42 protein-coding genes and 1 pseudogene (1 of these 43 only partly in view) are annotated in these 57,671 nt (G+C 36.1%); 27 read left to right on the top strand and 16 right to left on the bottom strand.

Features of this window, described 5'->3' with window-relative positions:
• Positions 1-362 carry the start of an LLM class flavin-dependent oxidoreductase gene (locus tag I8T81_RS09620; protein ID WP_198070985.1) on the bottom strand. The gene continues 727 nt to the left of window position 1, outside the view, so the window shows 362 of its 1,089 coding nt (coding positions 1-362); it begins with the start codon at positions 360-362; its stop codon lies beyond the left edge, outside the window.
• Positions 363-678: 316 nt separating this feature from the next.
• Here I8T81_RS09620 and I8T81_RS09615 point away from each other — a divergent pair, with 316 nt between their 5' ends.
• Positions 679-1,755 carry a sigma-54 interaction domain-containing protein gene (locus tag I8T81_RS09615; protein WP_000846949.1) on the top strand — a complete coding sequence of 359 codons (1,077 nt, stop codon included), beginning with the start codon at positions 679-681 and terminating at the stop codon, positions 1,753-1,755.
• A 29-nt stretch (positions 1,756-1,784) separates the two neighbouring features.
• Here the strand turns inward: I8T81_RS09615 and tatC are convergent, their stop codons facing one another.
• From tatC to I8T81_RS09580, 7 genes are all read right to left on the bottom strand, one after another.
• The gene (gene tatC / locus I8T81_RS09610) at positions 1,785-2,531 is read right to left on the bottom strand and encodes a twin-arginine translocase subunit TatC (RefSeq protein WP_151768519.1); all 747 of its coding nucleotides are present in this window, start codon (positions 2,529-2,531) and stop codon (positions 1,785-1,787) included.
• A complete protein-coding gene (gene tatB, locus I8T81_RS09605) occupies positions 2,528-2,944 on the bottom strand; it encodes a Sec-independent protein translocase protein TatB (RefSeq protein ID WP_198070984.1) in 417 nt (138 codons plus the stop codon). The genes tatC and tatB overlap by 4 nt, the downstream gene beginning before the upstream one ends.
• A 13-nt stretch (positions 2,945-2,957) precedes the next feature.
• The gene (locus tag I8T81_RS09600) at positions 2,958-3,173 is read right to left on the bottom strand and encodes a Sec-independent protein translocase subunit TatA (RefSeq protein WP_004701592.1); all 216 of its coding nucleotides are present in this window, start codon (positions 3,171-3,173) and stop codon (positions 2,958-2,960) included.
• 96 nt (positions 3,174-3,269) lie between these two features.
• Entirely contained in the window at positions 3,270-4,040 is a 771-nt protein-coding gene (locus I8T81_RS09595; protein WP_198070983.1) for an ABC transporter ATP-binding protein, read from the bottom strand.
• Between the two features lie 19 nt (positions 4,041-4,059).
• Positions 4,060-4,848: an ABC transporter permease gene (locus I8T81_RS09590; RefSeq protein WP_198070982.1), complete on the bottom strand. Its 789-nt coding sequence runs from the start codon at positions 4,846-4,848 to the stop codon at positions 4,060-4,062.
• Positions 4,848-5,687 carry an ABC transporter permease gene (locus I8T81_RS09585; RefSeq protein ID WP_198070981.1) on the bottom strand — a complete coding sequence of 280 codons (840 nt, stop codon included), beginning with the start codon at positions 5,685-5,687 and terminating at the stop codon, positions 4,848-4,850. The genes I8T81_RS09590 and I8T81_RS09585 overlap by 1 nt, the downstream gene beginning before the upstream one ends.
• Positions 5,688-5,690: 3 nt before the next feature.
• Positions 5,691-6,764, bottom strand: a complete 1,074-nt coding sequence (locus I8T81_RS09580) for an ABC transporter substrate-binding protein (RefSeq protein ID WP_198070980.1) — start codon at positions 6,762-6,764, stop codon at positions 5,691-5,693.
• 314 nt (positions 6,765-7,078) lie between these two features.
• Here I8T81_RS09580 and I8T81_RS09575 point away from each other — a divergent pair, with 314 nt between their 5' ends.
• The 4 genes from I8T81_RS09575 (at position 7,079) to I8T81_RS09560 (ending at position 10,393) form a co-directional block, all read left to right on the top strand.
• Positions 7,079-8,212, top strand: coding sequence for an LLM class flavin-dependent oxidoreductase (locus I8T81_RS09575; protein WP_198070979.1), 1,134 nt, complete (start codon positions 7,079-7,081; stop codon positions 8,210-8,212).
• A 190-nt stretch (positions 8,213-8,402) separates the two neighbouring features.
• Positions 8,403-9,230, top strand: coding sequence for an energy transducer TonB (locus I8T81_RS09570; protein ID WP_151988184.1), 828 nt, complete (start codon positions 8,403-8,405; stop codon positions 9,228-9,230).
• Positions 9,231-9,254: 24 nt separating this feature from the next.
• A complete protein-coding gene (locus I8T81_RS09565) occupies positions 9,255-9,989 on the top strand; it encodes a MotA/TolQ/ExbB proton channel family protein (RefSeq protein ID WP_004701581.1) in 735 nt (244 codons plus the stop codon).
• Positions 9,989-10,393, top strand: a complete 405-nt coding sequence (locus I8T81_RS09560) for an ExbD/TolR family protein (RefSeq protein WP_001018517.1) — start codon at positions 9,989-9,991, stop codon at positions 10,391-10,393. The genes I8T81_RS09565 and I8T81_RS09560 overlap by 1 nt, the downstream gene beginning before the upstream one ends.
• A gap of 63 nt (positions 10,394-10,456) precedes the next feature.
• Here I8T81_RS09560 and I8T81_RS09555 read toward each other — a convergent pair whose 3' ends face one another.
• The gene (locus I8T81_RS09555; protein ID WP_198070978.1) at positions 10,457-12,040 is read right to left on the bottom strand and encodes an ABC transporter substrate-binding protein; all 1,584 of its coding nucleotides are present in this window, start codon (positions 12,038-12,040) and stop codon (positions 10,457-10,459) included.
• A 286-nt stretch (positions 12,041-12,326) separates the two neighbouring features.
• On the opposite strand from I8T81_RS09555, the gene I8T81_RS09550 reads away from it, so the two are divergent.
• From I8T81_RS09550 to mgrA, 14 genes are all read left to right on the top strand, one after another.
• Positions 12,327-14,939: a TonB-dependent receptor gene (locus tag I8T81_RS09550; protein ID WP_198070977.1), complete on the top strand. Its 2,613-nt coding sequence runs from the start codon at positions 12,327-12,329 to the stop codon at positions 14,937-14,939.
• A 252-nt stretch (positions 14,940-15,191) separates the two neighbouring features.
• Positions 15,192-17,522 carry a TonB-dependent receptor gene (locus I8T81_RS09545; RefSeq protein ID WP_338422883.1) on the top strand — a complete coding sequence of 777 codons (2,331 nt, stop codon included), beginning with the start codon at positions 15,192-15,194 and terminating at the stop codon, positions 17,520-17,522.
• Between the two features lie 22 nt (positions 17,523-17,544).
• Positions 17,545-18,741: an LLM class flavin-dependent oxidoreductase gene (locus I8T81_RS09540; protein WP_198070976.1), complete on the top strand. Its 1,197-nt coding sequence runs from the start codon at positions 17,545-17,547 to the stop codon at positions 18,739-18,741.
• Positions 18,742-19,059: 318 nt separating this feature from the next.
• The gene (locus tag I8T81_RS09535) at positions 19,060-20,685 is read left to right on the top strand and encodes an ABC transporter permease (protein WP_139309981.1); all 1,626 of its coding nucleotides are present in this window, start codon (positions 19,060-19,062) and stop codon (positions 20,683-20,685) included.
• A 9-nt stretch (positions 20,686-20,694) separates the two neighbouring features.
• Positions 20,695-21,510 carry an ABC transporter ATP-binding protein gene (locus tag I8T81_RS09530; RefSeq protein ID WP_016145290.1) on the top strand — a complete coding sequence of 272 codons (816 nt, stop codon included), beginning with the start codon at positions 20,695-20,697 and terminating at the stop codon, positions 21,508-21,510.
• Between the two features lie 12 nt (positions 21,511-21,522).
• The gene (locus I8T81_RS09525) at positions 21,523-22,365 is read left to right on the top strand and encodes an energy transducer TonB (RefSeq protein ID WP_198070975.1); all 843 of its coding nucleotides are present in this window, start codon (positions 21,523-21,525) and stop codon (positions 22,363-22,365) included.
• Positions 22,366-22,401: 36 nt separating this feature from the next.
• On the top strand, positions 22,402-23,136 hold the full coding sequence (locus I8T81_RS09520) for a MotA/TolQ/ExbB proton channel family protein (RefSeq protein WP_191029133.1): 735 nt from the start codon (positions 22,402-22,404) through the stop codon (positions 23,134-23,136).
• A complete protein-coding gene (locus I8T81_RS09515) occupies positions 23,136-23,543 on the top strand; it encodes an ExbD/TolR family protein (RefSeq protein WP_004925095.1) in 408 nt (135 codons plus the stop codon). The genes I8T81_RS09520 and I8T81_RS09515 overlap by 1 nt, the downstream gene beginning before the upstream one ends.
• 156 nt (positions 23,544-23,699) lie before the next feature.
• Entirely contained in the window at positions 23,700-24,497 is a 798-nt protein-coding gene (locus I8T81_RS09510; RefSeq protein ID WP_086395146.1) for a Crp/Fnr family transcriptional regulator, read from the top strand.
• 119 nt (positions 24,498-24,616) lie between these two features.
• Positions 24,617-25,525, top strand: coding sequence for a TauD/TfdA dioxygenase family protein (locus I8T81_RS09505; protein WP_198070974.1), 909 nt, complete (start codon positions 24,617-24,619; stop codon positions 25,523-25,525).
• 50 nt (positions 25,526-25,575) lie between these two features.
• Entirely contained in the window at positions 25,576-26,643 is a 1,068-nt protein-coding gene (locus I8T81_RS09500; protein ID WP_198070973.1) for an ABC transporter substrate-binding protein, read from the top strand.
• Positions 26,644-26,771: 128 nt separating this feature from the next.
• On the top strand, positions 26,772-28,967 hold the full coding sequence (locus tag I8T81_RS09495) for a TonB-dependent receptor (RefSeq protein WP_198072759.1): 2,196 nt from the start codon (positions 26,772-26,774) through the stop codon (positions 28,965-28,967).
• A 62-nt stretch (positions 28,968-29,029) separates the two neighbouring features.
• Positions 29,030-30,358: an LLM class flavin-dependent oxidoreductase gene (locus tag I8T81_RS09490; protein WP_198070972.1), complete on the top strand. Its 1,329-nt coding sequence runs from the start codon at positions 29,030-29,032 to the stop codon at positions 30,356-30,358.
• A gap of 11 nt (positions 30,359-30,369) precedes the next feature.
• Positions 30,370-31,368 carry an L-glyceraldehyde 3-phosphate reductase gene (mgrA, locus tag I8T81_RS09485; RefSeq protein ID WP_198070971.1) on the top strand — a complete coding sequence of 333 codons (999 nt, stop codon included), beginning with the start codon at positions 30,370-30,372 and terminating at the stop codon, positions 31,366-31,368.
• 66 nt (positions 31,369-31,434) lie between these two features.
• On the opposite strand, the gene I8T81_RS09480 is transcribed toward mgrA, so the two are convergent.
• The 3 genes from I8T81_RS09480 to I8T81_RS09470 form a co-directional block, all read right to left on the bottom strand.
• Complete coding sequence (locus I8T81_RS09480) at positions 31,435-33,924, bottom strand: TonB-dependent receptor (protein ID WP_198070970.1); 2,490 nt, start codon at positions 33,922-33,924, stop codon at positions 31,435-31,437.
• A 242-nt stretch (positions 33,925-34,166) separates the two neighbouring features.
• A complete protein-coding gene (locus tag I8T81_RS09475; RefSeq protein WP_198070969.1) occupies positions 34,167-35,831 on the bottom strand; it encodes an arylsulfatase in 1,665 nt (554 codons plus the stop codon).
• Between the two features lie 117 nt (positions 35,832-35,948).
• A complete protein-coding gene (locus tag I8T81_RS09470) occupies positions 35,949-36,770 on the bottom strand; it encodes a Crp/Fnr family transcriptional regulator (RefSeq protein WP_198070968.1) in 822 nt (273 codons plus the stop codon).
• Between the two features lie 221 nt (positions 36,771-36,991).
• Here I8T81_RS09470 and I8T81_RS09465 point away from each other — a divergent pair, with 221 nt between their 5' ends.
• The 8 genes and pseudogenes from I8T81_RS09465 to I8T81_RS09430 all read left to right on the top strand — a co-directional run bounded on the left by I8T81_RS09465 (position 36,992) and on the right by I8T81_RS09430 (position 45,982).
• A complete protein-coding gene (locus tag I8T81_RS09465) occupies positions 36,992-37,945 on the top strand; it encodes a TauD/TfdA dioxygenase family protein (protein ID WP_198070967.1) in 954 nt (317 codons plus the stop codon).
• A 72-nt stretch (positions 37,946-38,017) separates the two neighbouring features.
• A pseudogene (locus I8T81_RS09460) lies at positions 38,018-38,973 on the top strand (ABC transporter substrate-binding protein).
• 313 nt (positions 38,974-39,286) lie between these two features.
• The gene (locus I8T81_RS09455; protein ID WP_198070966.1) at positions 39,287-40,633 is read left to right on the top strand and encodes a site-specific integrase; all 1,347 of its coding nucleotides are present in this window, start codon (positions 39,287-39,289) and stop codon (positions 40,631-40,633) included.
• Positions 40,630-42,216, top strand: a complete 1,587-nt coding sequence (locus tag I8T81_RS09450) for a site-specific integrase (protein ID WP_227602163.1) — start codon at positions 40,630-40,632, stop codon at positions 42,214-42,216. Before I8T81_RS09455 ends, I8T81_RS09450 begins: the two co-directional genes overlap by 4 nt.
• On the top strand, positions 42,216-44,576 hold the full coding sequence (locus I8T81_RS09445; protein WP_198072731.1) for a hypothetical protein: 2,361 nt from the start codon (positions 42,216-42,218) through the stop codon (positions 44,574-44,576). The genes I8T81_RS09450 and I8T81_RS09445 overlap by 1 nt, the downstream gene beginning before the upstream one ends.
• A gap of 1 nt (position 44,577) precedes the next feature.
• Positions 44,578-45,015, top strand: coding sequence for a hypothetical protein (locus I8T81_RS09440; RefSeq protein WP_017897999.1), 438 nt, complete (start codon positions 44,578-44,580; stop codon positions 45,013-45,015).
• A 23-nt stretch (positions 45,016-45,038) separates the two neighbouring features.
• A complete protein-coding gene (locus I8T81_RS09435) occupies positions 45,039-45,515 on the top strand; it encodes a GNAT family protein (protein WP_198072730.1) in 477 nt (158 codons plus the stop codon).
• Positions 45,516-45,730: 215 nt separating this feature from the next.
• The gene (locus I8T81_RS09430; protein ID WP_086384379.1) at positions 45,731-45,982 is read left to right on the top strand and encodes a type II toxin-antitoxin system Phd/YefM family antitoxin; all 252 of its coding nucleotides are present in this window, start codon (positions 45,731-45,733) and stop codon (positions 45,980-45,982) included.
• Positions 45,983-46,163: 181 nt separating this feature from the next.
• Here the strand turns inward: I8T81_RS09430 and I8T81_RS09425 are convergent, their stop codons facing one another.
• The 4 genes from I8T81_RS09425 to I8T81_RS09405 form a co-directional block, all read right to left on the bottom strand.
• The gene (locus tag I8T81_RS09425) at positions 46,164-46,331 is read right to left on the bottom strand and encodes a hypothetical protein (protein ID WP_198072729.1); all 168 of its coding nucleotides are present in this window, start codon (positions 46,329-46,331) and stop codon (positions 46,164-46,166) included.
• A 198-nt stretch (positions 46,332-46,529) separates the two neighbouring features.
• Positions 46,530-51,167 carry an NACHT domain-containing protein gene (locus I8T81_RS09420; protein WP_198072728.1) on the bottom strand — a complete coding sequence of 1,546 codons (4,638 nt, stop codon included), beginning with the start codon at positions 51,165-51,167 and terminating at the stop codon, positions 46,530-46,532.
• Between the two features lie 41 nt (positions 51,168-51,208).
• Positions 51,209-56,434 carry an NACHT domain-containing protein gene (locus I8T81_RS09410; protein ID WP_227602162.1) on the bottom strand — a complete coding sequence of 1,742 codons (5,226 nt, stop codon included), beginning with the start codon at positions 56,432-56,434 and terminating at the stop codon, positions 51,209-51,211.
• A complete protein-coding gene (locus tag I8T81_RS09405) occupies positions 56,421-57,443 on the bottom strand; it encodes a ComEC/Rec2 family competence protein (protein WP_198072727.1) in 1,023 nt (340 codons plus the stop codon). Before I8T81_RS09405 ends, I8T81_RS09410 begins: the two co-directional genes overlap by 14 nt.
• Between the last annotated feature and the right edge of the window lie 228 nt (positions 57,444-57,671).

The raw sequence follows: 57,671 nt of genomic DNA, 5'->3' as shown, positions 1-57,671 counted from the left end.
ATATAATCACCTTCTTGAGGCTCAGCTGTAATTCCAGTAATGGCATGTAAACGGATTCTTCCACCACCTGTAGTATGGTCAAGCGTAGCAAAAGAACGCGCAGCTAGATTTGGAGTGACGAGTGCAGGACGATGGGCAATCATAAATCCAAGACGTTCTGTATGTTGGGCAAGATATGCCGCGATTTGTGTACTGTCTGGACTAGTTGGTCCGCTAGCAATTAAGACTTTATCAAAACCCGCATATTCATGTGCCCGTGCATGGTAACGTAGATATTCGAGGTCAATTTTATGGCCAATTCGCGTTCCTTTGGTTTCAGACCATTGGTTAGGGAAAACCATACCTACAAATTCTATGCTCATTATTAAACCTATTTTATGGATTTTAAATGAATGAGCAAAATAAATGCCAAGCTTTATACCTATATAAATCAAATATAGGAATGGATTATAATTTTTTAGAGTGTTTGGATTTAATCAAAAAGACAACATTGTGTTTGATAAGCAACATATCATAAAAAAAGAATTGTGTTTATTTTTAATTTATAAGAGAAAATATTTTCAGAATAAAATAGGTGAATTTTGGATTAAATATATTTATTTGTTATTTATTAAAAAACACACTGAAATGTAATATAGCCTTTTAGAATGCTTATATCATAAGTTTTATGGGGTAATTATGAAGACCTTTTTAGATAATGATTATAAAGTAATTACTTTGCCTGATAATGGTGTTCCTGTAAAACCAATAAGAGCAAAAGCAATTATCTTTTCAGATCAGAACTCCCGTAAATTATTAAATCAAGTTGAAACGATTGCTCCAAGCTCTGCTAGTGTCATCATTCAAGGAGAGTCTGGGACAGGTAAAGAGTTAATTGCACGCGAAATTCATTTGAAAAGTGATCGTAAAAATAAGCCTTTTCTTGCGGTCAATTGTGGTGCTTTGGTCGAGACTCTTGCCGAGTCTGAACTGTTTGGCTATGAAGCTGGTGCTTTTACGGGTGCAAACAAAACTCGAGCTGGTATTTTTGAAACAGCCGATGGTGGAACTTTATTTTTAGATGAAGTAGGTGAGTTGCCTCTATCCTTACAAGTTAAGCTGTTAAGGGTATTGCAAGAAAAAGAAGTCGTACGCGTGGGTGGTCGAAAACCAATTCCAATTAATGTCCGTATTTTGTCGGGGACGCACGTCGATCTACGTAAAGCTGTAGCAGAAAACAAGTTTCGTCTAGATTTATATTATCGCTTGAACGTGGTTGTGCTTAATATTTTGCCACTGCGTGAACGTAAAGGAGATATTTTGCCTCTGGTTGATTTCTTCTTAAGCTCATACTCTCAGAAGCTCATTACGACTAAGCCAAATATCAGTGATAGAGCAAGAAATGCGCTGCTGAACTATAGCTGGCCGGGTAACATTCGTGAGCTAGAAAACAATATTCACTATGCTTTGCTGGTGAGTGGCGGCAAAACCATTGATCTTGAGCATTTAAGATTTTCTGAGGAAACGGGCTCCGCCGTGTTACCAGACAATGATCTTATTCAAGAGTTTGAAAGTATCTTGAAGCGTCTTTTTCAAGAATATGATGGGGAGGCATGGCATATTATTGAAGATAAAATAGTAAATACTGCATTTTCAAGTTGCTGGAATAATCAGGTCAAGACAGCAAAAATGTTAGGCCTATCGCGTAACGTTTTACGTAATCTTCTATCAAGATATAACTTACTACCTAATAAGAATGAAAATGAAATTGCTTAAGGGTTTTATATAGAAAAAACATCCATTTTTTAATGGATGTTTTTTTGCGTTGTGAATTTTGTGACCCATAAACCCAATTCAAATAACAACCACATTGGGACTGCAAGAGCAAGCATGCTAAAAACATCAGGAGGGGTAATAAACATTGCAATAAAAAAGAAGAATACAATGATGTGCTTACGATGTGCTTCTAGCTGTTGAATAGAAATAAGGCCAATAAAAATAAGAATATAAGTTAAAACTGGGATTTGAAATGCCAGACCAAAAGCAAGGAAAAGTTTTAAACAAAAATCTAGATAGCTATTGATATCCGTCATGGGTAACACATTATCAGGCGATGCCAAGACGAAAAATTTTAAAGCGAGAGGCAAAATTAAAGTATAGGCAAACACAATTCCTAAATAAAATAGGAGGTTACTTGAAAGCACAAGTGCTATACCGAATCTTTTTTCTTTTTGATAAAGAGCTGGAGCAACAAATTGCCAAAATTGATACAGAATAAAGGGAATGCTTAATAAAATCGCAAAATAAATATTGAGTTTAAATGGCGCTAAAAATGTACTCATCACATCTGTTGCAATCATGGTGGAATTGCTAGGAAGTAATGAAATTAAAGGATGAGCAAGAAAATGGTAGTTCTTCTGAGCAAGTGGAAGTAATAATAAAAAAATCGCTAAAACAATACCAATGCTATAGATCAGCCGTTTTCTTAATTCTTTTAAATGTTCGCTATATTTCATTTCAGTGAGGCTTTCACTGACAATATGTTCCGTCATGCGGCTTGATCCTCACTGAATTTATTGGCTGTTTTAAAATGAGCTAAAAATGGTGTCTTTAACTCATCTTGTGAGTGGGTATAGATATAGTCATTAATGTGGCGTGCTTTGGTTTTTTGTTCAATAGAAACAGATGTTTGTACATTTTCAATTTCTTGTTGCATAAGAGCGAGTTGTTGTTTGAGCTGCTCTTCATTTTGTTTTATTTTTTGCAGCTCTTCTTGCAAGACTCTCTTAAGTTCGATCAGGTCAAGTTCGTTTTCAATATCATTTTGAATTTTACTAATTTGGTTTTTAACTGCTCTGTATTTGAGGAGGACTGATCTTAACGTGTGAGGAAGTTTTTCAGGTCCTAAAATAATAAGCGCAATAATTGCAAAAGCTAATAACTCTCCAAAGCTGATATTAAACATAATAATAAATCACTCATATTTTATTTTGTTTTTCATTATGAGATTCAACTGGACTAATATCTTTGTATTGTTGGTTTTGCAATAACTTCTGATCATCAGAATTAACTGAATCTTTAAAATCTTTAATTGCACCACCTAAGTCCTTACCTAGATTTTTTAATTTTGAAGTTCCAAATAATAAAACAACAATCACTGCAAACAGTAAAATATGCCAAATAGATAAACCCATTTTCTCCATCCTATATTAATTAAATGTAAATAATATTAATATCACGATATTATCTATTTTCTAAATCATATTAATATCGATCAATATTCAAATTAATTATGCTGTATGATCTAGCATATTAAGTGCCTGATTGCGAAAACCAAATAAAAGTTCACTTTCTTTATGTCGAGGATGTGTCAGCGGAACTTGAATAATTTCTTTAATTTTTCCCGGTCGGGCTGACATCACAATGACACGGTCTCCAAGATAGACAGCTTCTTCAATATCGTGGGTAACTAAAATCATGGTGATTTTTTCGTGTTGCCAGATACGCTGAAGTTCAGCTTGTAAGTGACTCCGTGTGATGGCATCTAAAGCACCAAAAGGTTCATCCAAAAGTAAAATATCGGGTTTATTGACGAGTCCACGGGCAATTGCAACACGTTGCGCCATGCCACCCGAAAGCTCATGTGGATAAGCCTTTTCAAAACCTTTCAGCCCGACAATTTCTATATGCTCATTTACCCGTAAATTTCTCTCTTCACGGGTGAGTAGAGTCTCTTCAAGTGCTAAATGGATATTTTCAAAAACAGTAAGCCATGGAAGTAATCGGTGTTCTTGAAAGATAAGACCACGTTTTAAATCTGTGCCTTTTATCTGAGTTTGATTCAATAAAATTTCACCGTCATAGTCTTGATCCAATCCAGCAATAAGACGTAATAGTGTTGATTTTCCACAGCCACTACTACCAACAATCGAGATAAATTCACCTTGCTCAATGTTGAGATTAATACCATCTAAAACGGTCAAAGTATTTTGATCACGTTGAAAAGATTTATTGAGTTTTTTAATAGAAAGTAGTGAGAACGACATATAAATTCCTAACAATATTTTTTAAAAAGACAAATTAGGTACGCCATTGCAGCAGGCGTTTTGAAATAAGATGAATACCTGCCGTCATAAAGGCCCCACAAAGGGTAACCGTAATAGCGCAAACCAACAGAATATCCATTTCGGCATTAATCTCGGCTTTCATCATTAAGTTGCCGAGTCCTGCACCCGCATTGAATAGCAATTCACTTGCTGTAGTGGTGATCCAAGTAAATGGCACGGCTAAATTTAGACCAGTTAAAATATGGGGTAGGGCTTGGGGAAGGCGTATTTTTTTAAATTTGCGCCAGAATGAAAATTGATAAATACGTGCGATTTCCTCGTATTTTGTATCATTGTGGCTGAGGCCCTGAAACGTATTGATTACTAATGGAAAAAACGAGGCAAGCGCGATAATAAAGATTTTTGCTTCTTCTCCATTACCAAACCATAAGGCAATTAAAGGTGTTAAACCCAGTAATGGAACTTGTCGAATACTGTTAAATAGTGGAGAAACTAAAGCATTTAAAACTTTTGAATAGGCAAGCAAAGTACCTAAAATTAATCCGCTTATCGAACCTAAGATGAATCCTATTCCAGCTTTTTTAAGACTTCCCCATGTGTTTAGCCACAATTCACCTGTTTCAAGCAATTTGATAAATGCGAAATAAATGTTTTGCAAAGGAACAAATGCATAGGCATGACTAGCACCTAAGCTTGAGTTGTATTGCCATAAGCCTAATAACAATAATGGCAGTACTAAGCCTTGTACTAAAATAATTGGCCGTTGCCATGATTGTTTTAAAGTAAATGAACGCTGAGACATTATTTTTCCCCCGAACTAAGCACAGGTGAGATAAAGCGTTGTTCCACTAAACGTAAAACTTTATCTAAACCAAACCCGATCACGCCTGTGATAAACACACCAACCATCACAACATCTAAGCGCAACATTTGACGTCCTAGTTCCATCATTTGCCCAATACCCGTTCCAGCTGCCAGTAGTTCAACGGCAACTAAAATCAACCATGCGCGGCCAAGTGCAATTCGTAGCCCACCAATTAACGGCGGGAGTATGGATGGAAGAATAATAAGCCTGAGCCAAGCTCGTGTTTTAAGCTTGTAGATTTGTCCTAGTTCAATATATTTTTTGGGAATATTTTTGACTGCATCGGCCGTTGCTAATGCAATTGGAAAAAAGCAGGCTTTGATAATCAGTAAAATTTTAAATAATTCACCAATCCCAAAAACTAAAATAAAAATAGGAATAAGGACAAAGATTGGAATTTGATAAAAAACGTTAAATAAAATATAAGTGTAATTGCGAAAGAGAGTATTTGCCCCGTAGGCAATACCAAAAGCAATTGCACTGATTGCTGCAATAGAAAATCCCAAAAACAAACGTGAAAGACTATCTTTGAGATGTATTTGAAGCTCACCGCTTTGTAACAACGCGATGAAAGTATTCCAGACAGTTTTAGGTGGCACCAAAATTTGGGTTGGAAAAATCTGTAAAGAACTGATCAAATGCCAAATGAATAATACTAATAAGGGTGAAATCACAGAGAGCAACCCATACACCTTTTTAGAAGAAAATTTCTTACGGAGTGGGGTTTTAAATAAAACGTTATTTTGCTCAATAAGCGGCTTTACTAGTATTTTCATTGTCTAGTTTCCCTGCTTATTTGAAGCATGATTCGCCTGTAAATTTTGAATCGCTTGACGGGTAAACTTCGGATTCAACAGTTCATCTGCTTTGATTAGTGTTTGAATAAGCTGATTTTTCACTGCGTGATTAATGACTTTTGAATAATGCTGTTTCAGAAAGTCGACTTGATAGTCTGGAGACCAGTCTTGTTGCCATGTGCTTGCCGTGTTCTGGCTTTCACGTTGAATCACACTAAGAGGTTGGCCAAACTTGGTTTGACTTTGCTGAAACTCATCTTGATGGTGCGCAATCCAGTCCATTGCACGTACTGTCGCATCAGCAAGTAATTGTGTGGTATCTGGATGTTGGTCAATGTAGCTTTTGCTACCCCAGAGTTCGGCACGCATTTTCCAGTCCGCTGGCAAAGATTGTGACGACCAAATGATTTTACCCAGATGGCGATCTTGCAAAGTAAGCGCATCGCTTAAGGTAAAAAAGGCATCTACACTTTTAGCAGATAAAGCAGCGGCCCCAGCTTGCGGGTTTAAATTCACAATTTGAAAGTCTTTTAAGCTTAATCCTTTACTTTGTATGAGTTGTCCAAAGTTAATTTCCCATGGACGGCCACGGTGTAGTGCAATTTTTTTACCTTTTAATTCCTCAATAGATTTAATAGGTGAATTTTCTGGAACAATAAGGTAGACGTTATTACCGATACCTCCAGGTACAACAATTTGCGTTTTAACGCCTGTTGCATTGAGCACTACAGCGGGAAGGTTTCCATAAAAAGCAAAATCAATTTTATTATTTATAAAACTTTCATTGACCAGAGTCGCTACAGCAGCAGTCGTCACTGGTTCCCACTTTAATTCAATATTATTTTGCTTTAATGCTTTTAGAAAAATTTGATCTTGTGAAATAAGTTGTGGCACACCAATGAAATCTAAGCTACCTGAAGTGCCATTGGCAACGACAGCAATTCGGAGTTGTTGCTGTTCAGACTGTTTTGGGGTGTTCTCTTCTGTTTTTTGTGCACCACAAGCAACAAGACCCAAAAAACTAAAACCTAAAACTAGACGTGGAAAAATACGCATATCATCATAAGAATTAAAAAATATATGAGTATTGAGCAAGAACCAAGCCAATAAAATTATATTAAACAAATCAATTAATTATAATTTTTTAGAATTATTATTGAGGTTAAATGCCGCCGTTGTGTTGTGATTGGGACACTCTTTAGCGTTTAACTGTTGAAATATCAACACAGCCTTTAAACTCGATTTTTTAATATTCATATAAAACAGTAGTATAGCTAAAAATTAATTTAAAAAAATATCGGCATGATTTCTGCTCATAAGACTTTTAACGAATTAAATATCGTCAAATCTTTAAATTATCGAGATTCATTATGTCAGTTGAGTTTTTATGGAGAATCCCTGTTCATGGGGATGGTCGTCGAGCACATCAATTACACACACGCGGTGAATGGAATCAATTAACTCCAACAGTCCAATCTCCACAACGTGTTGCACCGCAACATGAAGATCAGTTATTTGCTTACTATGACTATGTCGAGCAAGTGGCGAAAGCAGCCGATATTGTTGGTTTTCATGGTGCACTCATTCCAGCTTTTCCACATACTGAAGAACCATGGGTGTTAGCGTCTGCACTGGCAAGAGAAACTAAAAGACTTCGTTTGCTCATCGCAATTCAGCCTTGGTTTATTCATCCTGCTTATGCAAGTCAAATGGCTGCAAGTTTGCAGCGTTTAAGTCAGGGACGAGTAGAGTGGAATGTGATTTCAGGGGGAGGCGGTGCACAGCAACGCGCATATGGGGACTTTATTGAACATGATCAACGTTATGCACGGACCAATGAATTTTTAGAATTTGTGAAAGGTTATTCGCACCATGCACCTTTCAATTACGATGGAAAGTTTTTCCATGTTGAACAAGGTGGCCTGAAATACCCAATGAATCAATATGACGTTCCACGCTTATGGTTAGCAGGTGCAAGCAATGCAGCTTTACAAGTCGCAGGACGTCACGCAGATATCCATTTAACTTGGGGCGAACCTGTAGACCAACAGAAGAAAGTGATCGAGCAGGCTCAAAATTTCTTTGAGCAGAATTCGCCAGAAAGAAAAGTTAAATTTGGCATGCGTATTGATATTTTAGCGCGACCAACCCAAGAACAAGCCTTCCAAGAGCTTAAACAAATGTATGAAACCATTACTGTCGATAGCAATGCTTTTGAACGAAAAGACACTGAATCTGTAGGAGCAAAGCGCCAGCAAGCCTTAGCACAAGGCAACCGTTTTGAAGACCTATTTATGAGTCCGAATGTGTGGGCGGGAATGTCAAATGTACGAGGTGGCCCAAACTGTATTTTAGTGGGGAGTTATGAGCAAGTCGCAGAACGTTTGCAAGAATATATTGATATTGGGGTGGGACATTTTATTTTAGCAAGTAACCCGCATTTAGAAGAAGCATATCGAGTGGCTGAAGAAGTCTTACCCTTAGTAGGATATAAATTAAAATAATAAACTTAGATCCCTTTGCGATATCAAAGGGATCTTGTTGTTTGAACAGCATAACACTGTCTGAAAACCAACATCTTTTGTATCAATTATTTAAAAAATACAAATTAAATTAATAAAAAATAATAACTTATAGTTTTGGCATGGCTTGTGCAATTTACGACTTAATCTTTTATTTTTAGTTTAAATTTTTATGCGTGATCAAATCTTTAATCCCCATAAGCGGGCTTTGCTCTTTGAGCAATTTGCGACAGTTGCAGCCACAACTGAAATTGCAGATCCGTTTGCACAGCATGATCAAGACGTTATTCAACCTGCTCCAGTGAAGTTGAATAAAGTCTTAATCGCAATTATTGCGGTTGCTTCAGCACATCTTGGAATTTGGTATGTTGCAAAACAATTGCCGACACCAGCTTTAGATATTCATAAACCAGAACCTGTGGTGATTGAAATCGTAAAACCGGTTGAACCACCTAAAGTGATTGAACCCAAAATTCCACCCATTACTGAAAAACCAAAAGTTCCACCTGTGGTGGAAAAACCCAAGCCAATTCCTAAACAAGTGGAACAACCCAAACCTGTCCAAAAAAGTGTGGAGCAACCTAAGCCAGTTGCAAAAGCGGTGGCTGAACCAACTCCACAAAAAGTTGCAGAACCTGTGGTCACAAAAGAAGTAGTCACAGAACCGGTTAAAAAAGTGGCTGAGCCTGTAAAAGCGTCAGATGACAATTTACCTGTGACTGAAGCCAAAGGTTATGCCGGATATCTCAGTAACCCTGCACCTGAATATCCTGAACAAGCTTTAGAACGTGGTTGGGAAGGCTCAGTCATTTTACGGGTCAAAGTATTAGCAAATGGCAGCCCGGATACAGTCAGTGTCAAGCAAAGTAGTGGCAAAAAACTTCTAGACAGTGCTGCCGTAAGAACAGTAAAGCAATGGAAATTTTCACCTGCGCTAAAAGGGAAAACCCCTGTAGAAGGCTGGGTCGATGTTCCAATTCATTATCAATTACCGAAATAAAATTTAAATTAAGAGGATATTTTCATGTCAGATATTAATTCATTGATCCATGACGGCACGATCTGGTTATTAGTTGCTTTCTCAATTGTGACTTGGGTGTTGATTGTGGTTAAAGTGGTCCAGACGCAGCGAGCAACAAAACAAAGTAAGCTTTTTGTAGAAGAGTTTTGGAAAGCAAAAAATTTATCAGATGCAGTAACTAAGTCTGAACTTGGTGAAGGCCCAGCAGCTCGAGTAGCTAACACAGGTTTTCAGACTTTAATTGAAGCAGATGAAAAGACGCATCAAGACTTACAAAACAGTTGGAGCCGTCAGGACTTATTAGAGCGCCATTTAAGTAAACAAGTTCTAACTGAGCGCCGCCAATTAGAAAAAGGTTCGGCTTTACTGGCTTCTATTGGAAATAACGCCCCATTCATTGGTTTGTTCGGTACAGTATTTGGGATTATTCATGCATTACAAGCGATTGCTCATTCAGGTAATGCAAGTATGGATGTCGTTGCGGGACCAATTGGAGAAGCGCTGGTTGCAACGGGTATTGGTATTGCAGTTGCTGTACCTGCGGTGCTTGCCTATAACTACTTTGTGCGTAAAGTAAAAACAATTGGTGCAGATCTTGATGATTTTGCAACGGACTTCGTGAGTCTAAATCAAAAAGCAGGATTCCAGCTACCAACTGCTAAAAAAGGTACGACTGGTAATACGGCGCTTAAAGATAATTCTGCTAAAGAAGTGAAAGAGAAAGGAGTGTTTGCATAATGGCAATTTCTACCTCTCAAGAAGATGATGTCGTCAGTGAAATTAATATTACGCCGCTAGTCGATGTCATGTTGGTCTTACTCATCGTATTCATTGTGACAGCTCCTTTGTTAACAAATACGGTGAAAGTAAACTTACCAAAAGCGGCTCCAACTCAATCGACAGACCAAAACAAAGCTGTAGTGATTAGTGTAAATCCACAAGGTGAAATATTCCTTGATAAAGATAAGGTGACACTTGCGAACTTTGAACAAGAAATAAAGTCACGCAAAAGCAGTAACCCTAAATTAGCATTAAATTTAAATGCTGATGAGACTGTACCGTATGGAACAGTTGCAAAATTATTGGCAAGTATTGAACGTGTAGGTGTAGATAAACTCTCTGTGATTACAGTGCCTAAATAATTAGGCCTCCATAAAAAAAAGCTGCTCCGGCAGCTTTTTTTATGGTGAGTTTACTGATGAGTATTAAGCTTTCCAGAGTTTTTCAAAGCGCCATGTCGGAAAAATTGTATGTTCAGGAGCTAAACCACCAATATTTTTAGCTGCTGCGTCAATCGTATGGCTAAAACCCCAAATGAGCATTCCACCACGTTCATGTTGAATTTTTTGTGCTTGCGCTAAATGGATTTTGCGTTTGGCTAAATCAGGCTCTGCCAGTGCTTTAAAAAATAACTCACTATATTCAGGGTCTTTAAAATTCACACGATTCGTCGTGGAAATTGGGGCATCGTTAACAACGGCCGTCGATAAGTAGGGCGTACCGACATTGGTCGCATTACTCGATAACTGCCACTTACTGCGGTCAGGGCCATTAAACGTTGCAAAATCCACTTGTTTAACTCGAATATTCACATTGGCTTGTTTCGCTTGCTCGGCAAAAATTAATGCAGGTTGAGCGCTACTCAGTGGGGTAACAAGCTCTACATTCAAACCATCTTTAAAACCTGCTTGCGCTAATAGATTTTTTGCCTCGGTAATATTTTGTTGGCGCTGCGGCAAATTGAGAAAGGCAGGGTCTTGCGGTGAATAAAGATCGTTGGCGATTCGACCTTGTCCATTTAAGCCTCGTTGTACCAACTCCTCTCGGTTTGCAATCAAACGAAATGCCTGACGCACTCTAGGGTCATTAAACGGCGCTTGTTGAGTATTAAAGTCAAAACTATTATGCGTATTGGTCGCAGAGCGTATAGTTTGAATGTGTTTTGCTTGCTCCAAAATTTTAATATATTCGGGTGAAATCGCATTTGCGACATCAATTTGTCCAGCCAATAAAGCATTTAATCGAGAGACCTGATCTTTAAAATCAATCACTTCAAAACTATCTGCATAAGGTTTGTCTGCTTTAAAGTAATTATTAAAACGAGTAAAAACAGAACGCTGCCCCGGAATAAACTCTTTGACTTTATATGGACCAGCTCCGACTGGATTATGAATAGGGTCGAAGTCAGTCGGTACAATTCCTCCAAAGTTTACCCAAGTTTCGGGCAGTGCTACAAAACCGGGAATCGTACTAATAAAAGGAATACGAACCGTATATTCATCTAGTTTTTGAATACGATCTCGGTCAATCCACTGCACCAGATTACGAAATGGTGAAGCGAGTTTAGGATCGGTTAGACGTTTCACTGAAAAAATCACATCATCAGCAGTAATGGTTTTACCGTGATGAAACTCTAAGCCTTTGCGTAAACGGATGGTCCATTCACTTGCATTATGATTAGGTTCTGCAAACTCCGCTAAAGCAAGTCGGGGCAGCATATTTTCATCCCATTCCCATAACTTGTTATAAATAGCGAAACCTCGTGTAATACCACTTCCCGATGCTGAAAGATGAGGATCTAGACTGCCTGATTGTTGTCCTCCAATGAGACCCAAGCGTATAACTCCTCCATGCTTAGGCGTTGCTGAGGAGGTAGTTTTTGATTCGTTACTAGTATCTGGAGAGGGGCCACAACCTGATAAACTGCCCATCAAAGAGACGCCACCTAGCACCGTGAGACTTTGTGTTAAAAATTTTCGACGTGATAACTGAAATGTTTGATTTGTCATTATAAATACCTGATTAGATCTTCATCTTCTAAGGTATTGCAGAATAAATGCCAATATTTTTTATATAATTTCAATATATTTATCAAATGCTTATATAATTATTGTCTTTGGTGAGTGTCTCTATTTCAACAGCTTTGTTGAAAAAATAAACATGAATAGAATTGATAAGTAAACACTGATAAATTAAAAACAACTAAATCAAATGGTTAGGATAAATTATTTAGCCCTTTAATGGTTGGCATAGGCTTTGCGTAACGCATTGTAAATTTACTTTACTGAGTGTGATATGAAACAGCCTTTCCAATTAAAACCTTTAGCTATTGCGCTTAGCGTATTAGGGACAACTTTACCGTTATATGTTTTTGCCGAAGAAACGCCACGACAAGCAGGTGATTCTGAAAGTGATGTAATTACTTTGTCAGATGTAGTCGTTACTGGAGCAACCAAGAAAACTACCGTAGTTCCTAAACGCAAAGTTACCTCAATTTATGGAACGGATAGCTCTGTATTGGATACCCCGCGTGTAGTATCCCAAGTATCAGAACAACAATTTAGAGAAGATGTTATTCGCAGTGCGGATGATCTCGTCAAATATGCACCGAGTATTACGCGAGGCGGGGGACAAAATGCTAACTTTGCTCCACAAATTCGCGGACAGAACTCGGAAGTTTTTCAAGATAGCCAACGCATTTACAGTACCCGTCATCCGACCAATCTCAATGCTTATGAAGGAGCCGATATTGTGGCAGGACCTACAGGTGTAATTTTTGCGCCGACTTCAGGTTCTGGCGGGTATATTAACTACCTGACCAAAAAGCCTAATTTTAATAAAGCCGAAACCAATATCTCTGGGACTGTAGGTTCTATTTACTCAGGTAAAGGCGCAGAGCCTAATTTCTCTGTCAGTATTGATCATACAGCCCCGATTTCAAAAGAATTAGCATTTCGCGTGAGTGCAACAGCTCAAAAAACAGATGACTATTATGACAATGTGAAAAATAACTTTAATGCATTTTATGGAGCACTTGCTTGGCGCCCAAATGATCGTTTAAGGGTAGATTGGAATATCAGTTACGATGACTATTACGATTTTAATGTGACGCATGGCTGGAATAGAGCATCGCAACAATCGGTTGATAATGGCCTTTATTACAAAGGTAGAGCTACGCCTATTATTCAAAACGGTTCGACTTTTTGGTCTCCTGTATTTGAATCGGGTGCGGCAAATTCTAAAGTCATTGGTTGGCAAACTCGTCAGAAGAACGATAAAAACCAATATGTTGCTGTTGGTGGAGTTCAGACCACACCGTTACCGAACTCAACTGCTGATCAAGCAGGAACGATTAAAGGTTGGGTCTACGATCCATCAATCCCAGGCAATGAATTGGTCAAGCTAGATGATAATGTTTCAGGGCGTAGTGAAGATAAAAATAGTGCTAAGCGATTTAGCACTCAATTAAAAGTAATTAAAGATTTAAATGAACATTGGTCTATTGCAAACAGTACGCTCTATCAAAATAACAAAGATTTAGGCGACTCTGTTGGAAGTTTCTTTACAGATTTAGATCATGAGTTAATTGATAACCGACTAGAATTTTTAGGTGACTATGATTTTGAAATAGGTGGCGTAAAAATTAATAATAAAAGTAGTACAGGGGGAACATATCGTCATGAGAAGTTTACGTCTTTAGCTGCAAATAATAGCTTTAATATTAATCCTTATGATTTAACCAATGATCCATCGCAGAAGAATCCTGGTGATTTACTGGGGTTAATTAACAATAGTGGTTCAACAGGAGGTTGGATTGGACAAGCCGGAGTACCACAATATTCTCAATATTTTGGTTATTTAAATTTACCGCGCATGTACCCAATTGGAAATGGTTTATATGCAGAAAAAGGTGGCTTTCCACCGAATGGAGGAGGCGCTGTCTATACGGGCTCTGGTTTCTGGGATACGTTGAGTGTGTTCACTCAACAAAACTTTACCTTTAACGATGTATTCGGTATTAACTTAGGCATTAACCATAGTTCTGTAAGAGCAAAACTTGAAAACCCACTTGTTTTAACCCCAACAGATGTCCGTTCGTCGAGTGATAAATATAGTCTATTGAGCTATCAACTGAGTACGTTTATTAAACCTACTGAGAAAAGCACACTCTATTTTACCTATGACAAAAGCACTGCATTAAATACGGGAGTATTTGGGCCTTTCTTGATTTGGGGTGCAGGAAATCAACTCAATCCTTTAGCTTTTGACAGTCAAAGTGAGCTAAAAGAAGTAGGATTTAAATATGAACCTATTACTGACCAGTTATTTTTAACCCTAAGTGGATTTGAACAAAAACGAGATCTATCGCCCGATACGAACGGTAATATGGCTCGCTTTGAAATAAAAGGTATTGAGTCATCATTAAGATGGCAACTCAAAAAAAATATAGCGATTGGGGGCAATTTCACTTATTTAGATGCTGAATACAGCTCTATTATACCTGCTGGTTTTTCACCATTTGGCTTTCATGCGGACAATGCTACGGTTTGGGGGGACAATAACGCTTTAAACCAACGTAAAGCCGGACGTTATGATGCAGCAGGAATTCCCAAGTACTCTGCAAGTGCTTATGTAGATTACCAACATCAGTCTGGTTTTGGGGTCAACCTATCAGGATGGTGGACAAGCTACTGGTACACAAACTTAAGTCAAACCGTGAAAGTACCGAATAACTATAATCTAGATTTAGGTCTTTATTATCGCCAACCACAGTGGACGGTGGGTCTTAACATTCTTAACCTAACCAATGAACGAAATTTTGTGAATGGTTTGGCAGGAGCGAATAGTGAGTTTTTACAACCCATGCGTCCTCTGACTGTACAAGGCCAATTTAGTTATAAATTTTAAAACCAATCAATCATTTCCAAGAATCTTAAAAAGCCATACGCCTGTATGGCTTTATTATTAATACGGGATATAAAACACGTTAAATTGTGAATGTTGAAATAACAACAATAATACCTTTCAGACTGTCTATCTATCAGCAGCATTGAATCTTTTTCATTTTCAATTTTTCATTAAGTATTTGAAATTATTTAAATAAATTAAATGGCATAGAAGTTGCCAATATAAGAATAGATTTATTTAAATGGAGTCACCATGTTTAAGGTTACAAAAATTAGGCAGAGTATTTTAACTGCTATGTGGGGAGTAACGGCGAGTGTTTCGACATTAGCTTTAGCGAACGATGATGCCGATGCAATTCCTGCTGAGCAACAAGCTCAAGTGGTAAATGCTAAAGATGTAAAAAAATTAGGCGATGTCATCGTTACTGCACAATATCGTGCACAAAACATTCAAAAAGTTCCAACTGCCATTACAGCAGTTTCGGGCAAAGATTTGGCGGCAAAAGGCTCAACATTTATTGGCGATGTTTTAACTTATACGCCCAATGCAGCAGCTGAAAACCCAGATGGCGATAGCCGTCCACGTTGGTATATTCGTGGTTTAGGAACTGGCGATGTTGCAGCCTCTACAGTTTTTCCAGTTGGTATTTATGCAGATGGGGTTTATTTAAATGCACCTGTTGCTGGTGCTGGAGATTTATTCGATTTAGAACGTATTGAAGTTCTACGTGGTCCACAAGGCACGCTTTACGGTAAAAACACCACGGCTGGTGCGGTGAATTACATTTCACGAAAACCTGTTTTTTCAGACAAACCGACTGGTTATGGAACAATAGGTATAGGCGACCATAATCTTCGTACTTTTGAAGGTGCTGTGAATGGAGCTATATCAGATAACGTTGCTGTGCGAGGAGCATTCTATTCAGAAGACCGCGATGGGTATGCAAAAAATTTAGCCAATGGTGAAAACTACGGGGATGTAGATAAAAAATCATTTCGCTTCCAGATATTAGGAAAAATTAATGATGATTGGAATGCTTTAGTGAATCTACATAGCCAAACTTATAATGGTCTTGGGAATAATGGCTCTTTAAGTATTGGAAAATACTGGGGTGTTTATGAAAGACCACAAGGCCGAGATACAAATTTAGACTTACCTGAAAGTAATAAAATTCAACACGATGGCGCTTCACTCACCTTAACAGGAGATTTAGGCGGCGGTCATACTTTTACATCCATTACAGCGTTTGATAAAACTACTCAAAAATCTATTTCTGATGGTGACTATACGCCTTACGATGTAGCAAGGAGCTATAGCGATAATGAGTGGCGCCAATATAGCCAAGAGTTTCGTGTTTCTTCTGATGCTGAAAAAAGACTTAGTTGGATCGCAGGTTTTCACTTCTTTAATGAAGACTTAGACTCAACAGGTGTAAGTGCGCGAGTAAATAAAACATTACCGAATGGCGCTCCAGCTCAAACGGCGGGAACACCAGCTTTTAGGGACATTACCTATAATCAAACCACACAAAGTTTTGCCTTGTTTGGTAACAGTACCTATAAATTTACCGATAAATTTAAAGTGACAGGTGGTCTACGTTGGACAAGTGAAGAAAAAGACATTGATCTAGATCTTGTTCAAATTACCTCAGGTGATTACACCAAAGGCAGTTGGTGGCAAAAGGATGGGTATAGCAATGCGGTCTATAACCCAGCGCCGAATGCAAATGGTTCAACAAGTCGTAAAAAAAGATGGAATGAGCTGACCTACGATATTACACCAGAATATGAAATCACTCCTGATATCAACACATACTTCCGTTTTGCTCGAGGTTTCCGTTCAGGCGGTTTTAACACCGGACTTTCAAGTAGCCTGACGCAACTCGCAGATGTTAACCCTGAATATTTAAATAGCTACGAGCTAGGTTTGAAGTCTAGCTTGTTACAAGGCAATTTAACGGCCAATGCCAATATTTTCTATTACGACTACAAAGATATTCAAACAAATTTATTGGTTGCGACAGAAGGACAAGGTGGAGGAGTAACCTCAGTTCTGGCAAATGGACCTAAGGCAGAAGTAAAAGGTGCCGAATTAGAATTAGATTATTTAGCTACCGATAACTTACGCCTACGTTTTGCAGGCGCTTATTTAGACAGCGAATACACCGACTTTGTTGATAAAAACCCAGTAACCAATGTCGTAAATGCTGACAATACAGGTAACAGCTTGGTTCGTTCTCCAAAGTACACCATCGGTTTAGGGGGTGAATATACCTTTAATCTTGATAGTGGAGCACGCGTTATTGTGGGCACAGATGCAAAATATCGTGACCGTGAGTTTTTCTTAGTCAATCGTCAAGATTATTCTGTTGACCCAATCTTGAGTCAAAAAGGGTACACCTTATGGAACGCAAACGTTGGGTATATCAGCGCAAATAATAAATACCAAGTTAATGCTTACGTTAAAAACTTGCTAGACGAAGAATATCAAGTTCATGGGCGACCAAATGGTCCTGCTGGACAATATGTCTTAACCTATGGAAACCCACGTCAAGTTGGTGTTTCTCTCACTGCAAAATTCTAAGCTTTGCTTTACGGAGAAAATAATGGGAATTGAATTTTTTACACGTTTACCACTTCATGGCGAAACAGAATTTTTACCTGGTGATCCACGTAATCGCGGTGATTGGGCCAATATTGAAAATGTTGAAAATACCGGAGCTGTTTCGAACTATGAAGTAGGTGATGACTTTACCTATATTGATTACTTAAGTCAGGTAGCACGGGCAGCAGAAATTAATGGTTTTGCTGGTGCACTCATGGTAAACGCACCAACGGGTGAAGAGCCTTGGACAGTATGTTCATTGCTGGCAAGAGAAACCAAAAAACTTAACTTTGTGACTGCATTTCAGGCTTATCATTTTAGTCCATATAATGCTGTACAAACTGCGGCAACGTATCAGCGTGCAACGGGTAATCGACTAGTTTGGAATATTATTAATGGCGGCTCGGAAGTCATCCAACGTCAAGTAGGCGATGAATTACCTCACGATGAACGTTATGCACGTGCTACAGAATTTCTAGATGTTGTAAAAGGATATTGGAATAATCCTTCATTTCACTATAAAGGGAAGTACTATTCGGCAGAAGGCGGTGGTCTAAAATATCCACTAAATAAAGCAAGTCTTCCCATTATTTGCACAGCAGGTTCTTCGGAAGCTGCTCGTGAGTTTGGAGCAAAACATGCCGACTATTATTTAATGCGAGCTGAAAAACCAGAAGAAATTGCAGCATTGATTGCCGATGTACGTGCTCGTGCAAAAAAGTATGGTCGTGAAAATATAAAATTTGGTCTATCAATCGATACCATTGCTCGCCGTACTGAACAAGAAGCGTTGGCAGAGGCACAGCGCTTTCTCGATGAAGCTGCTGAAAAGCAACGTTTACACGCGGCAGCAGCCCATGCGGGGTTACGCTCAGCACGCGTATTAAGCTTCGAAAAAGAGTATGCCGAAAAAGATGGCAGTAAAAATGTTAGCGACTTTTTTATCCATCCAAATGTTTGGTCAGGATTTGGATATATTGGTGTGCCACCCGGTGTTGCTTTGGTAGGGAGCTACCAACAGATTATTGAGCGTATTGAAGAATACAATAGCATTGGCATAGAGTTATTCTTCCTTGCAGGCTATCCACATCTTGAAGAGTCATACCGTCTTGGTGAACACGTTCTTCCACACTTTAAAAAGCAACGTGCTCGATTACAACCTACGGTAGCTAGCCCAGAGTTTGATATTGCGCTTTAAAGTTTAAATGTTGTTTAAATAAGCCTGATTAGTAAGCTAGTTGGGCTTTTTTAATTTTTGTTCCTTTTACGCGTTTGATCTTTTATGAAAGGTCTATACAAGAATTCTTATCTTTATCTCTTATTTATAAATATAAATATTTTCTGATCTTTGTACCTGTGTAGGCAGTTAAACAAAACATCTCTCTTTACACTCATCCAGAGCATAACACCAAAGATGATCACAACACGTCTCATATTAGATCTGTATGACACGGATAAATGATCATCAGGTATACGTTTAGTTAAACATTCTGAGAAATCTATAACAGCAGAATGTATGGATATATATCGAGATATGAAAGAAATAATTTCGCAAAAAAACTCATCCGGCATTGTCTGGAAAAGTACCAAGAAACCATGGTTCATTTCTGTTGGGTATTTTAACTCGCTTGCGATCTATTGGATTGTACCTCTTTGTTTATTCTTACTGTGGTGGGTAGCGTCAAACGAGCAATGGATGCCTGCCCAAATTTTACCTACTCCAAAAGACACATGGCATTCTTTCGTTGAAATCGCATCTCAAGATCTATGGTCACAGCTTGCGATCAGTCTTGAGCGCTTTGGTCTTGGCCTATTATCAGGTGTGTTAGGCGGCGTATTTCTAGGTGTTTTACTGGGTTATAGCCGCATTGCGGAACAATACCTTTCTGCAACGTTTTATGCGTTGGTCATTATCCCAACATTGGCTTGGTTGCCTTTGCTCATGATCTGGCTCGGCATCGAAAATAGTTTAAAAATTTTCATAATCTTTAAGGCCACAATGGTGCCGATTGCCTTACATACTCAGGCAGGCGTACGTGACATTCAACCCAAACTCAAAGAAATGGCAGCAATTTTACAGTTTAATCGTCTAACCTTGCTCACAAAACTTGTACTGCCAGCCACACTTCCATATTTCTTTACTGGTTTAAGACTAGCTGTTGCAGCAGGCTGGACGAGCTTAATTGCTGTTGAGTTGTTGGCCTCATCGGAAGGCATTGGATATTTGATGGTGACAGGTCGTCAGCTATTTCAGCTTGATATTGTTTTTGTCACGATTTTTGTGATCGCATCTGTAGGAATTATTTTCGATTTTATCCTACATCGCATTGAACGTAAGTTTGTGTTTTGGCCACATGCTGCTTTGAGTGCTCATACTTTTCACAAAAAAAGCCGAACCGATATTTTCAAATCGTGGGTTTTACCTTTGAGTTTAGTGGTGCTTTGGGCAGTGAGCAGTTGGTTTAACTTGATCTCGAGTCAAGTTTTGCCTGCGCCGTGGAAAGTATTAGAGGCACTATGGTCAGGCATTCAAGATTTCTCACTTACTACCGCCATGTATTACAGCCTTTATCGTGCAATTTTGGGTTTGATTATCGGCGGGTTAATTGGGGCTTCTGTAGGCATTGTGGTAGGGCTATTTAAACCTATTGAAAATCTGTTGGCACCTACACTCAACACATTACGTCTCATTGCCATTTTTGCTTGGATTCCGCTACTGACAGCTTGGTTTGGGCTCGAAGATTTATCAAAAATTGTTTTCATTTCAATAGCGACATTTTTTCCAATGTTTATTGCGACTTGGAAAGGCATGTCGAGCATTCCAATGCAGCTTGTTGAAGTCTCAAGCACCTTAAGAATGACATTGCTTCAACGCTTAACGCTTTTAATTTTACCGAGCATTGCACCATCAATGTTTGCTGGATTTCGATTGGCCTTGCTCTATTCGTGGATGGCATCTTTTGGAGCTGAATATTTGATGGGCTCTGGAATTGGCATAGGTAGCTACATGATGGCTGCACAGCAAAACTTTGAAATGGAGCGTGTGATAGCAGCAACCGTTTTGGTCGCTGGTTTAGGGGCGATTCTGGCATGGCTGGGCAAAATAACTGAAAACTACGCAACATCTTGGCGAAAAAATTGAGGTCCGATCATGACAATTACCCTTAATACAAATACTGAAAAACAGCACCAGTCTTTTCAAGCTAATGCTCAAACACGTGTGGCATTTCACCATGTCCACAAGTCTTTTGTCGTTAATCAACAACCTGTCAAAGTTATTCACGATTTTAATCTAGAAATTAAAGAAGGGGAGTTTATTGCGATTGTAGGTAGCAGTGGCTGTGGTAAATCTACGCTCTTACGTCTTTTGGCAGGACTAGATCAAGATTTTGATGGTCGAATTTTAATTGATGGTGCCGATGTAAGCGGGATTGGTGGCGATCGAGCAGTAGTTTTTCAAGAACATCGCTTATTTCCTTGGCTTACCGTTGAGCAAAACATTGAGCTGGGTTTATTAAATGAGGCGTTAACTTCACGTGATAAAGATATTCTGGTCCAGAAAGCAATTGAGTTAATTGGCTTAAATGGCTTTGAAAAGGCGTACCCACACCAACTATCTGGTGGGATGTCTCAACGTGTAGCCATTGCACGTAGTCTTGTTGTGCAGCCTCGTATTTTTCTGTTAGACGAACCGTTTGGTGCTTTGGATGCATTAACACGGCATCAAATGCAAAATGAATTGCTGCGCATTCAATCTCAACAAAAAATGACCACTGTTTTTATTACGCATGATGTGGAAGAGGCTGTAACTCTGGCAGATCGTGTGGTGATTTTAAAACCCAAACCTGGTCGTGTTGAACAGATTATTCCCGTCAACTTGCCGCGTCCTCGAAATCGTTCAAGTTTTGAATTGCATCAATTAAAAGAACAGATTTTTCGGATTTTGACCGAAGACAAAATTGGTTAATAGGAGTTATTGATGAGTGAATTTAGTCAAGGCTCGATTAGAAAAGCATTTTTATTTGAGCAACTATCCAATCAGGTCACCCATACAACGACGGTTAATGATCCTTTTAGCCATAACGTAGATGTTGGAAATGATCCTGCTGAGCCAAAAAAGAATACTTTGGCAATTGCGATTGTCACCGTTGCTGCGGCACATTTGGGAATCTGGTATATCGCCAAACAACTTCCTACACCTCAGCTTGATGTCAAAACACCTGATCCTGTGGTGATAGAGATTGTCAAACCGCCTGAACCACCTAAGGTGATTGAACCTAAAATCCCTCCAGTGGTGCAAAAGCCAAAGATACCGCCTGTTAGCCCAAAGCCTGAGCCTGTACAAAAGCAAATAGAGATACCAAAACCAGTACAGAAACACGTTGAGCAGCCTAAACCTGTTGAACAGCATAAGGCAGTAGAGCAACCAAGGCCTGTAGCGGAACCCTTAAGTAAAAACCTGGTGGCGGCTCCTGTTCAACAACCCGTTTCAAAACCCGCTGAAGCACCTGCGAAAGCTGTTGATGACAATTTGCCAGTTACCGAAGCAAAAGGCTATGCGGGTTATTTGAGTAATCCAGCGCCTGAATATCCTGAACAGGCTCTCGATCGAGGTTGGGAAGGTTCAGTCATCTTGAGAGTAAAAGTCTTGCCAAATGGCAGCCCTGATAGCGTGACAGTCAAACAGAGCAGTGGCAAAAAAATACTCGATAGTGCAGCGGTGAGAACCGTAAAACAATGGAAATTCTCACCCGCTTTAAAAGGGAAGACACCAGTCGAAGGTTGGGTCGATGTTCCTATTCACTATCAGCTCCCAAAATAATTTTTAACTTAATATTGATCTATAAGGAATTTTAACATGAGTGATATAAACTCCCTGATCCACGATGGGACTATCTGGTTATTGGTTGCTTTTTCAGTTGTGACGTGGGGTTTGATTGTCATTAAACTGGTTCAAACCCAAAAAGCTGACCGACAAAGTAAAGCCTTTGCCGAAGAATTCTGGAGTGCCAAAAATCTGCAAGATGCGATTCAAAAATCGGAAGCAGGGCAAGGACCAGTGGCACGTATTGCAAATACTGGTTTTAAAACACTTGCCGATGCAGACGATGATACTCATCAAGATTTACAACATAGCTGGAGTCGTCAAGATTTACTTGAGCGCCATTTACGCAAACAAATTTTGTCAGAACGCCGCCAGTTAGAAAAAGGTTCTGCCTTGCTTGCATCAATTGGTAATAATGCACCTTTCATTGGCCTATTTGGTACAGTCTTTGGGATTATCCATGCTTTACAGGCCATTGCACATTCGGGTAATGCCAGTATGGATGTCGTTGCAGGGCCGATTGGTGAAGCGCTAGTTGCAACAGGCATCGGGATTGCAGTAGCGGTTCCAGCGGTACTGGCATATAACTATTTTGTACGTAAAGTAAAAACTATTGGTGCAGAACTAGATGACTTTGCGACCGATTTTGTCAGCCTAAACCAAAAATCAGGTTTCCAGCTTAAGACAGTCAAGGCGAAAACAACAAATACGAGTACTCCAGCCAGCGAGTTAAGCCATAACCACAATAAAGAAAAGGTATATGCATAATGGCAATTTCAACATCAGAACAAGATGATGTCGTCAGCGAGATCAACATTACCCCTCTAGTGGACGTGATGTTGGTTCTGTTGATTGTGTTTATCGTCACGGCACCCTTACTGACCAATACTGTTAAGGTAAACTTACCCAAAGCGGCACCAACGCAGGTGACAGATCAAACCAAGGCTGTAGTCATTAGTGTTAATCCAAAAGGGGAAATTTATCTGGATAAAGATAAAGTTACTCTTGAACACTTCGAACAGGCCATTCAAACGCGTAAGGCGGCCAATCCTAAACTGGCTCTGAACCTGAATGCAGATGAGACGGTTCCATATGGTACGGTTGCCAAGTTACTGGCCAGCATAGAACGTGTAGGCGTTGATAAACTATCAGTCATTACATCGCCTAAGTCTTAAGTTCTATCAAAATAAACAAGACAAAAGAAAATCAAGATCTAAATTTGAGATCTTGATTTTTATATAATTGTTTAATCTAAATTTATATTAAACTTGAATTTCACGATTAGGTTGTATGGTCTATTTTAGAGCTTCAATTTGATGGTGAGATGGCGAATGACAACACTTGTTTATAACGATAAAAGAAGAAATAACTATGATCATTTTTTAGATTTATTAGATCAAACTCATATCAATCGTTATCAAGATTTCAACATTACCTTTGAATATAAAAAACTGGCTGAACAAATGCTGTCAGAATGTGAATTTATGGACGCATGTTCGCTTGAAGAAAAGCAGAAATTATTTAATGAAATTAAGATAAAACATCTTTATCAAGGGCAAGTGCTATATTCGAGAAATCAAGACTGTCGTGAACTCATCATTGTTTTAAGTGGCGTACTCAAGTTAGGTTGGAATTCATATGATGGGAAATATCTTATTCATCGTTTTATTCCTACAGGCGCACTATTAAATATTGTCTATCTAATTTCTGAATCTGCCTTAGAGCATGAATATGTTGCACACGAAGCAACTGTGATTGCAACCATTCCAGAGCATATCTTTAAGCAAACCATACAGCACAATTCACGCATGCTATATCAGGTTTTAAAATTGGTATGCCAGAGAACACGGCTTTTAGACAATGATATCTATCACACCTCTACGCAGCCTTTAAAGGTACAAATTGCGCGACAGCTCATCTATTTAATCGAATTTTTTTCGACTCAAACTCAAAAAGGCATTGAGGTTTTGTTAAAACTCTCACAAGAAAATTTAGCTGAACTTTTAAAAATATCGAGACAAAGTATCAGAAAGGAAATTCAGTGGTTTGTTGAAGAAGGCATTATAGAAACAAAATACAATCATATCTCTGTAAAAGACATCGACAAATTAAAAGCCTTACTGCACTAAAGAGATTATGACGAATTATGAATAATTTTTCATAAATGCAGAAATGCTATGTAATTTTTGTTGCAGAATTTAAAGGGGGTAATTTCTAAACTCATATCATCAATGACGAGAACGATGATATGGCAGATTTATTAATAAGAAAACCAGTGAGTGAGTTAATCGATGTGATCCCTTTAACAGGTCGTATCGGTGCGCAAATCAATGGTGTTGAATTATCTTCAACCCTTAACCCTGAGGTTTTGAATCAAATTAGGCAGTCTTTGCTTGAACATAAAGTTATTTTTTTCCGTAATCAGGAACATTTAACCGATCAAGAGCAAGAAAAGTTTGCCGAATTGCTTGGGCAACCTATTTCTCATCCTACTGTTCCAGTGGCAGAGGGTTCGACTTATATATTTGAACTTGATTCCCGTCATGACGGTCGTGCAGACGTTTGGCATACCGATGTCACCTTTGTATCAAATTATCCAAAAATCAGCATTCTAAGAGCGGTAACTACGCCCAATCGAGGGGGCGATACCACATGGGCAAATACAGAAGCAGCCTATGATGAATTGCCTGAGCCGCTAAAGCTCCTTGCCAATCAGCTCCGTGCAATTCACACCAATGATTTTGATTATGGTGGTTTTCGGCCTTCCGCAAGTGATGAAGTCGTAAAACGTCATCAAAAAATCTTTGCTTCAACGGTCTATGAGGCGGAACACCCATTAGTCAGAGTACACCCAGAAACAGGCAAGCGAACTTTAATTTTAGGCCAATTTTTTAAACGATTTGTGGGTCTGACTGCTAAAGAGTCCAACAAGCTGTTTGAAATTTTTCAAGATCGTATTACCAAACCAGAAAACACAATTCGCTGGACGTGGAAGGACGGAGATGTCGCTATTTGGGATAACCGTGCCACTCAGCATTTAGCCGTCAATGATTATGGTAATGCCTTGCGTATTATGCGACGCGTTACGTTGGCAGGCGATGTTCCTGTTGATATCGATGGTAAAGCGAGTAAGCAAATTAAGCCATCTACGTCTTAAGCGTCTAAGCAATACGACGCTGATTTATCAATAAAAATGTGGAAGATATAATGAAACCATCAATTTTTAAAAAATTGATCTTGCTGAGCTTATTGGCTTTTGGACATGCCAGTTATGCTGAAAGCCTTAAAACAATTCGAATTGGCTCTCCCGATTTGACTGCTGGTCAGAAAAACGCGGGTGGTGGAGTTGTTGATGTGCTTTACAACAAAAAATGGCTTGAGCAAGAACTTGCAAAAAAAAATGTCAAAGTGGAATGGCACTTCTTTAAAGGTGCTGGGCCAGCCATTAATGAAGCATTGGCCAACAATCAACTGGATTTCGCCTTTTTAGGAGATTTACCTCCAATCATTGGTAAAGCCAATGGATTAGATACCCAATTACTTGTTCCAACGGCGCGTGGCATCACCAATTATTTGGCAGTAAGATCTGATCTTCCGATCAAAAACTTTGCTGAATTAAAAGGAAAACGCGTTGGTTTGTTAAGAGGGACAGCAGATGAATTGTCATTTGTGAGTGCATTGAACAGCCAAGGTTTAAAGCTCAGCGATGTGCGAGTGGTCAATTTAGACTTTAACGCCGTCAACGCTGCTTTGGCCGCAAAAAAAATTGATGCTTCATGGGGACCTTCTCGATTTTTTGCGTTACGAGACAAACACATCGTTAACTTGCCTATCAGTAGTCGTCAGTTAAATGGGGCAGGATCTACTCAAGGTGTGTTTTTAGGTCGTCAATCGTTTATTCGACAACATCCAAATGAAACACAACAGGTTGTGACTCAGGTTGTAAAAGGACTGAACTGGCTCTCAAATGAGCAAAATCGAGTACCACAAGTCGCACTCTTTTTTACCCAATCTGGCTATCCGGCATCTATCTATGCTCAGGAACTTAATGGTGTAAATCTGAAGTTTTTATATTCACCGTTATTTGATGGCTATTACACCCAACAATTGCAGCAAAAAATCACTTTGGCTACGCAACAAGGGTTGATACGCAAAAATATTGACGTCAAAAGCTGGATTAATCCGTCATTTGTAAATCAAGCACTTGAACAATCAAATTTAAAGACTTACTGGAAGCCAACTCAGCAGTACGAATATCTGAAATCAGTGAAATAAGCACCGTCTTTTAAAACTTAATTATGGGGTAAATAATGTCGATACATTCGAAAAATGTAGCGCGTGATCCGTTCACGTCAGCAACTAAACAAAAAATTTTAAATCTAAGTCTACTTTCGCTGAGTATCTTGTCAGTTTGGGGACAAGCTCATGCAGAAACAGTCTCAAATACTGCACGTTCTTCAGAGGATGTGGCTCAGTTAGAGACCGTAGTTGTAACAGCAACACGCCGTGAAGAATCACTTCAAAAAGTACCTGTTGCCGTTTCAGTCATTAGTGGAAAGGAACTCGATAAGCAACAGAGAAACTCACTTGAAACATTGGTAACACAAGTACCGAGTGTTAACTTTCGGGCAGGAGCTTCCAATAAAGATACTTCTTTATTTGTTCGCGGTATTGGAACTGTTACCACTTCACCGGGTGTGGAGCCTTCAGTCTCAACAGTGATAGATGGCGTTGTGTACAGCCGACCGGGGCAAGCAACACTTGATTTGTTAGATGTGGATCGTATTGAAGTCCTACGTGGTCCGCAAGGAACACTTTTTGGTAAAAACGCATCGGCAGGTGTAGTCAATATTGTGACCAAAAATCCAACCAGTGAAACCTCTGGTTATATTGATGCCTATGCCACTAATGATGGTGAACAACGAATTAAACTAGGAGCATCTGGTACATTAATTCCTGAGAAATTAACTGCCAATGTCTCGGCACTATTAGGTAATTTTGATGGTAATGTAGACAACCTTACAACAAATCAAGATGTTAATGGCTATAAAAATTATGGGTTTAGAACCAAATTTGAATATACGCCTACCGATAGTTTAGTTTTAGGCTTTACTGCCGATTATTTACATAAAAAAGGGAGTGCTCCAACAGGCATTGTGGTTAAAAATACCGATGCCAACTATGCAGCAGCATTATCGCCTGTTGTGGCATCTCCAACCAATCGAAGTACAGTTGAAAATACTCAAGCCTCGACTGATGATACCAATCAGGGTATAGCGCTTACCGCAGACTGGACATTAACCAATCATCAATTATCATCCATTACGGCCTTTCGCCAATGGAAAAACACACAGATTGGTGACAGTGATCAGCTTGCTGCTCCGACACCAAATTTTGCCGGAATTGCCGATTTAGGCCATGTTAACAGTAAGCAGTTTTCTCAAGAAATTAGAATTAAGCCGCTCGATCATGGCTTCTTTGATTATGTCGCGGGTCTATATTTTTCAAAGAACAAAAACGATGAGACTTATCAACGCGAGTCAACTTGGTACAACAATGCCTCTAATGCTTATGTCGTAGATTTTGGTAAGGCAATCTATAACACAGACAGCACCAACTATGCTGCATTTGGTGAAGGTACCTTTCATTTCACAAATCGGTTGAGATGGATTGCTGGTTTACGTGTTACTCGAGATGAGTTGTCTTATGACCACAGCCGAGTTTCAACTGTTCCAAGCGGTGTAGGTGTCCGAAATGCCATTCGTTCTTCATTTAGCAGTGATGGATCGACCAGTGAAACTGGAGTTTCAGGCCGCATTGGACCTCAATATGACTTTACACCGAATATATTGGGCTATTTTACCTATTCGAGAGGTTATAAAGGTCCTGCATATAACGTTTATTTTAATATGCAGCAAAATGATACGCCTGTCATTGATCCAGAAACGGCTAACTCTTACGAACTTGGTCTCAAATCTCAATGGCTGAATAATCGTCTGCGTGTCAATGTGGCGTTATTTAACACTGATTATGATAACTATCAGGCAAATTTTAGAACCCTCGACCCAAATGGTTTCCCGATAACCCGCTTGGTTAATGCAGGAAGTGTCTCTACCTATGGGGCTGAAATTGATTCGGTATATAAGATTAATCCAAATTGGGCATTAAACTTTTCAGGTGCCTATACACATGCACGAATTGATGACTTCAAATGTCCGGCTGCCGATACATCGTGCCCAAATGTAAATGGTAAACCGTTGCCATTTTCTCCGGATTGGAAATTTAATACCCAGCTTGATCGCTATTTTACTCTGGCAAATAACAAACAAATTGAACTTTCAACCCAATATGCATGGCAGAGCAAAGTGCAGTTCAGTCTCGACCAAAACCAAAACACCATTCAGGGTGCATATGGACTTTTGAACGCGAGCATTGCTTTAGCTGATACTGCTTCTGACTGGCGATTGGCATTGAATGTACGAAATATAACGGATAAATCATATGCAACCTTACTGAGCACAAATGGTAGCCGTATTACTCGTCAAGTCCCTAGAGATGATGAACGCTATTTTGGCATTTCATTCCGTAAAAATTTCTAAAAAGTATGTCTAGTACGCCTCGTTTTTTAAGAGGTGTACACCCATCGATTGGACTGATTAAAATGAGTAATCCTTCGTCTACAAGAAAGCTTCACCTTAATTTATTTTTAGACGGTTACGGCCATCATTTGGCCAGTTGGAGACATCCAGCGAGTCAATTAAACCTAAGCCCCTATGAACGCTATTTAAGTGCAGCAAAAATAGCTGAAGAGGGGAAATTTGATGCCATTTTTTTTGCCGATAGTTTAGCTGTTGATCCAGCAACTGCGACATCCGGCAAAATTCGCGGTAGCGAGATTGAACCTCTCACATTACTTTCGGCAATTGCGACACAAACCCGTCATATTGGACTCATTGGAACAGCCACGACAACCTACAATGAGCCATATCATATCGCAAGAAAATTTGCCTCTTTAGACCAGATTTCTGCTGGACGTGCAGGCTGGAACCTTGTCACCACCGATTTTGCACTTGAAGCGAAAAATTTCAGTACAAAGGAACATGTCAAACATCACGACCGCTATGCACGTGCTGAAGAATTTCACGATGTCGTAAAAGGACTTTGGAATAGTTGGGATGAGGATGCAGCTATTCACGATAAAGCCACAGGTATTTTCTTTAATCCAGATAAGGTACACACGCTCAATCATTGCGGTGATATTTTTCAGGTAAAAGGTCCACTCAATATTAGCCCAAGCCCACAGTCTCACCCTGTGGTGGTTCAGGCAGGCAGTTCAGAACGAGGTAAAAATCTGGCAGCTCGTACCGCAGATGTCATTTTTACTGCGCAATCCAATTTAGCCGCTGCACAGCAATTTTATAGCGATGTAAAGCAACGTCTTGAAGACTTTGATCGCCAAGAACATGAGCTAGTGGTCATGCCGGGTGTATATGTGCTTGTTGCCCATACACATGAAGAGGCTAAGAAACAGCAACAGCTTTTAGATGAGCTCGTTGATGATGACATTGGCCTAGGGCTTTTAGGAAGAATGCTGGGCAATTTTGACTTAAGCGATGTTGATGTGAACGAGCCTTTAGCTTCGTTAGATTTATCTGAAACCCAAACAGGGCAGCAAAGTCGCCAGCAATTGATTCAGGCACTCGGGCAAGAGCAGGGTCTAACCATTAAACAGCTCTATCAACGTATTGCATCGGGACGAGGGCATTTTTGTTTGGTTGGAACGCCAGAATATATCGCCGACCAGCTTGAGGAGTGGTTCGTTAGTGGTGCAGCAGATGGATTTAACATTATGCCTGCTGTTATATCAAACGGCATTAGAGACTTTGTCGATCTGGTTATTCCCATCCTTCAACAGCGCAATTTATTCCGCAAAGAATACGAAGGTCAAACATTTAGACAAAACCTCGGCCTCTTGGCTGCTGCCGAATAAAAGGACAAAATATGTATTTCGCAAATTCAGAACGATATCAATCATTTCAATATCGAAAAATTAAAAATAGCGGTTTGGTATTACCACCATTATCACTTGGTTGCTGGCATAACTTTGGAGATGACACTCCAATTCAGCAACAAAAATCGGTACTTTACACGGCGTTTGATCATGGAATTAATCATTTCGATTTAGCCAATAATTATGGAACACCCTTTGGAAGTGCAGAGAAAAATATTGGGCACTTTTTAAAAACCGACTTCAAGCCATATCGAGATGAACTCATTATTTCGACAAAGGCAGGCTGGGACATGTGGCCTGGACCTTATGGACAAGGTGGTAGCAGCCGAAAATATCTGATGGCTAGTCTTGATCAGAGCTTACAGCGACTGGGGCTTGATTATGTCGATATTTTTTATTCACATCGTTATGACCCTGAAACACCGCTTGAAGAAACAGCCAAGACACTTGCCGATATTGTGCAACAAGGTAAAGCACTCTATGTGGGGATTTCTTCTGGGTATACACCAGAGTTAACTTTACAGTTGATAGAATTGCTTAAGGCTTATCACGTTCCACTTACTTTGCATCAACCGATTTACAATTTTTTTGAACGTCAGATTGAGCAAGGTTTAACGGAGACTGCTAAACAAGAGGGTTTTGGTGTAATTACATTCTCACCACTGGCTCAAGGCCTATTGGCTGGACGATATCTGAATGGTGTACCTGAAGATTCACGTATCGGGCGTGGTAGTCGCTATTTACAGTCAGAGCACCTCGTTGCATTGAAGCTACAGCAAATACAGCAGTTAAATGAAATAGCAAAGCGTCGAGACCAAACATTGGCTCAATTGTCATTGTCATGGGTTTTACGTGATGAACGTATTACATCGACAATTATTGGTGCTAGCCGACCAGAGCAGATCATCGAAAACTTAAAAGCATTGCAAAACACGGTGTTTAGTGCAGATGAGTTGACTCAGATTGACGCTATTCTAAATACGCCATAACTCTATACAAAATTTGCAGCATGGCTTTTTAGGAGCCAATGCTGCAATGATTGAGCATTTTATTTGTTAAAAGCTAAGTTTCACGGTTGCACCAATGGTACGAGGCTGACCTAAACTAGCGAGAACAATACCATTAGAAGAATTCCATGTATTGGTCACATAGGTTTCATTAGTGAGGTTTTTTACCCATAGCGCAACATCCAGTTCATTTTCACCAATACGATGTCGTGCACCTAGACTCGCATTCGTCAATCCATAGGCTTTGATAACACTGTACGGGTTATTATCTAAAGAGCCATATGACCAATCTCGCCAAGCATAACTACCCGAAACATAGGGCTGCCAGTTATTATGCTCAGCTAAGTCATAACGGAAATTGAAATTTGCAATCCACTTCGGTACGCCATATACACGTTCTCCAGACAGATCTTGTGTATTTACACCTGTTGGAATGCTGATATTGGATGGAGCAGGCGCGTTTTTGTATTCTGTATAGGTGGTATCGTTAAGCGAACCATTAAAATTAAGTGTAAGACGACGAATAGGCTGATAGGTTGCATCGAGTTCAATCCCTCGGCTGCGTACTTTACCTGCATTTGCCAATACACTCACGACAGAGTTACCGACTTGTTCATAGCTTGTGGTTTGATAGTCAGAAACATCAATCCAGAATATATTGCTATTGAGCTGTAAGGTATTATTAAGAAAATTCTGTTTCAATCCAATTTCATAGTTATCTGCTTTTTCAGGATCAACCTTTAACGAGTTAGCACCCGCTGCTGGTGCAGAACCAATGCTCAGGTTAAAGCCTCCTGATTTCTCGCCGTGTGAATACGTTGCATAGGCCAGTGTGCTCGGATTTAAACGATAGCTGCCAGTCAGTAAGCCAGAGTAACTTAATCCATGTTGCTTGAGTTCACCCGAGTCGTATGCGCCAAGCTGGGCATTTAGTAAATTACGCTCTGCCGCACTTAATCCCGAAACTGGAGTACCCCCAATAGGGTCGGTTCTATAGATACTGGCAGACTTATCTTCATAGGTGACTCGTGCACCTGTGGTGATGTCTAGCTTCGGTGTCGCATGCCATGTACTTTGACCAAATATTGCTGAGCTTTTTGTCTCAGTTGTTCCGTATGCATACGAATCTCGATTATTCAAAATATTCGATTGACCATTTGCAATTAAGGTTCTCACGCTCGGAACGTTATAAAGATAGAATGCGTCAGCCGTATCTCCATATAAAGAGAAAGTCGTATTGTCTAACTGTTGCTGAAAGTAATATAGGCCCGTTACCCAATCCACTTTTTGATTTCCAGCAGAGGTTAGGCGTAGCTCTTGAGAATACTGTTTATCTCGAACCGAAACACCGGCATTCGTCAATGCATTTGAGCTAATAAAATCACTGTTGGTAGGGGTGAAGTTCCAAAAGCGGTATGCACTGATCGACGTAATTTTTTTTCCGCTATCTAGCGACCAATTGGCTTCTGCCGATCCACCACCTTGCTCAACAGACATATGTTGTGGGGCATCTGAATGAATCTGTTTGTCTTTCCAGTTGGTGTAAAGATTTTTTGCACCTGACTGTGTAGCGTTTTCTAAGTAACGATTGTAGTTATTGCCATATACGGTACTGTTAAACGTTGGCCCAGCGTAGTACACCACCATCGCGCCTTGATCGTCATCTTGTTTGTTGTAATCTGCAATTAGACGTAAATTAAAATTCTCTTGCGGCTTCCAGAGAATTTGACCGCGAACACCTTCGCGATCTGTATTGTTATAATCTTTACCATTATAGGTGTTATCAATAAAACCATCCTGAGTGGTTTTATAAAAAGAGAGTCGGCCTGCTACAGTTTCGGATAGAGCATCTGAAAATGTTCCTTTAGCCTGCAAATAATTGCGTGAGCCAAAAGAAATTTCAGCAGAATGGTCTGGGTCGAAGGTAGGCTGTTTTGAGCTAATGTTTAATAAGCCCGCCGTGGTATTTTTACCAAATAATGTCCCTTGTGGCCCGCGTAATAATTCGAGTTGGGCAATATCTAATAAATCAAATACAGCCATGCCGGGGCGACCTAAGTAAACATTGTCCAGATAGACCCCAACACTAGCTTCCAAACCATCACTGGCTGGGTTATTACCCAAACCCCGAACCGCTACACTCGATTGACGAGGGTTTAAGAAAGCAACATTAAGGCTGGGTAGGGCTTGTTGTAGATCTTCAAGTTTGCTGAGTTTTTGTGTTTCCAGTGTTTTAGCACTTAAAATACTAATCGGTGTTGGAACATTTTGTGCTTTTTCTTCACGTCTTCGTGTAGTCACAATAACATCTGCAAGCTGAATGACATCATCTGCTTTACTGTTTGACTTTGAATTTGACGTACTGGCTTCCGTTGCCGCTGTACCTGAAGTAGCGGAAGTGTCCTCGGCATAGACAATAGATGAATATCCTGCACACCCTATAAGTGAAATAAACAGACTTTGCGTGATTTTATTTAAAACTAATCTTTTTCTCTTGAAGTGAAAGGTGTGCTTTTGAACTGACATTAATGACTCCATTTTGTGTTTTCTTTGTGATGATTTTAATTTTTATGTAATTGAACACTGTCATTATCAGTACAAACTTAAGTTTATATTTTGATGATCTTATCTTTATATTTAATAGTAATTTTTAAACATAATATTTAATAGTAATTTTTTTCAACAGAGGCCTTTTAAAATATTGTTCAGGTGGCAAATGTAAAAGCCAGCATTAGGTGCTGGCTTAGTACAATCAGTTGATACCAATCTCTTCGTTATTTTTATGCTTCAAACGGTTCTAGCTGATCATTCTGTAATAATCTTCGTTGTTGCACATTTTCAATCACACCATTTTCTTTGACATAAGTTGCCCATTCTTTGAGTAATTCATCGAGCTTTTCGGGATATTGTTTTGCCAAATCATGAGTTTCACCTTTATCATCTTTAAGGTTATATAGCTGCCAGCGATTTGGGCCATTTGGCGCAGGGATGAAGAGCGCTTTCCATTCGCCTTTGCGCAGAGCCTTTTGACCAAATAACTCCCAACCTGTGACATGATCTTCACTGTGAATGTGATCTTGTTGTACTTGTAAGTATGGCAAGATAGAACGACCACGGAGGGGCACCAATTGACGACCTTTATACACTTGACCAGGGTGCTGAATATTTAAATAATCCAGTAGGGTTGGTAGTAAATCCATGACTGTCAAAAATTCGTGACTGATCTGATTTTGGCGTTTAAACCCTGCGTAGTGAATGAACGAAACTGTTCTAATTCCACCTTCACTAGTATGGGCCTTATATAAGCGAGCAGGAGCGGTGGCTGCTTGAGCCCAATGTTCTCCGTACCAAACATATGAGTTTGCGCGTCCAATATTATCAATACTGTTGTCGTAATATTGCTCGATAATTTCATTAAGTTGACCACCAAAGACGGGTAGAGCTTCGAGTTGAGCACCTTCTGCACCATTGTCTGATAGAAAAATAACAATGGTATTGTCTAATTCCCCTCGATCTTTGAGGTATTCGACTACACGTCCAACGTTTTGATCCATACGATCTACCATAGCCGCATAGACTTCCATAATTCTTGAAGACTTATCACGTTGCTCTTGGGTAAGATTTTCCCAGAATGGAGTTCTAGCTAAGACAGGGTGAATTGTCGTTTCCGCATCTACCAATTGAAGTTGCTTGAGTTTCTCAAGGCGCTGTTCACGCAATTTAACGGGGCCATCCACATAGCGTCCTTTATATCGATCGATATCTTCTTGAGGTGCCTGTAAGGGCCAGTGCGGTGCAGAGAAAGGTAAATATGCAAAAAAAGGACGTCCTTGGCGTTCTTCATCATCTTGTAAAAAGTCTAGAAGGCGAGTGGTAAAATAATCTGATGAATAAAACCCTTGTGGCAGTTCTTCTGAAAACTCATCATCTTCTGCATAGAGTCCTTTTGTGGACTTAAGTAAGCGTGGAATTTGGTCTTCTGGAATATCTGCTTCAAATAGATAATGATTGGCTGCACCTGGTAATAGTGCAAAAGAACGTTCAAACCCTTTTTTAATTGGAAAATATTCTGGTTTTAGTCCCAAATGCCATTTCCCAGACATAATGGTGTAGTAACCCGCATCTTTTAATAATTCTGGTAATGAGGCAACTTTGTTATTTAACACACCTTCGTAGCCTTCTTTACCTTCAAGTTCTGGGGTAAGGGCCTCTGCCATAGTTCCTAAACCAGCTAAATGATGGTCAGTACCTGAAAGTAACATCGCACGGGTGGGGGAGCAGGTTGACGCCGTATGAAAATTAGTAAGTCTTAAGCCGTTTAATGCTAATTCATTCAAATGAGGTGTATTGATTTCTCCGCCAAAAGCACCTAAATCTGAAAAGCCTAAATCATCTGCCACAATTAATAAAATATTAGGTTGGTTATTGATATTTACATCTGTCATGTTTTATCCAACAAAGCGACTAAAATGCTTAGTGTAAATATGACAAATTTTTATTCTGTTTCTATTGTGACAGTTATCTCCTAATAAAATCATATCATTATGACAAAAGCAGATATATCAAAGAAACTTAGTGGTACTGTTGAACTGATGAGTCTGTGCAATATCGCTTAGCTTTTCAAAGTCTAAAATAAAGATTTGGTTATATTTAACCTCAATGATGTTTTGGTTTGAAAGCGCTGCTAGTTCTTTATTAATGCTTTGTCTTGAAGTCTGCAAAAGTTCTGCCAGATTTTCCTGACTCAATTTAAGATTCAGTAAAATTTTATCTTTGTCCTGATAGGAATGATAATCCACTAGAAAAACTAGTTTTTTAGCGAGACGAGTTTGCAATGTTTCAGTTGAATAAATGAAGTTTTGTTCACGATTTAGCTGTGTTCTTACACAGATTAATTTCAACACCATAAACAAAGCATCTGCGTTATTTCTGATGACATCCATAAACAATTGGCCAGGAAGGTTGGCAATTACCGTTCTACCTTGTGCAATGTGGTCGTGAAGTAGGGGTTGACCCGTTACGATCGGAACAATATTGATTAATGTACCTGAGGGCACAAAAATATCGGTGTGATATTTACCTTGCGATGTGCTCCAGCCAAGTTTAAGCGCGCCTTCAAGCAAAATATTGATATCAGTACACGGATCATTCTGATTGTATATTGTTTGATTATGATAATACTTTCTTATTTTTAAATGCTGAATAAGCGTAGATTTCTCTGAATTAGATAAAGATTGAATAACCTGATAGTTTTCTAAAATACGAATACTTTTATGAATAAATTCATTCGTTATAATTTGATGATCCGAAGATTGTCCGCCGTCAAAATCATTCTGATATTTTGAGATAGGATTCCTGAACTCGATAATTGATGATGCTTTCATGATAAATCAGAGATATAAACTAAGATTTTAAACAGCTTATCAGAGTTAAAATTTATTCAAATTTCAAAAAAATATAATTTCATATTTAATTTTCATATGTGCGTGTTATTAATTATTTAAATATCAAAATAATTTTTTACGTGATGGATTGTCTCTGAAATAACAGAATAAGCCGCCGTTTCTGATAAAAATTCAGTCATATATTATGACAGGAAATTAACATGACCACATTTATTCAGAAACCAGCACAACAACTACACGTTAAAAAATTAACTGGTCGAATTGGGGCTGAAATATCAGGCATTCATTTAAGCTCTGAGCTTGATTCATCTACAGTTCAGTTTATACACGATGCGCTACTAGAGCATAAAGTACTCTTCTTTCGTGGCCAGCAACATTTGGGGGACACGGAACAAGAAAAATTTGCAGAATTATTTGGATCACCCGTTAAACACCCAACAGTACCAGCAGTGGATGGCACAGATTTTATTTTTGAACTTGACTCACAAAAAGGTGCACGCGCCAATTCTTGGCATACTGATGTAACTTTTGTTGATGCCTATCCTAAAATTAGTATCTTGAGAAGTCTAATCATCCCTGCAACAGGTGGTGATACAACTTGGGCAAATACTGAAACTGCTTATGAGGATCTTCCTGAGCTTTTACAGCAATTTGCTGAGCAATTGGTAGCTGTACATTCAAATGAATATGATTATGGTGGACCAAAACAAAATGTTGAGCCGGAACAGCTAGAAAGACTGAAGAAAATTTTTGTATCTACCAAGTATGAGACAGAGCATCCAGTAGTCGTAGTACATCCAGAAACTGGCAAGAAAAGCCTCTTACTTGGGCATTTTTTCAAACGACTTGTGGGGTTTAGCCAAAGTGATTCACAGCTTTTATTTAATATTTTACAAGAAAAAGTAACGCGACCAGAAAATACAGTGCGTTGGCAATGGCAGGAAGGAGATGTGGTAATTTGGGATAATCGCTCTACACAGCACTATGCGGTTAACGATTATGGCGATCAACATCGCGTTGTACGCCGAATTACACTTGCCGGTGAAGTAACGACTGGTGTACATGGCTTAAAAGGTAAAACCACATTACCCAAGGATTTATCAGAAGAACAACTCGAAAAAGCCAAGCTTCACGCCGTTTTAAATGCCAACTAAATACCATTTTAAACATGCAAAACGTCATTGCCGTTAAGCAGTGACGTTGTATATGTTGTTGAGAAAAACGATATGGCCACACTATCAAAACGTAATCGATTTATCTGGATTATTCCTGCACTTATTTTTATTGCTTTGCTACTATTTATTTTCAAACCATCTTCATCAGCACCATCAAAAACAACAAATCAGACTGAAAACATTGTAAAAATTCGAATTGCTGTACCTGATCTAAGTAGTAGTGAAAGACACAGCAGCGGCACACCATTAGTTGATTATATATATTTAAATCAGTTACTTGAAAAAGAATTTGCAAAGAAAAATATTCAGGTTGAATGGCAATTTTTTAAAGGTGCAGGGCCTGTAATTAATGAAGCCTTAGCTAATAAGCAATTAGATTTTGCATTTTTAGGTGACTTAGCAGCCATCATTGGCAAATCGAATCAAATCGATACCACATTACTGGTAGCAACTGGTCGGCACATAGATGCTTAATTAATTTGGATCCTGCTGCGGCCAATGCAGCACTTGCAGCTAAGCAAATTGATGCTAGCTGGGGTTTAATGCCAATCCTAGCGTTAAAACAGCAGAAAATTGTAGAGGTTCCGCTGAGTACTGGTCAGAGACAGGATGGAGCTGGAACAATTCAATCAGGTTTGGTGGGTCGTAGTGAGTTTATTAAGCAACATCCTGAAATTGTCCAAACATTGGTCAATACGGTTTTACAATCAGCACATTGGGTCTCACAGCCTGAAAACCGCGATAATGCCATTCAACTTGTCACTAAAAATGCTGGATTACCAACAGAACTCTATGCATTGAGTCTACAAGACAAAGCCTTAAAAACAGTTTTTTCACCACTTTTGGATGAATATTATCTAGGGCATCTACAAGAAGGTGTACAGACTGCATTAAAGGCAAAACTGATAAAACGCGATGTTGATGTAAAACAATGGCAAAATGCTGAGTTTGTCGAACGAGGAATTCAACAGTTGAATTACGTCAATTATTGGAACTCTTCAAAATAAAATGATTAAATTAATTTAGCTGTGCAAAAAGACCTTAACAAAGGTCTTTTTTATAAATTGCATAATACGCATCTAAAATAATTAATGATTTTTTGTTGAGCCAACAAGTATAGCTAAACGTACAGCAGCAGAATCAAAGACTTAATAGTGAATTATACAACTGTTCGTATAATGTATATTATGTTAAATCCGATACACCTAACAATAACTTCATATTTTGCATTCTGTGACCTCTATTCAATAACTTAAGTGATTTCTATTTTACTTAAAAAATATGATATGTTGACCTTAAGAATACTTCATAAACTTTACTATGTTTGCTCTAAAAACAATTCATTTAGAAAAAAAAGTCTCAAACGAAAATCAAATTATTCTGTTGTTTGATATGGATTCATCTTGTCCATGTTTATACCCTTTGCTGTACACCATGAAATTTCTCAGATTTCAAAGTATCTCTACGCAGCATGCAGATTTGATAGCATTAAAATTTTGGTACGAATTTTGGTATGAGAAGTTTGCCACATCCTTTTGTGAATCTTTCTATTCGACGTCCTACAACTTTGAAATCATTCAAAGTGAAATTGATAACTTCATTATCTATTTAGAAAACAACAAAAAAAATGAAAGTAATCTCATAAGATTAAGAAATACAGCACATAATAACTACAATACAATTGGCCATAGAATTAGATCCTTTTTAAAGTTTTACAGCTTTTTAATTGATGAATATCTAACTATCCAATCTCAGCCACAACTTTCACTGAAGGAAATCCAAAAAATTAAGGAAAACTTAAATAAATATATGACTATAAAGAAAAAAATTATAAATAACTTTTCAAAGTCCAATAAAACTATTAAAAGTGAAATTAATTATTCGTTCAAAAGTATGAATGATGAGATGATTAAAGGATTGTATTTAATTATCTCACCGAGCAATTCTAATAAATACAATATTTTAAATCCATTTAAGTCAAAAAACGTACAACTCAGAAACTTTCTAATCATACATCTCATGCTTAATTATGGTCTTAGAATTGGTGAGCTTATGCTGCTAACAACCAATTCTATCAAAAAATCAATTCAGAATCAGAACTTTAGTTTAATTATTACAAACACAGATGATGAGTTTGATGATCGCTCGAAAAAGCCAAAAATCAAAAATGAGTATTCTTATCGAGTAATTAAGCTCCAAGAAAGAGACTATAAAATTCTTCAAATCTATATAAATGAAATCCGAAAAGAAATTCCTTCTCAGATCTTATTTACTTCTTTAAAGCCACCCTACTCTGCTTTAAGTTATGCCAGTATGAAAAAAATATTTGATAAGGTAGACTCATCCCTAAAAGCCCTGTTACCAAATTGTTTTGATACTTCGAGCTATGATTCAATAGAACGGCTAACGCCACATGTATGTAGACATTCTTGGGCCTATATGATGTTAAGCTTCTCTTTTGAGAAGTATAAAAAAGAAAATGTTAGTCATTCTGATATTAAACAAAGTGTGAATGATGCTCTGCTAAAAGCGCAGGATGATCTAAGAGCCTTAGGCGGGTGGTCAACGACAAGTACAATGCCCATATATTATGGTAAACGCTTTATTGTAGAACGTGCTAATTTTATGAATTTAGCTCGAATAATAGATTCCAGTATTAAATTATGATTGATAAAAATATGCCTCAACTTAGTCTAGATTTTGAAAAAAATGATAATAGTCCTAATAAATTTATGATTTTCCATGATGCTGACCTTAGACTCATAGAGTCTTTGCATACACCATCAATCATTAAATTTCAAAGAGCTGATAAATTTGATAGTAAATTTGTTCAGAGTTCTTCTGATCTCTGGAGCTTTAATTATTCAGGAAGAAATATTAAATTAGACTTTTCTCATTTCAGTAAATTTGAGAAAAAATTAGCTAAATTTTTTCTTGCTAATTACATTCAGGTTAATACCCCCTCATCACTTGACGCTAAATTTCAGGCCTTTAGTTATGCCATCGAAACATTAAAAACTAATAAGCAAAAACTTGATTATTCTAATCTAAAATCGATATTAGCTAATTTGGCAAAAGAAGATAGATCATCTTACTATTACCACTTAAAATTTTTGATTAAATTATTATTTTTAGAAGATTTTTCACATTTTGATATTGATCAAGAATACGAATTAGAATTCCTTGAACATCCTACAGCCTTCAATTCAAGATTGTATTATCAAGAATATGAAGATCTTATTGATTACCCAACTATTACCATGATTCAACATGGTTTTAGCCAATTGAATCATCAGTTAAAGCAAGACTCTTTACAAGTCACTAATCAAACTTTAATAAACTCTTCACTATTAGGACTCATCTATGTATCAGGGCTTAGACCTGTTCAATTAGCTAAATTATCGGTACAAGATATAAAAGTAGACACTACACGTACGGTAGATCAATTCCATCGCTATAGTGTACTAATTCCTTATGCAAAACAAGCAAGATATGTACATGAGAAAATAGCTGTAAAGCTACCAGAAGAAATTGCTGAAATTATTCTTTCATATATAGAAAGGTTTAACTTATATCCAGATGAAAAATTATTTGATATGGGCGAAAATGCAGCTCGTTTCTGCTCGAAGGCTATTAACACTCAATTATTTGCTTTTTCGCCAAAATCATATCGAGATGCTGTTTTAGCTGGAGAAATGATTAGACAAAAATACTCATTTTCAGACTTTAGACATCATGTTGGTTATAGTCTAGCTATGGCTGGCTCTTCAGCTGAAGAAATAGCATATATCTTAGGTCACTCATCAGTCGTGACAGCAAGGCATTATATTTTCTCTACACCCCAATTAGCACAAATTAGGGCCCAAGCTTTAGGTAGAAATTCTTTATATAAACACATGATTGCTATGTTACTCACTGGACGTTTGGTTTATAAACAAGAATGGAAACACAAAAAAGTAATGGGCAATATTGGCCATAAAATTCATTATGACATCGGTGGCTGTTCTTACAATGATAAATGCCTATTTCAACCTGTTCGCAACTGCTATGGATGTATATATTTTCACCCTTTTATTGATGCTAACCACACTAATGTTTTAGAAAGTATTCAATGTGAAATTAATGAGCTGATTAGATTATCCGATGGTATAGGCGTTTCAAGAAATCCATTAATTAGAGTCCATGAATCAACAAAATTTGAAATTGAATCAGTAATTGTTCGTTGCAAAATACAGAAGGATGGCATTTGATGAATCTTGAAAAGTATAAGGCTTTTATAAACGAACAGAAAAAATTTTTTGATGAAAATATTCAAAAAAACTTTAAATGGACATGGGATGACCCTGAATGGTCCGGAGGAGAAATTGGTTCTGGGTGGTTGCTTTCACGAAGTGGAAAAACAAAATTCTCCTTTCCGACAGGGAAAAGATTGAAAGGAATAGATGACTTTTCAATAGATATAAAATATCAAGAATTTATGAAAGCAGTGATGGTTCTTAGTTATAGAAAAGCTAACTCACAAACATCACCACAGAAATTATATGCAGAGGTTCTTATTCTTAAGCGTTGGTATAATATATTATATGAAAACAATATAGAAAACCCCCATCCCTGCTATTTATCAACGCTCACGTTAGAAAAATCATTTAAAATATTAGCTGAAAATTCAAGTAAAACGAATCTTCCCGACCATGCGGGTACATATCTTAGATTACAGCAAATGCTAAACCATTATGGTTTTACTGAAAAACCATTAGAATTCTCTAAAAAATTTTTATACTTAAACCCACGAAATAGAACCCCTAATGCTAGAAAAACAAAGGCCCTAATAGAACAATTAGAACTAGATGAAGATGAATTAAACAAAGAAAAGTTGATTTCTATTCAGACTTTTTTAAATATTGTTTCGCTAATCAGTTTATGTAAAACAAATGGTGAAAAAATTGTACTGAATCTTTTACTTTTACTTATTATAACAGGTTTACGCTCAACAGAAGCACTACTTCTAAAAACTGATGCTTTAATCAAACAACCTATAATTGATCCAGTAACTAAAAAACATGTAACTCTAGATGGCATTAAACAATATACTCTCGGTATTCAATATCATGGTGCAAAAGGCTCAGGTTTGCGGATTCATTGGGTTGAGCCTTTGGCTGTAAATTTAGTAGAAAAAATATTTCAATCTGTTTTAGAACTTACAAAAGAATACAGAGAATATATTAGATATTTAAGATCAAAAAAATGTATTAATTTTTTACCCAAGGCAATAGATGAGATTGGAGCCGATTATATTGAATTAGATGATTTAATAGGAACGGTTTTTAGATTAAGGGCTAAAAATGAATACAGTGGGTATACTGAGAAAAGTGGTATAGCGGCACAGCGTTTTGTAGTTCTAACCTCATTAAATAAAGTACCTATTTTTAAGAGAGTTAAGGAAGAAAGAATAAAAACATTTTATTTAAAAAAAGATATTAATAATTTTATTATATCACTAACACCCAATTATTCTTCAGATTGTCCACTCTCCCATATATTTAACTATGAAGGCAAGATGGAGAATTTGAAATACGAGGATTTATTATTCATTCATGAGTATAAATCAACTACACTAAAAAGAAATTTTTCTCATATTACAAATATTATTCCTTTATCTGTGGTTATTTTAAATAATTTTTTAGGTTCGAGAAATGGTAAAAGTTCGAATATTTCTGTATTTGTTAAATATAATTTAATGGAAAATGATAAAGAACATACATCATTAACAAGCCATCTACCACGGCATAATATTAATACTTTCCTTGCTTTAAGCGGATTATCTGAACATTTACAAGCAATGCTGATGGGACGTATAGACATTAAGCAAAATCAGTATTATCAACATTTAGCATTAAAGCAACGTAAAGCCACAGCTAGTTTGCTGGAAAAACATGAATTGGTACTTTATGAGAATGATAAACAAGAACTCAAGCTAGACTATCCAATTGATTCTATTAAACATGATGGATTAATGTACTTTTCAGAAAAATTGGATCTAGAAAATAATTTAAAGATGAATTTACAAACATTTGACTCGAAAAATGAAGTAGCGAGTTATGTAAAGGAATCTTTCTTTGATGAATATTTTCAAGATATCGCAGAATCATTTAATGAATTAGTTAAAGAAGATCAATCATTAGCCAACGCATTAGTTCAACGCCATGCTTGTTTGCATCCTTTACCTTTCGGTGGTTGTATGCGTGAAGTCGCTGTACACGATTGCCCTAAGCGTCTTGCATGTCAATCAGGTGAACAATGTGGAAACTTTGCTTTAACTGGACGGAAAGGTGAATTAGAAGCTCTAGAATACATTCTGAATAAATTACACGATGAGTTTGCACATATAGAACAAACTGTTGTCCAAGATTTATCCTATAAAGAAATGCATGAAAATTTACGTCAAAAAATACTCTATTTAACTGACTTAAAAACTAAAGCATTTAATAGGCAAAATAGTTTAACTCCTATTCCCATTTTTTATTATGGAGATGCAATCTCTAAATTACCAAGCACATTAAGTGAACTTTTCGCTATTGAACAACAAAAAATTGAGTCTAAGGGAGCCTGATATGTTACGTGGTAAACAACTGGATGAAGTCATCGAACAAGAATTACAAATTATGTTGGTTGAAGGTTTTGAGAAATCTCCCATTTCGCACAAGGCTCTTCATAGTCGGCTAACGGCTAAGGGGTATATATCAGGTGGGCTAAGTACTTTGAGTTCTGCTGAACGGAGGAAGCTTATATCTTTGTATGTATCTGAGCAGATTTCACCACTAAATCTAAAGAATAAGGAACAACAACTTTATGTGAATAAAAAAACTAGACAGGCTCTTACTGATACGAATAAAAATCTACGCATACAAATTGATGATTTGGAATCACAACTTCATCAGAATACAGAAACACTTATAGATATCATTGAAGAAGTAAAACTAAGAACGAATTTGAAAGTAGATCATCTATTAGCTCCTCACCTCCTCAAAAAATACCTTTCATTTAAATAGATTTACTACCCAAGGAAACTTTAATGCTAAATTATGCTGAGACTCTTGTTATAAAAAAGGATGAAATGCTTGCATTTGAAGATTTATTAAAAGAATTTATGGTTAATGTACTAGGATTAGCACCTAAATCTATAAGAATAAGTGGCATTGCATCTGAAAGTAAATGCGTAAATATTAAAGTTACCGTACACAACCCTAATAATGATTTTTACTTTAGGTTAGGATACTTCGATGAAAATAGTCAAAACAAAGCAATTATAGTTGCAAGATTAGGATTTAAAACTCCTAGAAAAGGTTTTGGTACGAAATTAATCAAAGAGTTGTGCATCTTTGGCAAGAAGTTTGGTTATTCTTTTCTAAGCATTGAATGTCCTAATAAAGACTGTCAAAAATTCATGTTGAAATTAGGTTTTAAAAGTAACCAATACAAAATTGAGGTGCAAGAGCTATTACTCTTAATAGAGAGTAGACATAAGACTCCTATACTTCTCGAACACTAGTCTGTGTGTAATGGTTTAAAAAACTAGTCAGCAAAACAAAGATGTATGTTTCACCCTAAATAAAGGGATACTTCATTTGGGCTGACTACATATTTCAGCAATGTACTAGTCATTCTTACTAAATCTATATATTAAATAGTATCCAAAGACTTTGATGAAACCTCTTTTCTGTAATTAATTAAGTACAAATATTCTTAATTAATTTAGGTGTATAAATGAAGGTTGTTACCTATTATGATTTACGGAAGAATCTAGAACATTTACTAGATAGTGTTATTGATGACCATACCCCAGTACTTGTCACTAGACAGAATAAGCAAACGGCTGTATTGATTAGCTTAGATGATTTCAATGCCTATGAAGAAACTTTACATTTACTTAAAAGTCCTAAGAATGCAAAAAGATTGCGTGACCCAATTGCTCACATCGAAACAGGTAAAACAATTAAAAATGAGCTGATTAAATAATAATTTTAAATTGGACTGTCCAAGCTTTGTATGATTAGCTATATTGTTAGACCTGCCCCCTTGAAACCTGACTTATATGGTACGTATAAGAGCTAGTGATTGCCATATTCAGTATATTGTAGGATAGACAAATTCAACTCAGATTTGAGCAAATAAATATAAAAAATTGATTAAAAGAGACTTATTTTCTAAAAATAACATGACTTATAGAATCTACTCCTACCACACAAAAAACTCCATTTTGATCAGCTTTAAAGTGCTTAATTGAACTTTGCTCCAATCTTGCAATCTCTATAAGATCTTCTACCATTTGTTTACCAAGTTCTTCTCTTTTTTCATTTTCTAACATATTTAAAATCTCTCCCATATGATCTTATTTTATTTCAGGATAAATTATTAAAATTTTATTTGTTTTTTGATGTTTGTCAACATGAATTAAACTTTGATAAACACATGTTCGGAACTGACCAATGAGTAGAGCAATTTAAAAAATCTTTTAAATTTAGTAATTTATGGATAATTTTTAAATAAAAACTATAAATTCTGGCTATTCAGAATAAATGTAGATAGAGTTTGGAGGTTCACTACCAAATAGTTTTTTGCTTCTTTCTTTTTGCCATTTTTTACAACGGTTTTTAATGTCATTAGTAAAACTTTGATAAAAACTATCGAAAAGAATATTTTTATTTAAAATAGATTCATTCCATGTATAAAATCTAGAGTCTACAATTTTTGTAAATAAAATCATATTTTTCCAAAATTCTTCATTATTTTCTGTAGATACCATTTGTTTAAACCAATATTTAGACCAGATGTTTCTTTCGTAGATATATAAAGATGCGTTGTAAGCCTCCCCAATTAGCCCCTTATAATCCTTATATTTATCAAATATTTCTTGAGATAAAGAATTTTCATCTAAACATCCAGCAACTAGAACTCCTCTAGCAATTTGAGATGGTTCTACGCAATTAATTTTAATATTAATATAATCATAAATAATAGCTTCATTATGATTTACTATTGCTGCCAAAACATGACTATATATTTTTTCATCTGAAAGCGCTTGATCAAGTATTCTAAATCGATATAAGTTTAAATCTTGATTTTTACTACCCCAAATTGACATTTGTTTTAGTGGAATTTTTTCCGGACCTACTATTATATTTATAATAGATTCACTATTTTTGATTTTATCCCAAAGTAATTGAGATTTGTGAGGATCACTATTTGAATAAGCAGATGCTAGTAGTAAAATAAAGTTATAAAATTGCGGTATATAATTTTTTGATAAATTATAAAAAATATTAAACCATTGATTTTTCAATTCTGGCGCTGAATTTAGTATAGTTGAAAACTCTTCTGGTAACATGCCATTTAAGAGAATGTTAGCACCTTCAGATTTTAGATAATCTATATAATTTTTAAATTCTAACTTTTGATCTTCCTGTCTTTTTTCGAACTCTCCAGCAGATTCAGAAAGTAACTTTAAGTGTTCTTCTAAGTTAATTTTATTTTCTCTTCTATCAATTAAAAATATCGAAGCATTTCTTTCATGTAATGATAAGTTTTCAAATATTTCTAAAATTGGAAAATTAATTTTCGCATCAATTATGCTTTTAAATATATAATCAATGGTATAAGATAATTTTCTAAGTCCTGTCTTAGAAAGATATTTATTAGCAACTCCGAATGCACAAGGATCAATATTTATTATAGCAGTTTCTTCAGCAATTAAATTGTTCTTTGCTGACAATAGCCATAATGATGACCCATAAAATAATTCATGATTATTATCTGTTGAACTAACAGACCAATTAGTATTAATAAAAATATTTAACAATTCAATATCTTCATATAATAATATTGATTTAAAAACCTCAGTTCTTATAAATGAATTATGACTCAGTATATTTTCTTTTAAAATCTCCCGAAACTTAATATTTAATTTTAATTTTAATTTTTTAATGTTTACATAGCAAAGTAAATTAAAAATTTGATTTTCTGATAATTTTCTATCAAGAACAAGATTAAATTCTTTCGATGATACAGCTGTCATAATTTCTATAAGATTGATAAATACCATATTTTCTTTTTTGAAATTCAACAAAATTTCAAGCTGTTGAATTGGTTTAATATATGGTAAACACATCATGACTAAAAATTGGTTAACAAAATTTTTATCATTTTCAGATAGTTCATCAATTATATCAAACCCTTTATTTAATTTATGAAAATTTAATAATTTATCGATATGCTCTTTAGTAAATAAAACATTATGCTGATCTATATTTATTACTCCACATCGTAAAGGATATTGTTTTCGACATAAAATATTAGTAATCAGTTTTCTATATTTAGATATAATTTCTGATGATCTAAAACGTGCCATCCCGGTTTCAATATCATGTAGTAGAAGACTTTCTGAAGTCTGATTTAGATCATTCCAAATTTGATTAACATCAAGTTCTTCACATTTTTTAGTTGTATTTACAATATTTTCTGGTTCAAATGACTCCGGGTCACACGGATCAGTAGAACAATAATCTTCAATTCTTCGCCATCCTCCTGAGTGAGCATTAGGCCTAAGTTTATTTATAATCTCTTCAGCAATATTTTCATCTTCAGAATCCCCTGTTGAATAAAGCACTCTAATATAAGCCCATTTTGCGATATCTGAAGTATCTGAAGAGTTTAAAATCTGTGCTTCATTTAATAATTGAGTCCTTGTATTCTCCCAATCAACAAGGTTGTATCGAATTAAATTAATAAATTCTTTATTTGGAGAGCTATAACTTGAATTTAAACTGCAACTAAAGCTCCATTTAATAAATTCTGGTGCAAATTTGGCTAAAGGTTTTCCCGCTAAGATATGGAATGCCGTAATAACTAATGTATCAATATCTTTTTCATTTTCAGTTAATTGAGTAATTAGTCTTTTTTCAGATGTTGATAGTCTGTTTAATTTCTCTGAAATTTCGATCTTATATTTTTCAAATGCAATTAGGCGATCATTAGCATCTTTTTTTGAAAAATATGAAAGTTTTTTTTCTGGTGATAATGAGTAATATTTCAACCATTTCTGTATCTGCTCTTCGATACATGGCCAAGATTGTGAAGTATGTGGGATACAAATAATCGACTTTTCAATCCAATTGTAATTTGGTTGATTGCCACCATTCAAACATAACTCTTCTAAAATATTTATAAAATCAGAAATTTTCCTTTCAACAATCGTAGCAAAATAACCAAGGTATGACTCATCGGTATTTTGCAGAGAAACAAAACATGAAACTAAAGCCGTAAGAACCTCTCTAGAGTAATAATTAGGTTCAAATATCAATATTGTAAGACTAGAAATAATAATATCTGATGTCTTATCTAATGCATTTATCGGTTCAATAATTTTAGCTAAACCATCATCCAGATTTTTACCATTTCGCTTCATTCTATTTAATTGAAGAATGATTTCTAATCCTAGTGAAAAACATAAACCTTCATCTCTTAACTTATATGAATCAAGATCATCTTCCACAACTTCAAAAAAACGACCTTCAGCAACAGCATTGAGATTTCCTTCGAAATGATTCAGATCATCTTTTTCATCCTTGACCAATCTGTTTATAATTTGTTGTGCGTGATTTTGAAGGCTTTTTAAAAATTCAGAATATGATATTTCTTCATAATTCTCTGATTCCATTTGTCTAATGTGTTCTAGTAATATTCTATTGACATCCAATTCATCAATTTTCTGAATTTTTTGTTTTTCGAATAAACTTAGAGAAATATTTAATAATCTGGGATTCAATAAAGAATCTGCTACACTATCTGTAAGTAAACTAGGGTTTATTCCCTTTGAGATTAAAATCTCGTTTCTTTCGTCTTCAGACCAATCTGTTACTATTACTGTTCCATAATTATTTATAATTTTTCTTTTGACTTTTTCATTAAAAAAAATGGTCCTTGATGTAACTAAAATTTTTACTTTCTTTTTTTCAAATAAATGCGAAATTTTATTGATAATAAGAGGCCAATCTACATTAGGTTTTTGGTTTATTCCATCAATAGTAACTAATAGATTTATATCAGTTTTATTTGAATCAATTTCCCACCTTTTAAACCTCTCCGACCATTTTTTAAAGGCGATTTCACTTTCTTCATCATTTGTTTGTTCAAGAATCTTTTTTATTAAAAAAGATTCTAAATCATTCTTGCTTAATTGGCTAAAATCTTGAGCAGTCAAAAAAACATGTAAGGGTTTATCCTCAAGAAGTAACCAACTTTGTGCAGTAACCCATGATTTACCTACACCTTCTTTTCCTAGTATGAAATTAATTTCTCCTGAAAATAAATTATGATGAATTGTATTAATTAGGCTTTCACGAGGTAATAATTTCGGTAAATTTGGATCATTAGGAGCTAAAGATTGACCAAAACTATGTTTTGCTGCTTTGTTATTGGAAAATGATTCTAATAACCATTCTTGGTTCTTTTGTAATAGACACCTTAGTTCATCTACTTCTATATCTTTTTTTCTATGAAAAACATGACATTCAAAAAAAGTATTAATGTAATCGAAGTCTAGTTTTTCAAGATTCTCTGCACCAAAATCGTTATGGTTTTCATTATGAATAATTATTGCTTTTGCAATTTGTTGAGAATGATCTTGATGATAAGTGAAAACGACTGAACCAGATATTCCTTTAAAATTATCTTTTTTTTCTACTAAATTTGGATTTGAACTTGAATGGCGATAAAAAATCAGAGATCCGAAATCTTTAGGTTTATCTAAATCTAAATTAATCCAATCGTTATCCTTCTCATTGAAACCTCTTGCAATATATGAGTCGGTATAAATTTCTTCATTGATGATTAATTTATCAGTAGCCCTTTCATTAACCTCAATAATCGTAAGATCTTTATTTTTATCACAAAATATTTTACTAATACTTAGTTTTTCTTGACTCCCTTCCTGTAATAAATGAATATTTTCCATAGTGAACTCTTTGGGGCAGGTTCTACAACAGCCATCTTCTTTATTTTTGTAAGGGTCACAATTATCTTTTTGGTCACAAATACTATGTTTAGATGTTATGACAAATGATTTTTTCTCATCATGTGATAAAAAAAGATACCCTGTAGATTCTGCCTCTAGTGTTTCAACTTTGATTAAGCTCTCTTGATTCATAGTATATTCAACTAGATAAATATTTGATAAAAATTAATTGCTCAGCAACTTTTTACTTTTTGGAAAAAGTTACTTTGTTGAAGGGCTGCACTTTTTCGATCACCATGATCAACTAGCCAATCAATAATTCTTAAAAATTTTTGTCGTAATTCTATTGGCATCATTTGTTCCTTATCTATAAAAATTTGGATAAGGCTAGATATCCTTTGATATACGTAGTCGTCCCAATTTAATACTTCACCTGAAGAGATTAATCCTAAAATTTGATCAGCATATAAATATGATGGATAATTTTGGATTGATCGTTCGCACAATTTCAAGAATAGATGAATAACATCTTTAATCCAACCTACTGCTCTAACATACTTATCAACTAAAGGTAAAATTGTACCAATTTCAGTCCAATCACCATTTACGAATCTATTGGCTAAAGGCGCATCTTGATCTAGTGACACAAACATCAGTGATTTTGCGATTTCAGATAAGTCGAGTCCTGAAATTTTTCCACTTCTATAACTTTTTTTATCAAAACACGATACTTTTAAAAAACGATCCAAACATAAATCTAAAACATCTAACGCATTGTGAGGAATGTTCTGTGCATCATAAATATAGCGACAAATATAATTACTAATGAATGGATTAAGCAACTCCCAACAAGTATCTGTTCTAAGATTAAGAATTGGTATAAGGAATTGTGAGTTGATTTCTTCTGTAGGCAATATTCCAACAACTCTTACTAAAGCTCTAGATATGCTATGATTCCATTCATGAATAATATCTTTGTCATCAACCCTTTGATTTTCTTCAAGCCAAGAAGGTTCCTGTTTTTCTATAGTCCATTCTAAGCAACTTTTTAAAAAATTGAGAATATAGGTTTGAGAGGTATCATGAAGTAGTTTCTCAGGTAGTAAGTGAATAACTTTTTCTGAGAACTGATAATCCCATTGATTATCTGATTTTACCCACTTTGAATAATTTTTATGAAGACCTAATCTAGGCTTATAGCCCACTCTTTGCTTATTTATTATATCAGTAATTCTTTTATCTCTTTCTCTTTTGTTTTGAATTGTTTGTTCATCCAGTTCTACCCAAGGAGCATCAGGTATTGGTAGTACACACCAATCATTTTCTGATTTTAAGTAGTTTTTCAGATGTTCATATACTTGATCTACTTCTTGTTTTGCTTCGGGATACTTATCCAATCGATAAAATCGATATTTTAAATTATTCTTACATAGAGCAAATGAAAAATAAATTGCTGTCCAAGTGAATTTAGGATTTATATCAAATAATTTCAGACATTCTTTTAGAGAGATTAATGAAATTTCATGACATGGGCTCACTACAATATCTAGAAGATTCATAAAAGTGAAATTATTCATAGTGTTATGAATAATTTCACTTGCTAAAGCCTGAGCAAGAAACTTCTTCGGATGAAAAGTTAAGGAAGCTTGTGGACACCCTACTTCATAAGAACTATAAGGTAGTTGGACTGCTTGATTTAAAATATCACGAGCCCACTCTAGATCGTCTTCTTTACTATTTGCTCTAAAGACTAAGATCATCGTAGCTAATGCACTAAAAGCATTTTGTTTCATACTTTTATGCGTAGATGAGCTTTCTTGCACATCACAAGCATCTTCAAATAAGTCTTTTTCTTCTAAATCTTTGAATAACTTAATGACTGAATCTATGGTGTAATTATTTTGAATTGCATTAGCTTCTAATGATTTTTCAGCCCAATATGCTACTCCAAAATATGTGGCAAACTCATTCAGTTGTTTATACTCTTTCGATTCAGATTGCTTTCTATACTGAGGATGATTAAAGAAAATACCTATTTGATTCTCATCTATTTTTTGAGAAAAGTAATTTTCGAAATTGCCATATTCAGCGTAATAAGCAGCTCGCTGTTCTAAAAAATTAATTATTGATTCATCTACCTTCTGATGTTCAAAATTAAAAGGAAGATCAACTTTTAAATTAGATAACTTATCTTTTGTAAGTTCCCTGAACTCAGAATTTATAAAATAATATTTTAATAAAAACTCTAAATTTAATTTATGGCCTTGTCTATTGAAGTTGTGTCTGACAGCTTCAATATCATTTTGATATTTTGATTTATCTTGAAGAGAGAATAAAGTTGTACTAGGTTCTTGTAAGCATTGCTGAAAACGATATTTATCTAATTCTAAAATTTTAAAATTAGTAACAACTGGCAATATAGAATTAGAAACCACTTGCTTATTAAGAGCTAAAACACTTACTACACCGAGAATTCCAACGGACTCATTTCCTGATGTAATTTTATGAATGAGTTCATCAAAATCTCGCCCTTGTTCTAGCTGTTCAAAGCACCAGTTCTCTAAGACCATAAAGGCCGATGAAATCGCATTATTTATCCAAACAGTTTTTTTCCAGATATATTGCTTTTCATTTCCCCAAAATTCTTGTACTCCCCAAGGAAATTCAATAGTAGTTGGTATAGGTGCTTGTTCAGAAATTTCACATAGTTGTTTCCATGCTTTAATAGCATGGTTAGATAGATCACGTATGAGCTGTAATGCATTATCTTCTGAATGCTTCAATAGTGAAAAAAATGGCTCCTTTAAAGGTGAGCTAGGATAAAAGTATTTAGATTCATATTTAATTGATAAATTTTCCCAATCCTTTCTCTGAATTTGTTGATATGGTGCTTGATGAAAAAATAAGGCACGACGATCAATCATTAATTGTTCTTCTTTTGATCTTTCTTCTTCAGGTTTAGCCAGTAATTCTTGATAATATTGCTTTGTTCTTTGATAGCTTCTTTGCTCACGTTCTATACGTGTTTTAGGCAGTTCATCTAATAAAAATTTTAGCGTTAAATCAGCAAGTAATTTTGGATGATGTTGTGAAATAAGGGATGAAGCACCTACTATATGTGCATAAGTATCTCTAGAAACTTCATTTTCCAAAAGTAGAAAATTTAAATATTTTTCCATATAGGATGGATTTGAATGTATTGAAACCAAAATTAAGTTAATTAGACCCAACTTAAAATCTTTTAAGTTAACTATTTGTCCCCAGTCGTTAGATCTTTCTTTTTGAGAAATTTCTAAAAGCCAGTGAATTGATACATCCAAAAGCATTTTAGACATTTTATTTGAGGGTATATGAATACCTAAATATTGCCAAACTTCAAAAATCTTCAGTATTTGAGGATATACTTTGGGAGGTATGCTTGGGATTAGCTTAAAAATATATTCTAAAAGTGTTCGCCATAGTGAAGCATCAGATGGCCAAGGATATTGAATAGCCATCTCTAGTTTATCAGACTGTATTAATAATACAGGATTTGCTTTAGTCTTCTCTGCTTGAAACCATGTCAATAACTTATTAAAGAGATCAAAATCATTTTCGAGTAAGACTTGTGTATATCCAATACTCAACTCAATGAACTTTGGGTATCCTATTGGTCCAATCACCCATGCTCTTAACCATTGTGATCTTAGCTCTTTAAATTTTGGGTTTTCTAAATGACTAATCCACTGATCGTCAATAAATTCTCGTTGAGCAAGCAATTCTACAACCCTACTTATATAAGGAGGTTGTCCAAAGCTTTCTATTTTATTCAACCAGTCTTGTTCTTCTTCTAAAAGAAGATAAAGTAATGACCATTCATAAAATATGTCATGTGTAAAATCAACAGTAGAACTTTTAGAATTTACATGAACTATCCCGTCAACAACCAAGCTATCTAAAACATCAATAGGCTGAATCTCTCTACGCTTGACACTCTTACTAAGGCTTTGAGATTTAAGTTCAGAAAGTGTTTTTAAAAAATCTTGTCGATTATAAGTAGATTGACCAGTTTCATTAAATCCGCCTCGTTCCCACCATGCATCTATTAATTCTAGTTCTGACTCAGGTTCAAAATTATTGGCTTTTAAACTGGTTAAAACTTTAGCAAAAAAAGGACGTCTAATGATCTCTCTGACTTTACTATCACTGAATAATAGCTTCTGAATGCCAGGAATTTGTTGAGCTAATGTATAACAATCATCATCACTTAAAAGATCTACGTTTAAGGTTTGGATGGCTATATTCTTCAATAGAGCACCGACCCATAGTTTTAATGGTTCAAGTCCAGTGTCTCTTAACGTAGTAACGATTTTCCAATTGGTTAAATCGTGATTATTAAAAATTGTAGTAATTAACTCTTCAATGATTGGTTTACTATTTTCACTAATTCTGTCTATACCATCAATAAAGACAATAGGAACTCCCCCAACGGCTTCCAAACTTATTAGCCACTCTGAAATTGAAAAACTAGGTAGTCCAACTCTAGATAGATATTCCAACCAAGTATTACTTCCCGTAAGTTGATCTGATTTAATGAATAAAGATGGTAGATTATTAGCTTTTGACTCTGCGATTTGTCTTAGTAGAACTGATTTACCTGTACCTGACAAACCTGTAATTTGTATAAATCTGCCTAAATTTAATTTATCTTCAAACTCTTTATGTAATGCAGGTCTAGATAACTCCACCCCATCAATTATCTTCGGAATTAATTCTAAACTTTGTCGACTAATATCTTTAATTTTCTGTATTTCTGAAATATAAAATCTTTGATCAAAAACCTTGCATTCAAAAAATTGATTGATTTCACTGAAATTTAAAGTATCAAGACATTCTGCTCCAAAATCATTATGATTTTCATTATGGACGATTAGTGCTTTTGCTGTTGGGTAATTTTTATGATGTGTAAAAACTACAGAACCCGAAATTCCCTGAAAATTTCTTTCTTTTTCTATCAAATTTGGTGTTGGATTTGAATGTAAATTATAATATATAAGCGTATTAATGCTTCTAGGCGTATCCAATATTAAGTTGGTCACCCCTGATTCTAAGTTATTAAATCCAGAAGCTAAATAGAGATTGCTACAACTTTTTTCATTAACTATTAGTTTATTGGTAGCAGTTTCAATAACATGTATAATTACTAAATCTTTTGCTTTCTCATAATAGATTTTTTCTATGTGAAGAGAAACATCATTACCATTACTAAGTAATTGAATTTTTTGAGTATCAAACTCTAGTGGACACGTTCTGCAACAATCTTTAACTGAACTCTCAATAAGATCACAAGTACTTCTGAACTCGCAAATACTATGCTTTGATGTGATGACAAATGATTTATTGTCATCATAGGATTTGAAAAAATATCCACTAGATTCATTTTGGAGTACTTTAACTTGTATTAGATTACTTGTATTCATAATAAAGTGTATTCACTCCATTAGTCGGATATGTTTCATTAATACTAAAACCTAGACTTTTACACTCTTCAATTTTTACTAATAGATCAGAGCTATTTGAGCTTAAATGAATAGTTGGATTATTATCGAAACTTAGAATTCTAGCTAAGGTAATGTTATTAGGATGCTTATTTTTTGTTTCATTATCTGCACACAAGATATATTCAGTTTTTCCAATAAGCTCTAGTAAATCGATATTTGTATTATGTTCACTACCATGATGTGAAATCTTTACCACATCAAATCGATGTTTTATAAAACCTGCGATATTTAAACCTTCTATAACATCTTTAGCATGAGCATCCCCTAGAAAAAGCCCCGAGAAGTTTCCATATTCAATGATTAATCCTATACTTGATCTATTTGTAATAGATGTATCTTTTACAAAACTATCTTGACCAGATTGTATTTTTTGTAAAGCTTCTGCAAGTTTTATTTCTTCAGTTTTCGAACTTGAAATTTGTTTTTGCCTTTTCTTTTCTTCTTCTCTTTCTTTTTTAGCATCAGCGTCCTTTAACATTCGCTCTAGGATTTCAGCTGTTGGTGTTATTGCAGTTAACTTAATATCTTTAAATATTAAAGGAGTAGAATTTCTGGTCAAACATTGAATTTGAATTCCACGTTCTTCCAATAATTTTTGTCTAAGAATATTATCTTGGTTATATGAGATTTGTTTCTGTGAGCTTTTTATAATGTCAGGAATATCTTGGAGGCTATTAAAAATAATAGTGTTAATTTTAATAGAAGTATCAAGCAAAAATTCAAATCCACCGATGTGGTCATCATCATTATGAGTGACTATTGCTATATCAACAACACTATTTCCACCTATAATGTTTTCTATATTAGCTAGTACATCTCTACGAGCTTTGAATAATTTTGGACCACAATCGATCAAAATTTTTGAATGATCAAAATCAAGAAGAAGACAATCTCCATGAGTCGCATCTATTATATGAATTTTTAACATTTAATATTTGTATAAAATAATGATTTATAAACATTTTATCAATTTATATTAAAAATGGAATCAATTTTAAATGAAGTTGATGAAGTTTTTTACATTATACTTTTATATGATTGGTAACACTTTGTTTTATATACATAAAATTTAATAAGAATTATAAATTAGACGTCAGGTGAACATAAATTAAATAAATAGCAAATGATATTCAATTCATTAATTCTGATCTATGAT

The sequence above is a fragment of the Acinetobacter seifertii genome (genome assembly GCF_016064815.1).
GTDB classification, from domain to species: Bacteria; Pseudomonadota; Gammaproteobacteria; order Pseudomonadales; family Moraxellaceae; genus Acinetobacter; species Acinetobacter seifertii.
This window is presented reverse-complemented; position numbering and strand designations above follow the sequence as displayed.

Excerpts from the sequence above, each read along its gene's own strand:
- tatC (WP_151768519.1), bottom strand. The coding sequence starts at position 2,531 with ATGACGGAACATATTGTCAGTGAAAGCCTCACTGAAATGAAATATAGC.
- mgrA (WP_198070971.1), top strand. The coding sequence starts at position 30,370 with ATGTATTTCGCAAATTCAGAACGATATCAATCATTTCAATATCGAAAA.
- I8T81_RS09570 (WP_151988184.1), top strand. The coding sequence starts at position 8,403 with ATGCGTGATCAAATCTTTAATCCCCATAAGCGGGCTTTGCTCTTTGAG.
- I8T81_RS09505 (WP_198070974.1), top strand. The coding sequence starts at position 24,617 with ATGGCAGATTTATTAATAAGAAAACCAGTGAGTGAGTTAATCGATGTG.
- I8T81_RS09560 (WP_001018517.1), top strand. The coding sequence starts at position 9,989 with ATGGCAATTTCTACCTCTCAAGAAGATGATGTCGTCAGTGAAATTAAT.
- I8T81_RS09475 (WP_198070969.1), bottom strand. The coding sequence starts at position 35,831 with ATGACAGATGTAAATATCAATAACCAACCTAATATTTTATTAATTGTG.
- I8T81_RS09425 (WP_198072729.1), bottom strand. The coding sequence starts at position 46,331 with ATGTTAGAAAATGAAAAAAGAGAAGAACTTGGTAAACAAATGGTAGAA.
- I8T81_RS09435 (WP_198072730.1), top strand. The coding sequence starts at position 45,039 with ATGCTAAATTATGCTGAGACTCTTGTTATAAAAAAGGATGAAATGCTT.
- I8T81_RS09555 (WP_198070978.1), bottom strand. The coding sequence starts at position 12,040 with ATGACAAATCAAACATTTCAGTTATCACGTCGAAAATTTTTAACACAA.
- I8T81_RS09530 (WP_016145290.1), top strand. The coding sequence starts at position 20,695 with ATGACAATTACCCTTAATACAAATACTGAAAAACAGCACCAGTCTTTT.
- I8T81_RS09575 (WP_198070979.1), top strand. The coding sequence starts at position 7,079 with ATGTCAGTTGAGTTTTTATGGAGAATCCCTGTTCATGGGGATGGTCGT.
- I8T81_RS09420 (WP_198072728.1), bottom strand. The coding sequence starts at position 51,167 with ATGAATCAAGAGAGCTTAATCAAAGTTGAAACACTAGAGGCAGAATCT.
- I8T81_RS09410 (WP_227602162.1), bottom strand. The coding sequence starts at position 56,434 with ATGAATACAAGTAATCTAATACAAGTTAAAGTACTCCAAAATGAATCT.
- I8T81_RS09520 (WP_191029133.1), top strand. The coding sequence starts at position 22,402 with ATGAGTGATATAAACTCCCTGATCCACGATGGGACTATCTGGTTATTG.
- I8T81_RS09585 (WP_198070981.1), bottom strand. The coding sequence starts at position 5,687 with ATGAAAATACTAGTAAAGCCGCTTATTGAGCAAAATAACGTTTTATTT.
- I8T81_RS09525 (WP_198070975.1), top strand. The coding sequence starts at position 21,523 with ATGAGTGAATTTAGTCAAGGCTCGATTAGAAAAGCATTTTTATTTGAG.
- I8T81_RS09470 (WP_198070968.1), bottom strand. The coding sequence starts at position 36,770 with ATGAAAGCATCATCAATTATCGAGTTCAGGAATCCTATCTCAAAATAT.
- I8T81_RS09450 (WP_227602163.1), top strand. The coding sequence starts at position 40,630 with ATGATTGATAAAAATATGCCTCAACTTAGTCTAGATTTTGAAAAAAAT.
- I8T81_RS09405 (WP_198072727.1), bottom strand. The coding sequence starts at position 57,443 with ATGTTAAAAATTCATATAATAGATGCGACTCATGGAGATTGTCTTCTT.
- I8T81_RS09480 (WP_198070970.1), bottom strand. The coding sequence starts at position 33,924 with ATGGAGTCATTAATGTCAGTTCAAAAGCACACCTTTCACTTCAAGAGA.
- I8T81_RS09535 (WP_139309981.1), top strand. The coding sequence starts at position 19,060 with ATGGATATATATCGAGATATGAAAGAAATAATTTCGCAAAAAAACTCA.
- I8T81_RS09590 (WP_198070982.1), bottom strand. The coding sequence starts at position 4,848 with ATGTCTCAGCGTTCATTTACTTTAAAACAATCATGGCAACGGCCAATT.
- I8T81_RS09615 (WP_000846949.1), top strand. The coding sequence starts at position 679 with ATGAAGACCTTTTTAGATAATGATTATAAAGTAATTACTTTGCCTGAT.
- I8T81_RS09550 (WP_198070977.1), top strand. The coding sequence starts at position 12,327 with ATGAAACAGCCTTTCCAATTAAAACCTTTAGCTATTGCGCTTAGCGTA.
- I8T81_RS09510 (WP_086395146.1), top strand. The coding sequence starts at position 23,700 with ATGACAACACTTGTTTATAACGATAAAAGAAGAAATAACTATGATCAT.
- I8T81_RS09455 (WP_198070966.1), top strand. The coding sequence starts at position 39,287 with ATGTTTGCTCTAAAAACAATTCATTTAGAAAAAAAAGTCTCAAACGAA.
- I8T81_RS09565 (WP_004701581.1), top strand. The coding sequence starts at position 9,255 with ATGTCAGATATTAATTCATTGATCCATGACGGCACGATCTGGTTATTA.
- I8T81_RS09540 (WP_198070976.1), top strand. The coding sequence starts at position 17,545 with ATGGGAATTGAATTTTTTACACGTTTACCACTTCATGGCGAAACAGAA.
- I8T81_RS09500 (WP_198070973.1), top strand. The coding sequence starts at position 25,576 with ATGAAACCATCAATTTTTAAAAAATTGATCTTGCTGAGCTTATTGGCT.
- I8T81_RS09465 (WP_198070967.1), top strand. The coding sequence starts at position 36,992 with ATGACCACATTTATTCAGAAACCAGCACAACAACTACACGTTAAAAAA.
- I8T81_RS09545 (WP_338422883.1), top strand. The coding sequence starts at position 15,192 with ATGTTTAAGGTTACAAAAATTAGGCAGAGTATTTTAACTGCTATGTGG.
- I8T81_RS09600 (WP_004701592.1), bottom strand. The coding sequence starts at position 3,173 with ATGGGTTTATCTATTTGGCATATTTTACTGTTTGCAGTGATTGTTGTT.
- I8T81_RS09580 (WP_198070980.1), bottom strand. The coding sequence starts at position 6,764 with ATGCGTATTTTTCCACGTCTAGTTTTAGGTTTTAGTTTTTTGGGTCTT.
- tatB (WP_198070984.1), bottom strand. The coding sequence starts at position 2,944 with ATGTTTAATATCAGCTTTGGAGAGTTATTAGCTTTTGCAATTATTGCG.
- I8T81_RS09515 (WP_004925095.1), top strand. The coding sequence starts at position 23,136 with ATGGCAATTTCAACATCAGAACAAGATGATGTCGTCAGCGAGATCAAC.
- I8T81_RS09490 (WP_198070972.1), top strand. The coding sequence starts at position 29,030 with ATGAGTAATCCTTCGTCTACAAGAAAGCTTCACCTTAATTTATTTTTA.
- I8T81_RS09445 (WP_198072731.1), top strand. The coding sequence starts at position 42,216 with ATGAATCTTGAAAAGTATAAGGCTTTTATAAACGAACAGAAAAAATTT.
- I8T81_RS09440 (WP_017897999.1), top strand. The coding sequence starts at position 44,578 with ATGTTACGTGGTAAACAACTGGATGAAGTCATCGAACAAGAATTACAA.
- I8T81_RS09430 (WP_086384379.1), top strand. The coding sequence starts at position 45,731 with ATGAAGGTTGTTACCTATTATGATTTACGGAAGAATCTAGAACATTTA.